The organism is Spirosoma knui (genome assembly GCF_054780635.1).
On sequence record NZ_BAAGVY010000009.1, the window covers coordinates 115,344 to 172,849 of the forward strand.

The following is a 57,506-nucleotide window of genomic DNA, read 5'->3' on the forward strand; positions in this document are numbered from 1 at the left end:
TTGCCATCCCAAACGGGCCCAATGGCGTTGAGCGCAATGCGACGGCTTTCCTCTTTGCGAAAAAACAGGTGGAGCGCCCCGGCGCCTAAATCGAAGCCGTCTAAGATGCCGTAGCCGCTAATCAGCGCGCCAATCAGCAAAAACCACCAGGTGGGCAAATCTATACCAAGAACTGTATCCATAGTTTGAAAGTGCGAATGAGTGAAAGAGTGATTATTGTATCGAAACGGAGCGAAAGGTGGAACGACAAAAACGCTCTTTCACTCTTTCGCTCCGCTTCGGCGGTCCGATTGCACTCTTTAATTAAGTACTGGGTTCATGCGGGAACTGGGCACATGCTTGTCTGACTCGACGTCGGGACCGTGCTGAATCTTTTTGTTCAACAGGTACAGAAATAGACCAAACAGCATTACGTAGATAAACGTGAACAAGATCAGGGAAGCTAGTACGTGTTCGGCTTTGACCGCTTGCGACAACGCGTTTGAAGTTCGGAGCAGGCCATATACAACCCACGGCTGACGACCCACTTCGGCCGTGTACCAGCCGACCTGATTGGCAATCTGGGGCAACAACACTGAAAAGACGAACACAATCATTAGCCAGCGCGTCTGGAATAGTTTGTTCCGGTAGAGCATGAACAGACTAAATAAGGTCAGCGCAATCAGCGTCATGCCGATTGCCACCATCAGATGGTACGTCTGAAATACGAAGTTGACGGCCGTCGGGCGGTTTTCGGGGCGGATGCTATTCAGACCTGGAATTGGCTTCTTGAAGTCCTGATGTACCAGGAAGGATAGCCCACCGGGTATTTTTAGACCCGACGTTTTCTGTTCTTTGGCGTTTACCCAGCCGATCAGGTACATATCGGCCGGCGCCGACTTTTCGAAGTGGCCTTCCATAGCGGCTAGCTTGGCGGGTTGGTATTTGGTAACGACTTCGGCTGACTGATGCCCGGTGAACAGCTGCCCCAGTGATGACACGGCCGCCACCCATAAGGCAATCTTGAAGGCTGCCTGCGCATGAACGACGTGCTGTTTCTTGAGAATATACCAGGCGCTGACACTTAGCACAAGAAATGAGCCCGCCAGAAACGCCCCGATTAGTACGTGTGAATAGCGCTCGATGGACGACGGATTGAACACCATCGCCCAGAAATCGGTCACAATAGCGCGGGCCTGCAACCCCTTTCCTTCAATTCGGTAACCCGAAGGCGTTTGCTGCCAGGAGTTAGCCACCACAATCCAGAGCGCCGAGAAGATCGAGCCAAGCGCGACCAGTACCGTAGCCATAAAGTGAACACGCGGACTCACCTTGTTCCAGCCGAAAACCAGAATACCCAGAAAAGCCGATTCCATCGCGAAAGCGAAAATCCCCTCCGCAGCCAGAGCCGAGCCGAAAATGTCGCCGACGTAGCGCGAGTACGTAGCCCAGTTGGTACCGAACTCAAACTCCATTACAATACCCGTGGCAACGCCTATTCCAAAAATAAGCGCGTAAATTCTGACCCAAAACCGGGTCAATTCTTCGTAAACCTTGTTTTTAGTTTTTAGATACAGTCCTTCCATGACCACCAGACAAACGCCAAGACCAATACTCAAAGGCGGGTAGATATAATGGAAAGCGATGGTGAACGCGAACTGTATGCGAGAGAGGAGCTCTACATTGTCCATACGTGTAGCGATAGCCGGGACAATCGCCATAGCTGCACACCGACAACGCAGCCAGACGTACAACTGGCGAGGGAACTATCAGTCGAAGGTACAACCGGAACGTATATAAAAATCTTGGTTCAGACAAACATTTAATAATTTATCGAATCGTTTACATTCTCTAGATAGAAGCGCTACATTAACCGTGCTGTCCTCTCAACTTTTCTTCTCGTGCCGCCGACTCGTCCGCATACTTTTTCTCAGCAAGTCCGCAACTACATCGTTGCTTTCTATCAGACGCAACGTAATGCATTTGTTGTGATTGTTACGTTGCTGATCGCCTTTTACGTCTTGACGGGTCCCGACCAGGCAGAGGATATGATTGATGCCGTTATTTCTACCCAAGTCTTCAGTGAGCTGTTCCAGTACATTCTGTTCAGTACGTTTATCTGGAGCTATACAGTATACGGCTGCACCCGCATGATTCTGCACATTTCACCGGTGGGGCTACGTATCAACCAACAGTGTGACTGGCTGTTACGTTGGCTGCCTAAACTAGGCGGTGTCATTCCGGCACTGATCCTGGCCTATGCGTTTTGGGAACCTCGTCACTGGCATTTCTATCTACTGCTGCTCGAAAGCGGTTTATTACTGGCTTCATTTATGTGGCTCGAAAAGAACGTAGCCATTTATGCCTTTCCGACCCGATGGAAATTCTTAAACCGCTACACGAGTTTCAAACAAGACATTCGCGAGTTGTGGCGGCATCCGCTAGGCCGACGAGTCGTCACGGCTGGACTTTCCTTGACGGTTATTTTGATTACGTTGTTCAGCTTGCCGGTTGAGTGGGAAATTGCCCGGCGGCTGCGTCCCACGGCCGTTATTATATTCGGTATTACGCTCTTTACGTTCTGGGGCAGCTTAGTCGTGTATTTTAACGATTACCGCTACCGTCCTTTGGTCCTGATTGTATTCGCCTATTTCGTTCTTGTCAGCGCCTTTAACGATAACACAGCCGTACGCCAGATTGATGTACCCGTCTCATCGAGCACGCAGCGCCCACCGGTAAAGGCGCATTTTGAGCAGTGGATTGCCGCTCACCGTCTCGAAGACCGCGATACCATTCCGCTTATTCTGGTAGCAGCTGAAGGTGGCGGCATACGGGCGCTGAACTGGACCGCAGAAACGCTGATCCGACTTGATTCTATTATTCCGGGATTTAGCCGTCATGTCTATGCGCTTAGTGGCGTATCGGGCGGGGGCGTTGGTACCGTCTTTTACACAGCCTTTCTGCGCGACGTAGCCGAATCGCAGCGAATTAGCCAGTTCGACCAGTTTCGTAAAGTTATTCGCGACGATTACCTGTCGGGCGTGTCGGCGGCTTTATTATTCCCCGAATCCGTTCAGCGAATATTGCCTTTCCCAATCTCCTCCTTAGAACGGACCAAATGGCTGGAAGACTCCTGGGCCGACTCCTACCACGACAATCTCGCTCTTAACACACTCAATGAGTCGCTCACGCACTTGTACCAGACCTCAACCGGCTACAATTACAATCTGCCATCCTTACTATTAAACGGAACCCTGGCCGAATCGGGCCAGAAAATTATTACGTCAAATCTAAAACTTGATCCAAGCTATTTTAGAGACGTTGTATCAACGCTTGATGTACTGAGTGCTGATGTGCCACTCAAAACAGCTGCGTCATTATGCAGTCGTTTTCCGGTGGTTACCAATGGAGGATTGATTCAAACGGATACCGTTACGTCTGGCAACAGAACCCAGACGTATAGCGGACACGTAGTAGACGGCGGTTATTTTGACAATTCAGGCATTGAAACCTGCATGCAGTTGCTCAACAACCTTGTACCGTCTATTCGTCAGCTAGACACGACCGAACACGTAAAAATCATTCCATACATCCTATTTATTCAAAACGGCAACACGGTCGGAAAACTACCTCGCAAACGGTCCGTCTTGCAGGAAATTCAGGTACCGTTGCTGGCCTTCTTCAACGCTTGGGATAACGGCTCCGTCACCCGCGATTATATGTTTGATTCGTTCATGGATCGCTTTGCCAATCCTAAGACAAACTATCTTACCCTACGTCTGAAGTACAACGACAAATATCCATTGGGCTGGTTTCTATCCGATAGCGTTGCTAGTAATTTGAGCAAACAGGCTACCGATTCAATCAGTTTAAACAACGAAAAATTACGCGAACTTAAGCAGTCGTTTAGACGAATGGGTATAAATCAGGTTAAATAGTACCAACGCGCTGTTGGCTTCAATCAACTGTCTTTTTGGCTAACTAATCCAATGTCCAGCTCTACCTTTTTGCTCTATGGTGCCAATGGCTACACGGCTCAATTGATCATCGAGCAGGCTGCCTCATTCGGACTAACCCCAATTCTGGCCGGTCGCAGCGAGACTAAGCTGAAACCACTGGCCGACAAATTTGGTCTTACGTACCGAGTAGCTGACTTAGCGAATCAATCAGCCTTGGATAAGATACTCGTTGATGTACCCGTCGTTCTGCACTGCGCCGGTCCGTTTTCGAAAACGGCCGCAGCAATGCAACAGGCCTGCCTACGAACGGGCACGCACTACCTCGACATAACCGGCGAAGTAGCCGTTTTTGAACAGGGAATGGTACTCCATCAACAGGCACTACAACGTAAGGTCATGCTCATGTCCGGCGTAGGGTTCGACGTAGTACCCACCGACTGCATGGCACGCTACCTGAAAGATCAGCTTCCCGATGCAACGCATTTACAACTGGCGTTTGCGAACGAGGGCGGTGCACTTTCGCACGGCACCGCGCAGACCGCGCTCGAAGGCATGGGCGTCGGCGGTATGGTTCGGCAGGATGGCCAGCTCAAAACGGTCTCTTACGCTCATAAGACGCTATCCATTGATTTTGGTAATGGGCAAAAACTGCTCTGTATGGCCATTCCATGGGGCGACTTATCAACGGCTATGTGGACAACAGGTATTCCAAACATCGAAACCTTCATGGGCTCATCGACGGGTCAGATCTGGTTGGCGAAGCTTGGAAATTACCTCGGTGGGTTGTTACGTAATCAGGCGGTACAATCGTTTCTGCAAAAACGAATTACAAATACCGTTACCGGACCTGACGAATCAACTCGACAACGGGCTCGGACCCATGTATGGGGTAAAGTCTGGAACGAAACCGGACAAACCGTCGAAGCCAGATTAAACGGCCCCGAAGGCTACACGCTTACCGCACAAACCGCCTTACTCATCACCCAAAACGTACTCAGCGGCAACTGGAAAGCGGGGTATCAAACACCAGCAGGCCTATACGGCGCTGACTTGATTCTGGAAGTAGCCGATACGACGCGCGAGAACGTAACACCGTAAACGCAGTTGAGCGACCATTCATACAAAGCGCTACCTGTTGTACTTTAGCCGTTCCATTACAACTCGCTTCTGGCATGAATAACCTCCGCATCAACGGCCGCATCTGGCTCGAAACGACCTCCGCCAACGCCACCGAACGATTTATGGGCATCGGCCGAATGGAGTTACTCGGCCATATTCAACGTACCGGCTCAATCAACCAGGCAGCAAAAGCTATGCGTATGTCATATAAGCGGGCCTGGGAACTGGTACATTCCATGAATACCCAGGCCGATGCTCCGTTGGTGACAACCCAAACGGGGGGCGACAAGGGGGGCGGTGCCGTTGTCACCCCAGAGGGCGAAAAATACCTTGCTCATTATCGAGGTCTACACGAGCGATTCCAGCAATTTCTGGCCAATGAACTAGCCAATCTTCCGGCCTGATCACTGTCCGCTTCTAAACCAGGTTTGTCCACTTACGGACATGTTTTCTACTTCAATTTGCTGTAAACATGCGTTTATAGCTCGCCTTGACCAGTTTTATAAGTTGGCCGCAGATTTGTACGATAAAATGTAAACTAATCCTCAAGTCAATGCGTCGCACGTATCTAGGTGAGTTTGAAGAGATCGTATTGCTCATGGTGGCTATCCTCGATGGACAGGCGTATGGCGTTACGATATCGCAGGAGATCGAGCAACATGTAGGTCGATTAGTGGCGTTCGGCACTGTACATAACACGCTGATTCGCTTAGAAGAAAAAGGATTCGTGACATCCGAATTAGGCGGAGCGACTACCGAACGTGGAGGACGGCGCAAGCGTCTGTTCAGAGTCACGGCCCTGGGCAGCCGGGCCTTACAGGATATTCAGCAGCTCCGAAACGAGCTTTGGCAGCTTGTACCTCCTCATACGTTAAAGCTGGCAGGCTCATGAACGCATCAAAGCGGGATCAGCAGTCCGCAACGCCCCGAAACGTCGGACCGCGCTGGGCTAAGCGCCTGCTGACGTGGCTTCACCCGGCCGATACGCTTGAAGAAGTCGAAGGTGACCTCGACGAGCTGTACACGTATTGGTACCAACGCGCCGGTGAGCCCCAGGCCAGTTTACGTTACGTCCTAAACGTAGTATCCGTGCTGCCGCCCTTTGTCAGAAGACGGCAACAGAATAAAGAACAGTATCAACAATCGGAATGCCGAACCACTTCAAACATACATCCGGCTATGCTGAGGAATTATGTTAAAATCGCCTGGCGAAATCTGGTTACGAACAAGCTGTATGCTGGCCTTAATCTGATTGGCTTGTCCATTGGCCTGACCTGTTTTGCATTTATCGCGCTATGGGTACGAGATGAGTGGAGCTACGATCGCTTCAACGAGAAAGCTGACCGCATTTACCGAGTGAGCAGTAAAGTATTCGGCGATTCGGAAACTTTTGAGCATGCCGTTTCGGCGGTCCCGCTGGGGCCAGCCCTCAAGGCCGACTATCCCGAAGTAGAGCAGTTCGTTCGGTTTGATATGAACGACGCGGTTGTGAAACGAGGAGACCGCATGTTCGTGGAGGAGGGTATTCTGCTCACCGACCCTTCCTTTTTCGATACGTTCAGCTACAAGTTGGCCATTGGCGATCCGAAAACGGCGCTCAATGACCCGTTTAGCCTTGTCCTGACCGAAAGTATGGCGAAAAGATACTTCGGTTCGGAGAACCCCATCGGGCAAAATCTGGTCATGATGCTGCACGATACGACAGGTAAGGGTGTCCCCTACCGAATCACAGGTGTCATGCCCGACGCGCCCAAAAACGCCCATTTTACATTTAGTTGTCTGGTTTCGTTTGAAACGCTCATCGCCCACGAGCGAGCCGAATTGACCTCAGATAATGCTTGGGGCGACAACAGCTACTACACCTATATCCTGCTGAAAAAAGGAGTTGATTATAAATCGTTTGAGGCTAAGCTCCCTCAATTTTACGACCGGCACGTATTACCCATCAGCCGACGCTACGGTGTGAACAAACGTACTGCTGAGTACCAACTTATGCCGTTGACCGATATTCATCTGAAGTCGCACGTCCGGTACGAGATAAGCTCAACCGGCAGCTTAACTAATCTATACATTTTCGGCACCGTTGGGCTGTTTATCCTCCTTCTCGCGGCCATTAATTACATGAACCTGGCAACAGCTCGCTCGCTGAAACGGGCCAAAGAAGTGGGCGTAAAGAAAGTAATGGGTGCGTTGAAAGGTCAGCTTATTGCTCAGCATCTGCTCGAATCCGTCCTCCTCGCCCTTGGTTCGCTGGGGATTGCCCTGCTGTTGTGCTACAGTCTGCAGCGCGCTTTCTTTCAGCTTACTCAGAAAGACATCTCTATTTTCCAGTCTCCGTTACTGCTCGTATTTCTGGTGGGAATGGCCTTGCTGATGGGCCTGGCTTCTGGTATCTATCCGGCCTTTTTCATCTCCTCTTACCGGCCCGCAACTGTCCTGAAAGGTACGTTCGCCACATCCGTAAAAGGAGTCTGGCTCCGTAAAGGGCTGGTGGTTTTTCAGTTCAGCGTCACAATTGTGCTGCTCGTAGGCATTCTGGTGATTAACCGCCAACGGTCGTTTATGCAACATAAAAACTTAGGCTATCGGAAAGAGGCCCTGCTTCAGGTAAAAGTGAACGGCGATATTGACGTACAACGACGGATTGAGCCGTTTAAACATGATTTACTGACAAGTCCGTATGTCAAACACCTGACAACCAGCAACAGTATCCTGGTAGGCGGCCTGGGTAACAATGGGATGGAGACGGTGGACGGCCAGGGCAAAAAGCTACAAACGAGCATATACCGCTTAAAGGTCGATTATGATTACATAGCGACTCTGGGCATGAAAATGGTGGCAGGCCGGAATTTTTCGAAGCAATTCCCCGCCGATAACCCAACCGATTCAACTCAGAACTTTCTTGTCAACGAAGCGGCCGTAAAAGCCTTCGGCTGGTCTAGTGCCGAAAAGGCCATTGGTAAACCGTTTGTCATGAATGGCCGCCGAGGCCAGGTAGTCGGCGTTGTTAATGACTTTCATTTCAATTCGTTACAGCATCGAGTTGAGCCACTGGCGATGGTCATTCGAGATTTTGGGTTTTCCAGAATCATCCTAAACATCGATGGACACAAACCGCAGGAAGCTATTGCTGCCCTTGAATCATTGTGGAAGAAGCATTTCCCTACCGCCTACCTTGACTACGACTTTGTCGATAAAAAACTCGGCGAGCAATACGAAGCCGAGTCTCGCTTTTCAACGATCTTCCTTTATTTCTCGCTCATCTCGGTTCTCATTGCCTGTCTGGGACTTTATGGCCTGACGACTTTCACGGCAGAGCAGCGTACCAAGGAGATTGGTGTGCGCAAAGTGTTGGGGGCGTCCGTAACGAGCATCATTGCCTTGTTATCGAGAGACTTCCTGCGATTAGTGGTGCTGTCGATCGTGCTGGCAACGCCCATTGCCTGGTATACCATGAATGAGTGGCTTACGAGTTTCGCTTACCGTATTGACATCGAATGGTGGGTTTTTGCCCTGGCTGGTCTATTGGCCGTTACCATCGCCCTTCTAACGGTCAGCTTCCAGAGCATTAAGGCGGCTCTAACAAATCCTGTGAAGTCATTACGTGCCGAATAAGTGTATGAAATCGACTCAAAAGGCCGCAAACCGCCCTGATCAACCTGTCGGACCGCCCCACTGGGCCGAGCGCCTACTCATCTGGCTGCATCCTTCCAATACCCTGGAAGAAGTGCAGGGCGATCTGGATGAACTGTATACCTACTGGTACCAACGCGCCGGTGAGCCCCAGGCCAATCTGCGTTACGTCCTAAACGTAGTATCGGTTCTTCCCCCGTTCGTACGGAAGCGCTCTCAACCTGACCAGTATCCTCAACCTTCATCCTTCCATCCTGACATGATCCGTTCGTACATTAAAATCGCTTTGCGTAACCTTTGGAAAAGCCGGGGCTATGCGACTATTAACGTAACGGGCCTTGCCGTTGCGTTTTGCATCTGCGTGTTCCTGTTCCTAATCGCGTATCTACATCTAACGTACGACTCTTTTCATCAGGATGGCGACCGGATTTTTCAAACGTATACTTTTTCAAACGATCCGGAAAAGCCAGTTAAGAGCGGTTCAATGCCTTTGCCGCTGGCACCTGCTTTGAAAGTAGATTATCCTGAACTGGAAGCCGTTACCCGCGTTGCAGTTGGTCGAAAAAGTTTAGTAGAAGCCAACGGAAAGTATTTCGATAAACTGATTAATTATACCGACCCCGACTTCTTAAAGATGTTTTCGTTTCCGCTTGTTAGCGGAAATCCGCTAACAGCCTTGCTCGGATTAGGTAGTCTTGTTATCAGCGAAAATATGGCAAAGGACGTGTTTGGCTCGACAAACCCGATTGGCCAGCGTCTGCGCGTTGGCAACGGCGACGCCAAAAAAGACTTCATCGTAAGCGGTGTTATAGCCGACGCCCCCGAAAATTCATCGGTCCGCTACGATGCTCTGGTTCGGATTGAAAACATCCCCAACTATCAGCGTAGCAAGGACCAATGGGATGATAGGAACTTCACTGTGTTCGTTAAACTACCGGCTCAAATCAACCAGTCTGAATTTGAAAACCGGTTGAAGCCGTTCGCCCACAAGTATTTTCCGACCACATTCGACGAACTCAGCAAGAAGAAAGCCAAGCCTGATCAGCATGGCGATGTATTCGCGGTGCGTTTACAGAAGCTCTCCGATATCCATTTCAATCGCGAAATAGCCGGTAACAGAGGGACACCCATCGCGGTGATATACGTATTAATGGGATTAGCCTCCTTTATCCTGCTGATTGCCTGCATCAACTTCATCAACCTAAACATTGCCCGGTCGTTTACACGGGCGCGCGAGGTGGGCGTTCGCAAGTCGCTGGGAGCACTTAAAGGTGGCTTGTTCGTTCAGATCTGGAGCGAGTCTGTTCTTATATGCATGGTGGGCTTTCTGGGCGGTTCGCTGCTGGCTTACCTACTTATTCCCGCCTTTAACGCTACGTTCGGCTCCAGGCTTAACTTAGCGAACGCCTTTCAGCCAGGTTTTATCGCGTTAATTTTGGGGGTGATGCTACTGGTTACGCTGGTTGCCGGTGGGTATCCGGCCTGGCAAATGGCCAGGTTCAACGCGGTCGATGTGCTAAAAGGGAAATTGGCTGTCAAGCGGCCCGGCGTCCTACGTAATTCGCTCATCGTTACTCAGTTTACCTTATCTTGCTTACTAGCTTGCTGCACTATTATTGCCTTTCAACAAGTCGGGCATTTACGCCAGAGTCCACTGGGTTTTGACAAAGAGCAGGTCATCAGTATTCCAGTGGGTAATCAGGTAAACGGTCGTCAGGTGCTCGGACGTCTACGTAACAAGTTTGCCAACGACCCGACTATTCTGGCCATTACGGGGTCGGGGGTGAACCTGGGCAAGGGAAAAGACCACGTAACATCCAGAACAACACTAGGCTTTACCTACAAGGGTAATGATATAGCTACCGACTTGCTGCTGGTTGATTATGACTACCTGAAAACGCTGGACATTAAACTGATTGCCGGACGTGACTTTAGCCGGGCCTATGCATCTGATTCGGTTAACCGAGTCCTGATTACGCAAAGTATGGCAAAGATGATGGGTAAAGAAAACCCCGTAGGCATGCTACTTGGGGATGATAATGACAGCACGGGCACTAAGTCACAGATCATTGGCGTAGTCTCTAATTTCCAATTGTATTCGGTAGCCGACGAGGCCCGGCCAATCACGATGCACCTATCGAACACTGAACCGATCAGTTATATTTTCGTACGGGTGGCACCGCAAAGTTTGGTTGGTTCGATGGAGAAACTAAACGAAGTATGGTCCGAAATAGCTCCGCAATCGGAGTTTATCGCATCATTTCTGGATGAAAACGTCGATGCCTGGTACGATAATGAAGAACAACTTTCGAGAATTTTAAGTATGGCATCAAGTATTGCCATTTTGCTGTCGTGCATCGGCTTGTTTGCAATCGCGCTACTCATGATTCAGCAGCGGACCAAAGAAATTGGCATTCGAAAAGTAATGGGAGCCAGCATTCCTGGCATTGTTCTGCTGTTATCCCGCGACTTCGTCCGATTAGTGTTAATTGCTCTTTGTATCGCAGTACCGCTCGCCTGGTTCGGTATGCAGAAATGGTTGGATAACTACTCGTACCGGATCACGGTGAGCCCGTGGATTTTCGTAGCCGTTGGCCTTTCGGCCGTCCTGATTGCCCTGATAACGGTCAGTTTCCAGAGTATCCGGGCTGCGTTAATGAACCCCGTCAAATCATTACGATCTGAATAATACAGTTCTTAAACGATTATACTCATGAAATTCCTATTGATAACCCTGCTCTTAGGCATCAGTCTGAGTACGAATGCCAGAGCCTCTTCGCCATCGTCTCTGCGGACGCGCATATCCGACGACGGTGCAATCCTTTCGATTCAGATAGACGGCTACAAAAACGGTCGTACGATCCATTACAAGCAGATAACCGGCGTATCAGGTCTAAACCGTCTGCAAACAGAACTGGTTATGCACCGTGCTTTTAGGTCCCAAAGCTTATTCGTACCGCTCCACGAAATACCAACGCTATGTATGACGGCTTTCGGCTTAGTTGTGTTGATTAGCATACTGTTAATAGCGGGATACAGAATCAAGCGAACCAGCCAAAAGAACCAGATACAGCCAGTAACGAGTCACTAAAATGCTCTACCTGAATTCCCTGTGACTAAATATTTGCCCGGCAACTAAGCGTTATTTCTGTTGAAATAGAACGGATCGTTATATTTCAACAGAAATAACGATCTGATGAAGCATCTTTTCTACTTTTTACTCTTACTCAGTCAACTCTGTAACGCAGGCACTCTGCCCGACAGTACCATTACGCCGACTGACTCATTACGTAAAATTCAACTTACTGAAATCGTGGTAACGGCTTCGCGGATACCCGAAAGTGTCTTGAAATCACCGGTGAGTGTTGAACTGCTGGATGCCCGTCAGATTCGGCTGTCGGCCCAGCCTTCTTACTTCGACGCGATCGAAAACCTGAAAGGTGTTCAGTTGCTAACGTCCAGTTTAGGCTTCAGAGTGTACAACACGCGGGGCTTCGCCAACCCGACCAACGTTCGATTTGTGCAGCTCGTCGACGGTATGGACAATCAGGCTCCGCACATCGGTGCTCCTATTGCCAACGCCCTGGCTCCATCCGATCTGGACATTCAACGGGTCGAAATCGTACCGGGGGCAGCATCGGCGCTTTATGGCCTGAATGCGCTGAATGGCCTAGCGCAACTGATCACTAAAGATCCGTTTACCTCGACCGGCCTGAGCGTCAGTCAGAAAACAGGGGTTAACCACGTCAACGATCCGTTGGTTTCCGCTAAAGTCTACAGCGAAACCAGCCTGCGGTACGCCAGAACGATTGGAACCCGCTTTGCTTTTAAAGTTAACCTGACGTATCAACGAGGCTACGACTGGATCGCCCGCGACGCTTCGGACCTGAACCCAAATGCGAACACCTCGTTAGGGCTGGTGGGGGCTGACAATCCCGGTCGTGATTTGGTAAATAACTACGGCGATGAATCGGCCAACCGGCGTTCGCTGACGCTCAACGGCAAGCGGTACGTGGTGGCCCGGACGGGTTATTTCGAAACCGAAACGGCCGATCTGCGACTGAATAATTTGCGGGGAGACGTAGCACTTTTCTGGCGTATCCGGCCTAATCTTACCGTTTCTTACCGTTACAAAGCCGCTACGCTTGACAATATTTACCAGCGCACAAACCGCTTTCGGCTCGACAACTACCGGCTCGATCAGCATGGTCTAACGCTGGAATCACCGTCCGTGCAGTTGCGCGCTTACCGAACTTCCGAGAACACGGGGGATTCCTATAACATCCGGTCAATGGCCGAGACTATTGACAAGTCGTTTAAATCGGACTACCAGTGGTTCACTGATTTCACAAATCAGTTCAATACCAGCACGCAGGCTGGTCAATCGGTCACGAATGCGCTTCAGATCGCTCGGACAACCGCCGACGCCGGGCGACCGCAACCGGGTACTGAAGCCTTTGAGGCACAGGTCACCAAACTTCGCGACATCAATAACTGGGATATTGGTGCGGCCCTACGCGTAAAGTCGTGGATGTATCATGCGGAAGGACAGGTCGAACCAACACGGGTACTTTGGTCAGGCTTTCGCGAGAAAACAGGAATTAACCTACTGGCCGGATTCGATTACCGTCAGTACGTCGTTTTTCCCGATGGCAATTACTTCATCAATCCCGACGGAACCGATAAAAATCTAATTTACTTTAAAACAGGCGGGTTTGTACAGGCATCCAGGTCGTTTTTCAACGAACGGCTCAAAATAGCCGGCTCGTTACGTATCGATAAAAACCGCTACTTCGATGCCCGATTAAATCCACGCATTTCGGCGGTATTTTCCCCAACCGACGATCATAACTTCCGGCTGTCTTACCAGACCGGCTACCGGTTTCCATCGCTGTTTGAAGGGTTTTCCAATGTTAACTCGGGGGGCGTTAAGCGGGTTGGCGGCCTGAAAGTTATGTCGCAGGGTATTTTCGAAAATTCGTATCTGCGTACGTCAATTGATGCCTTCCAGGCGGCCATCAACACGGATGTTAACACCAATAAGCTGACTACTGAACAGGCCATTCAGAAGAACAAAAATCTCTTAAAACCAAACACCTATACGTACTTAAAACCGGAACAGGTCAACAGTATTGAAGTCGGCTACAAAGGGTTATTTTTTACTAGAAAATTGTACGTAGACGTAGATTTTTACTACAACGTGTACCGCAATTTTATTGCCCAGGTTGAAGCTAACGTTCCGAGGGGACGTAACAGTGACTCGTTAGCTTATTACCTGGCTGATCAAAGTCAACAGGATCGTTACCGGCTTTGGACAAACTCGAAAACAAAGGTGCATAATTACGGAGCGAGCTTGGGGTTACGGTATTCGGCCGGACGTAACTGGGTACTGTCGGGCAACGCATCGTTCGCTCAGCTTGATCGCACCGACCAGGGTGATGGCCTAGAAGAAGCGTTTAACACCCCGAAATGGATTACGAACGTAAGTATTGCAAACCCGTCACTATGGGGTAATCTGGGCTTTTCAGTCAGTTACAAATACCAAAGTTCATTCGTATGGCAATCATCGCTGGCAACCGGTATTGTTCCAGCCATTAACACCTTCGACGCGCAGCTTAGCTACGCTCTAACTAAGCCCAACGTATCGGTCAAGCTGGGCGGCACCAACGTACTGAACCGTCCGTACACAACCTTCACGGCCGGGCCGAGTGTAAGCGGACTTTACTATCTGACGGTAGTGCTGATGATACCGGATTGATTGGCGGTGTTTCAATGCGGAACCATCACTTTACCAACGCGATCGATATGTTCCTGTAAAGCAGGTTCGCTGATCCGATCATAAAGTATCAGATCGAACTTAAACGGCAGCCCTAACTCATCAAGCGCTACAGAAACGGCTAGAAGATCATTAAGAGCCAGACGATCACCCTTTAAAGCAATATCAATATCTGAGCCAGGCCGTTGATTACCTTTAGCCCGGGAGCCAAACAGAACAGCCCGTTGTATTCGTGGGGTAGACGCGATCGTATTGACGATGTCTAGTAGATGGGCATCACTCAATCCATAGCGCATTTTAGTCTGTATCAAATAAAGATGATTGAGGTCCTTGCCGTTCGGCGTCTAATCGGGCGGCTAAATCGTTGAGCAAATTAACATACTCATCTCTGGCCGCTTCAGCAATCTCATTAGCCGTTTCCTCATTATAGGTGTGATTGGTTAAGTTACGGCTTTTACCCATGCGAACCCAGGCTAATCCATCTATGTAACCATCCTGAAACGCTTGTTCAATAACTGGCTTTGGCCGCGCTATGTCTAAGTAGCCTTTATCTCTCAAAAAATCCTGAAGTGTCTTCCAGGCTAATTCGTAGGTATATTCAAAGGCTTTTATCAATCCTTGCTCTTCCAGTTCGTTCAATTCACCCTTTGCAACGAATTTGTTAAGCTGCGATAATGCCTTGTTAAAATTAACGAACCGCTGCTGCCAACGGATGTCCTGCTCCCTACTCAAATTTGTAGATGTTATGGAAAAACGGCCCTAACGCATCGAGCTAGGGCCATTTTTCCGAAAGCTGATTTACTTCTTCGCGTACATCACCCGCCAGACAGTTCCCTGGACGGAATCGGTGATGTAAAGCGATCCGTCAGGACCTTGTGCCAGACCCATCGGGCGGTGTTTTGCGTCGCCGGGGCTAGCCAGATCCAGCTTACCTGCGTTGGCCGTTTCGCCCGGCTTACCTAACTCGGGAACACCCGCAAAATTTTCGGCGAACACTTCATATTTACCCGATGGCCGACCGTCTTTCCCGAAAGGGATAAAGGCAACGAAATAGCCGCCCTGCTTCATAGGAGCGCGGTTCCAGGAGCCGTGGAAGCAAACAAAAGCGCCGTTCTTATACCGGGCGGGAAACTGATTACCCGTGTAGAACAACACATCATTCGGTGCCCAGTGGCCAGGGAACGCCATAATTGGCTTTTCTTTTCCAGCGCAACGGTCTTCGGTTTTGCCGTCACCGCCGTACTCAGGCGCTAAAAATTTCTTACTCTTCGAATGGTCGTTATAACAATAGGGCCAACCAAAATCAGACCCTTCTTTCACCATCAGGAACTCCTCCGAAGGCAATTCAGCGCTAATCGAGTCGGTGAACACACCACCCCAGTTGTTGAGGTTGTCGCGACCATGTTGCAGCGCATACAGGGTGTTGGAAGCCGTGTTCCAGTCAAGGGCAACGGCGTTTCGGATACCCGTGGCGTAACGCTTCCCATCCGACTGGCGTTGGTTTGGCTTGTTCGCGTCGAACACCCATATACCCGCATAGTTTTCCAGGATGGGGCAAGGGTCCATTCCTTTTGAGCCTTTCTGACGGTCTTTTTCCTGACAGGCGTTTGAAGGCGCTCCAAAGTTGACAAACAGTCGACCGTCGGGTGAGAGGGCCAGCGACTTACTGGCGTGCTGGCGCTGGAGCGTCAGGCCCACTACAATCGGTTCAGCCGGTGTGGTTTCCATCACCTTGCCGTTGGTGAGCTTATAGCGATACACCGACGTATCGGACGATGCGTACAGATATCCGTTATAGATACCCATACCCGTACCGGGGTAGGTGCCGAACGTAACGGTTTGATCGGCCCGGCCGTCGCCATTTGTGTCCCTCAACTGAACAATACCCTTCCCATCTTTCAGGCGTTCGAGCTTAACGAAGACCGTTCCCGTCGTGGGGTCTACGGCAGTATGACGAGCGCGGCCCAGGTTATCCGCGAAGGTCAACGCCCGAAAGCCACTTGTCAATTTAAGGCCTCCATTGTCGGGATCAGGGGCAGGCATTGTAGTTTTCGGTGACTTTGCCTTGGGCAGTTTTGCGGGAGGTCCATCGTAGTGGCCAGCCAGTGCAATCGACGTAGTAGCAACGAACAGAAGTAGGCTTGCTTTCATAACAGGATGGTAATTAGTTTTAGGGCTTGATTTGTTTCGCGTGATGAACAGCCTGTTCCCCGCGAAAGTTTGGCGTGAGAAGTCGGTCATCAGTTGTTACGTGTACCGATGTAAAAGTAGCACTCGTTTTTATTCCCGCGTTAGTCAATACGTACCGAATGCGCTATCCTTATCTGTAGCATACATTCGTCAATATCGATCTGTTCATTCATGAATCAATCCACTACGTTAACCTGGGCCGAATTCGAACATGTTGACATCCGTACGGGCACTATCATTACTGCCGAGCCGTTCCCGCAGGCCCGTAAGCCCGCGTATAAACTGACGATTGATTTCGGCGATTTCGGCATTAAACGAACTTCCGCTCAGTTGACAAAGCTGTATCAGCCCCAGGACCTCATCGGGAAACAGGTAGTAGCCGTGGTTAATTTTCCGCCTAAACAGATCGCCAATTTTTTCAGTGAGTGCCTGGTTCTGGGCGCGGTTGCTGACGACGGAACCGTCACTCTACTCCAAACCGAACGCCCAACTCCGAATGGCTTACGTATCGCCTGAGTACAGGCTGCTTTCTGCCTTCTCTGCTGGTTTGGCGATAGTATGCGTTAGCGTACTGGAATAGCGAGTCTGCCGAATAATAAATAAGACAGGCGGCAATGGCTGATTCAGGGTAGTGTTGTTGCTTTTTTACGCGCTGTATTCGCTTAAACCCGCCAGCCGTTCGTTTACTCATTATGCGAAACGCTTTTTTTCTCACCGTACTACTTTTTATCTGCCTACCCACTTCCGCCCAGCGCCGACGCGATGAGGATACATCACACTACCGTACTGTACCGATTCCGGCGCACCTGATGCCCATTGAGCGAGCATACGGGTCGTCGTCGCTAGGCAGTGTTTATTTCTACGGCGGCAAAAAGTTATCGTCACCCTATTCGCTGGAAGTACCTTTCTACGAGCTGAACGACCCCACGGTAAATCACCATTTTCAGACGTATCGCACTATGACCACGCTCGGGCGGCTGACGGCTCTGGTGCCTCTGGGCTATATTTTACTACGTAGCGGCAAAAACAATGCTACATACTGGACGGTCTATGGCGGCTCGATTGCCGCTACGCTGGTCTTTACCATCATCGGTAATGGCCAGGTGAATAAAGCGGTGACGCGGTACAATGAGATGTTGCGCCAGCCCCGCGTTGGTCTGTCCGTATCCCCAGTGCCCTTGACCGGGCAAACGGCCGTCGGAGCCGGAATCGTCTGGGGATTTTAAGATTTCATCCCGATCTACCAGCTACGGGCCTATGGTTGGCGCTTTTTTGTTAGCTTCGCCTACCTAACAATAGGCTTCATGAAAAAACGACTTCTTTCTGCTTTACTCATTTCATCATCAATTTCTGCTGTCGCTCAAACGACCATCAACCGCGACCCTCAAATTGCCGATCTGGTCGCTCAGGTCTCGGCCGATAGTCTGCGGGCGCACATCAACGGCCTGGTTAGCTTCGGAACCCGGCACACGCTGAGCACGACCACCGATCCAAAGAAAGGCATTGGTGCCGCCCGGCAATGGATACTGGGCAAATTCAATCAATATGCCAAACAATCGGGTGGGCGCTTAACGGCTCAGCTCGACACATGGACGTTACAACCCGACGGTCGCCGTATTGATAAACCGGCGGATATGGGCAACGTAATGGCCACGCTGAAAGGCACTGACCCCAACGATACACGGGTGTTTCTGGTGCAGGGCCATATGGATAGCCGCGTAACAAACGTCATGAACCGCGATGCCAACGCACCGGGTGCGAACGACGACGGTTCGGGTACGGCTGCGGTTATTGAACTCTGTCGCGTGATGAGCAAGTCGCAGTTTCCGGCAACCATCGTATTCGTTACGTTGACCGGCGAAGAACAGGGCCTGCTGGGCGCCGAACACCTCAGCGAGCGGGCTGTAAAGGAAAAATGGAACCTGGAGGCCGTGCTGAACAACGACATTATGGGGTCGAACAACAGCAACGAAACCCGTATCATCGACAATACGCGGCTACGCGTTTTCAGCGAGGGTTTACCCGGCAACCTGCTAAAAGATACGACCGGCCGCATTGGTCAGATTCGGCAGTTCGGCAACGAAAACGACGGGAAAGCGCGTAGCCTAGCCCGTTACCTGAAAGAAGTCGGTGAACGGTACGTAGAGAATATGGAGGTGGTGATGATTTACAGAAACGACCGCTATCTACGTGGGGGCGACCATACACCGTTCGTCCAACGCGGTTTCGCAGCCGTGCGTCTGACCGAAATGAACGAAAACTACGACCATCAGCATCAGGACCTACGTACTGAAAACGGAACTGAGTTTGGCGATTACGCCAAATTTATGGATTTCGATTACCTCCGAAAAAACACGGCGGTTAACCTGGCTACGCTTGCTAACCTGGCGAAGGCACCGGCTGTTCCTCAAACGGTGACGATTGAAGTACGAAACCTGACCAACTCGACCGCACTCTACTGGAAAGCGCCCGCAACCGGAAAAGTACGGGGCTACTACGTCCTGATGCGCGAAACACACTGGCCTTTCTGGCAGAAGAAGTTCTTCACCAACAAACTGGGCATGACACTCCCCTACTCGAAAGACAATTACTACTTCGCCGTTCAGGCGGTCAGTGAAGACGGCAACGAAAGCTTACCTGTGTTACCCCTTCCGAACCTGCGGTAAAGGCGCTTTTTTTACGGATAAATGTCCCTCTTTGCATCAGTAAGTCATATTTAGGCGTAATACTGGTTGTCTATCTAATTTTTTCGTAGTTTACAGCCATTAGTTCGCCCATACTCCGAATCGTTAAATTCATTTATTATGAAGCGTTTTCTATATACATTTTGCCTTGTAGCTTTACTGGTAGGATTAAATTCCTGTAAAAAAGATGAAGCGGCTCCTGCCCCGGCCGTTGTGGGTAAATGGTCATCTGACTTCCTCCTGACAAGTGGTTTCGTAGCCCCCTATGCGGACAATAACGGACTAAAACTTAACCCGCTTCTTTATGGCATTAACGATGTGTACGATATAAAAGCTGACAAATCCTTTGTGTTAACAGATCGTTCATCGGCAGTGATTCAGACTTTTCCTGGCACCTGGGATTACACAGGAACGGAATTGAATCTGAAATATGATGACGGTAACACTGAAAAGCTAACCTATGATGCAGCAAACGGTACTCCCCGGTTAGCGTTCCCAGTTGTTGCTGTTTCTGATACCCTTCAGAACCCAACGACGAAGCTCAACGAAGTGGTACGATATAACATCCAATTAATCTACAGTAAACAGTAACATTCTCTTCGTTTGATTAAGTAACTGCTAACGCAAATTCTCTCTGGCCGATGATTTTCATCGGCCTTTTTTGTGGCTGGCAAACGCAATAGAATTGTAAAATGCTTCATATTCATGGACGCTGTTATTACTGCTCATATTTCCTTGTTTATCAAGACGTATCTATGAACTCAATAGACTCGACATGAACGCGGGTAAACTCTTCCAAATGTCAACGGCAGCCAGCAATATCTTCTAAAATCAGACACCGTTGTATTAACCGTTTCCTAAGTAGCTGCCTAAAAACGATCCCGAACTCAGATTGCAAATATTCTATCGCTATAAGAGTCATTATACTCTTGAAAATTTCATAAAACAGGCTTTACATAAAATTTTCTTATGCGTTTCTGTAAAGGTGGATGCTTTTTTAATTCTATATTTCGTAGATTCACAACGCACTAATAATGAAGGGGTTAGTTTTTGTTTTACTTTTATTTAATCTACGATAAATACAAAAAGATATGTCATCACAACTAACTCGCCGGGATTGGCTCCGGGCTAGTGGCCTGTTAACCGCTGGTCTGGCCACAGGGCTACGTTTTTCAAAAGCCGCTACGCTAAACACGTATAACCAATCCGTATTCATTAATGAGTTCGCTCCGCTGGCAACTCCGCCCGACATGCCTAAACTTCGGGCACGGCTGTTCGCCAACGAAAACCCGCACGGCATTGCGCCTAGTGCCAAAGACGCCCTCGTTAAAGCTACCGAAATCGGTAACCGATACGCCTGGATGGAGTTTGCCCAACTAAAGCAACTCATCGCAACGGATGATGGTGTAAAACCCGACAACATCATGATGGCACCTGGCTCATCAGATATTCTGATGGCGGCTGCAACGCATGTGGCTTCCAGCAAGGGAACAATCCTGACCAGCGTTATGACGTATGACGACCTGCTGGAGCGAGCGCAAAAAATGGGCGCTAAAGTTGTGGCGATGCCGATGACCAAAGACTACAAATATGACCTGAACGCGATGAAGGCAGCCATTACGCCTGACGTCAAGATGGTCTATATCGTTAACCCCAATAACCCGACGGGTACTATTGTTCCAACGGCCGATCTGGAAGCGTTTTGCCGCGAGGTAGCGCCTAAAGTCCCGGTCTTTATCGACGAAGCCTATATCGATTTCTACGAACCCGCCGAGCGCCCAAAACTTGGAAAACTCGTTGCCGATGGTCTAAACGTAGTGCTGGCCCGGACATTCTCAAAAATCCACGGCTTTGCCGGTCTTCGTTTAGGGTACGCCATTGCTCAGCCCAACATGCTGAAAGCGCTGAAGCCATACACCAACGGCGAATTTGCGGTCAGCATCACTACGTTGATGGCCGGCATTGCCAGCTACAAAGACACCGCCTGGCAGAACCATTGCCGCGCCGAAAACGCCAAAGCGCGAGCTTATGCGACCAAATCCCTGACCGATATGGGGTACGAGGTAATTCCATCGAGCGCCAACTTTATGCTGTTCCCCATTCGGATGAAACCGAAGTCATTCGAGAATCAGATGTTTGCGAACGGAATCGGCATCCAAACCCGCGAGTTCAACGGGCAGCCGTTCTGTCGGGTTAGCATCGGCACGATGGAGGAAATGGCCATGTTCATGGATGGATTTAAAAAAGTAGTGGGGTAAACGAAAGAGAGGGAAGAAAGGAACGAGAGGGAGTAGGGAAAACATGAGTAATCCCTCTGCTCCCTTTTGTCCCCTTCCTTCTTTCTTCCCTTTGTTTTTATGACAAGACGCGATTTTATTAACTCGACGAGTGCCAGTTACGCTAGTTTACTGGCGTGGGGAATGTTACAACCGGCTCCGGCATCAGCCCTGAATCTGCCTGCCAATGGTCGGAACGAGGATGGGAAGGCCAGAAAGGTCATTATACTGGGCGCTGGGCTAGCCGGTATGGCCACTGCTTACGAGCTCGGTAAACTGGGCTACGACTGCACTGTACTGGAAGCCCGTTCACGCTCGGGAGGCCGGGTCTGGACAATTCGGGGAGGTACCAAAGAAACGGAACTGAACGGTGGTATGGCGCAAACCTGTCAGTTTGAAGACGGTTTGTATTTCAACGGAGGAGCTGCCCGGATCCCGCACCATCACCAACTTACTCTACAGTACTGCCGGGAACTGGATGTACCGCTCCAAATTTTTAACGGCAACAACGAAGCGGCTTACCTCTATAATGATCAGCCCGATGGGTCGGGTAACTTAGCCAATCGTCGCTTACGTATCAAAGAGTACCACAACGACATGCGTGGCTATACGGCTGAACTACTTACTAAAGCCCTCGATCAATCCGCGCTCGACCAGCAGCTAACCAAAGAAGACATTGAAAAGCTGGTTGACTTCCTGAAAAATGAAGGGGATCTCAACACCGCTCATCTGTACAAAGGCACGAATCGGCGCGGCTACAAGGAAAGACATGAACCAGGGGCAGGTACAACTCCTGGCGAACTAACCGACCCCTTTGGACTGACGGATTTACTCCGGTCCGGTTTTATGCAGCCCGTTTTTCATAACGTCGGCGATTACATCTACGAACAGCAAACGACGCTGCTGCAACCTGTGGGCGGCATGGATGCGATTCCGAAAGCACTGGAAAAAAAACTGATGGGTAAAATTCTGTTCAACGCTCCAGTCAGTGAACTTCGCAAAACCGAAAACGGCGTGCGGGTTGTGTACCAGAAGGACGGTAAACCGACAGAACTAACCGGCGAGTTCTGCGTTTGCACCTTGCCGCTGCCCATGCTTAAAAATCTGGAATCAGATCTATCCGGAACCGTAAAGCGGGCTGCTGACTTTGTGCCGTACATTAAAACCGGGAAGATTGGTCTGCAATTTAAACGGCGGTTCTGGGAAGAAGATGACTGGATTTACGGAGGTATTTCACGCACCAATATGGACATTAACCAGATCTGGTATCCGTCATTTGGCTTTCAGGGTAAAAAAGGCGTCTTGATTGGTTATTACAATTTCTACAGCCGAGCCGAAGCCGTTGGTGCCTTGCCGATTGCCGAGCGGGAGAAGATTGCCTTAACCCAGGGTACCAAAATTCACCCCCAATATCCGGCCGAGTTTGAAAACTCGTTTTCACTGGCCTGGCACCGAACGCCCTATAGCGGAGGTGGCTGGGCTACGTATGATGACAATACCCGCCGAAAATATTATCCAGCTTTGTTAGAACCCGACGGCAATATCTATTTTGCCGGAGAACACACGACCTACCTTACTGCCTGGATGGCCGGAGCTTTTACATCGGCCCGCCGAACCGTCGAAGCAATCCACGCTCGGGTAGGCGTGTACACTAAAAAGTGATGATTTTATTATGTTGACATTACGCTAAACTATGAAGAACAACCTACTTTCTCTCGTATTATTCATCTGCTGCGCTGTAGCCACCCAGCTATTGAGCCAGCGTGTTTCGGCCCAAACGGCGTCAACGACGGGCATGACGCTCGACCAACTCAAGGCTGTTAAGGCCATTAAAATAGCCAATCTGGACAAAGACACCTATTTCAAGTCGGGCGGCTTCATCCTCGACCGCTACGAAGAACGGCCTGCGTATGTATTTGCCTACAGCGACGGCGTTACGCGTAAAATCTACCTGTATAAAGTGTTTGCTGCCGAGGATACCAAAGAACTTGGTCTGCTGGCCATCTACCAAAACGGTAAAACCAACGAGGTGAAGTCGTTTGTTATCCCCGGCGCATCGGCCGACCGAAAAGCCTGGGACGCGTACATCGACGACCTCAAATACGTTGGCGAAAAAGAACCCGGCCTCATGTCAACCCTGACGTTTGTCTTGTCGCGCGAAATGGCTAATCTGTTGGCTGGCGGCACCGGTAAAACTGACGACGGCGGAGATAAAAAGAAAGAAGAATACAACTTTTGCTTCGCGGCTGATGCGCCCGTTACGTTGGCGGATGGTTCCACGAAACGTATCAGCGACGTAACAGTAGATGACGTTGTACTCGGTTACAGCCCTAAAACAAAAGGCGTTGAGCCAACTCACGTTACGAAAGTCGACAAACACGAAGGCCGTTTCACACTGGTAGGCGTATGGCTAAGCCCAATGAATGAGGTAACAGCCTCAACCCAAACCGGACTAACCACGCCAACCTTGTTTGAAGCCACCGCCAATCACCCCATGCTGACAGCAACCGGCCGGAAAGCATTAGGCGAGATTAAGACTGGAGAGTTGTTGTATCGGTATGAGAACGGCAAAGTGGTAGCTTACAAAGCTGTTGCAACAGAAAAGCAAAGTCGCACCGTATCAACGGTTTACAACTTAACTACCGAGGCCGGTGCCTATCTAGTTGGCGAAACAGTAGTCCTGGATAAATAAGCGAAGGCTAACCGAGTCTTAATCACAAGAATGGTTGATCAGAACAACGCACGATACGTTGTTCTGATCAACCATTCTTGTTTTTAGTAAAGAAAGTATCAAATAAGATCAAATCCATTGGCCAATTCAGCTTTTGCCGTTACTTTTGTTTCCCTAAAAACCGTATGCATGCATACTAATTTTCGACAAGATTATGGCAGATGCTTTCATTTATGATGCCGTTCGGACGCCACGTGGCCGAGGAAAAAGCGACGGTTCGTTGCATGATATTCAACCCATCACCTTGCTCACTAATGTGCTCAAAGAGCTTCGTGACCGGAATCAATTAGATACATCCTTAGTCGACGACGTCATCATGGGCTGCGTTACGCCCATTGGCGAACAAGGTGCTGACATTGCTCGTACGGCTGTCCTCGAAGCAGGCTACGACGAATCCGTAGCGGGCGTACAACTGAACCGCTTTTGCTCATCGGGACTCGAAGCGATCAATATGGCTGGGGCATACGTCATGTCCGGTCAGGTTGATGCCGTTGTAGCCGGTGGTGTCGAATCCATGTCACGTGTGCCGATGGGCTCCGATGGTGGCGCGCTCTTCATGAACCCCCAGATCGTAGCACGGCATAACATCGTTCCGCAGGGCGTCTCCGCCGATTTGATCGCCACAAAATACGGCTACTCACGTAACGACGTAGACACCTTTGCGGCCGAATCGTACCGACGGGCCGTAGAAGCGCAGGCCGACAATCGCTCTGCGAAGACGCTTGTGCCCCTGAAAGACGATATAGGAATTATGGTACTCGACCGTGATGAAGGTGTACGTCCCGGAACGACGGTAGAGAGCCTTGCTAAACTTAAGCCTGCCTTCGAAATGATGGGGCAGATGGGCCTCGATGCTTTAGCCTTACTCAAGTACGCACAATTCGACAAAATCAATCACGTTCACCACGCGGGTAACTCGTCGCAGATTGTAGACGGAGCCGCTGGCGTTTTGATTGGCAGCAAAGAGTTTGGCGAAAAAGCCGGGCTTAAGCCCCGCGCTCGCATTAAAGCGTTTGCAATTATCGGTTCGGAGCCAACGATCATGCTTACGGGGCCTATTCCGGCTACGCGGAAAGTGCTCAAAAAAGCAGGCATGAACATCAGCGATATTGACCTATTTGAAGTCAACGAAGCGTTTGCCGCTATCCCGATGTTGTTTATGGAGGAATTCGGCGTCGACCACGGTAAGCTAAATGTCAACGGCGGAGCGATCGCGCTCGGTCACCCGCTAGGCGCTACGGGAGCTATTATTTCGGCGACGTTGATTGATGAACTGGAGCGTTCGGGCAAAGCGATAGGCTTATCTACCCTCTGCATCGGGGGCGGCATGGGTATCGCCACCATCTTCGAACGAGTGAATTAAGTTACTAGATAGGGGAAGTGAAACCGGATTGCTTTACAGCAAAACTTATTTCACTTATCTCACCTCCTTCACAGATATATCAACAATGATAAACTACACCATTGACCAAAATGTGGCGGTCATTTCATGGGAAATGACTTCGGCCCCCATGAACGTCCTCAACGACGAATCGATTCCTCAGTTTGAAGCCGCCTTGCAACGTGCTTACGCTGATGAATCTGTAAAAGGGATCATCATTACGTCGGCAAAGCCCGAGTTTGTGGCGGGAGCCGACCTGAAAATGATATTACGTAACAACGACAAAGATCCGGCCGAAATGCTCAAGGTTTCGTCGGAGTTGAATCGGGTGTTCCGGAGCATTGAAACGTCTGGCAAACCTGCTGTAGCCGCAATCAACGGTACTGCGTTGGGTGGTGGCTACGAAATTTGTTTAGCCTGTCATCACCGCATTGCATTAAACAACGGAACGTCCGCCCGGCCACAAACGCTGATTGGACTGGTGGAGGTAACGATCGGTTTGCTACCCGGTGCCGGAGGCACACAACGCTTACCTCGCATGCTCGGTATACAAGCTGCCCTGCCTCTCCTTGTAGAAGGGAAAAAGGTAGGGGTTCAGGAAGCCAAAAATCTGGGCATGATCGACGACATCGCCGAAACGCCAGCGGAAATGGTAGAGAAAGCCCATGCGTGGATTGCCGCCAATCCAAAACCCATTAAGCCCTGGGATGAAGTTGACCGAAAAACCGGAAAGATCGTTGGCAGGGATAACTTTAAAGTACCGGGGGGCAACATCCAAAGCCCGGTTGGTGCCCAGACCTTCGCGGCTGGCACGGCCATGCTGATGGATAAGACGAAAGGGAACTACCCTGCCCCGCTCGAAATCATGGCCTGCGTATACGAAGGTCTGCAAGTAAACATTGACCGGGCGTTGGTGATCGAAGGGCGCCACTTCGTTAAGGTTGCTACGTCGAAAGTGGCCAAGAACCTCATACAGACCATGTTTTTGGGGATGAACGAAGCCAACAAGGGAGCTAGCCGACCGAAGGATCAGCCGAAAACGGAGGTCAAAAAATTGGGTATTCTGGGCGCGGGTATGATGGGAGCCGGTATCGCTTATGTTTCGGCACAAGCAGGTATTGAAGTCATTCTAAAAGACGTGTCTGTTGAAGCTGCCGAGAAGGGTAAAGACTATTCACGCAGTTTGCTAAAAAAAGGCGTCGAGCGGGGTAAGGTTGACCCGTTAAAGGTTGATGGAATCCTGAACCTGATCACGCCTACCGCCGATTATGCCGATATGCAGGGCTGCGATCTGATCATCGAGGCCGTATTCGAGAATAGCGAGCTGAAAGCGCAGGTAACCAAAGAAGCCGAGCCCATGCTGGCTGAAGGCGGAGTCTTTAGCTCGAATACATCCACCCTACCCATCAGCGGACTAGCCGAAGCTTCAGCGAAGCCTGAGAACTTTATCGGTATCCACTTCTTCTCACCCGTCGACAAAATGATGCTCGTTGAGATCATCATGGGTAAGCAGACATCCGACTATGCCCTGGCCGTAGCCATTGACTTCGTACGCAAGATTCGCAAAACGCCGATTGTCGTTAATGATTCGCGCGGTTTTTATACGTCACGCTGTTTTGGTACGTATACGGCCGAAGGTATGGAACTGCTCAAAGATGGCGTTAATCCGGTGCTCATTGAGAATGGAGGAAAAGACGCGGGCATGCCCGTTGGCCCGTTAGCTGTAACGGACGAGGTGGCTTTAGACCTGGTTTATAAAATTTCGGGACAGGGTGTCAACGATGGGGCTTTACGCGAAGACGACACGAGCTACCAGGTTGCCAAAACGTTTGTTGAACTGGGCCGCTTAGGCAAAAAAGCAAAAGCCGGTTTTTACGACTACCCGGCAGAAGGCAACAAACAGCTCTGGAGAGGGTTGGGCAAACTATTTCCTGTATCCGATCAGCAGCCATCCCTCGACGAAGTAAAAACACGACTACTATACCGGCAAGCGCTTGAAGCAGTCCGGTGTTTTGAAGAAGGTGTTGTCCGAACAAAACTAGACGCTGATTTAGGATCAATTCTGGCCTGGGGCTTCCCGGCTTACACGGGCGGAGCGCTCTCATTCGTAGATTTCGTCGGTATTGATACGTTCGTCAAAACCCTCGATCGCTTAGCTGATCAATACGGCGAACGCTTCCGCCCGACCGAGAAACTACGCGAGCGAGCCGGGCAACGGGAATTAGTATAACCGTGCAGTGAGTGGCATACGTGTAGTGGGATGGTAAGCGCTTGTTGGCTATTAGCTAAGTCCCTTATCACTCCTACTACACGTACCTCTCTACTTCACTCGTTATACCAACCGGAAACTCATCCGATGGTAGGGCGTCGTCCCCAACTCACGGATGGCTTTGCGGTGAGCGGGTGTCGGATAGCCGACGTTTTGCGCCCAACCGTAGCCCGGGAACTCCTTGTCGAGCTGCTCCATTAACGTATCGCGATGAACTTTAGCCAGTACCGACGCAGCCGCGATCGACAGAAAATAGGCATCCCCTTTCACAATACAGGTATGCGGAATCATGGGATAGGGAACAAACCGGTTTCCATCGACCAGTAAATGTTCCGGACGAACGGCAAGGGCGTCTACCGCGCGGTGCATCGCCAGGAAACTCGCTTTTAAAATATTGATACGGTCGATGTCTTCGTGCGATACTTCGGCCACGGCCCACGCTAAGGCATCACGTTCAATATCGACACGTAACGTTTCGCGCTGAGTCCGGGTAAGCTGCTTCGAGTCGTTCAGAATGGGATGCGTATAGTCACCCGGCAAGATAACAGCTGCAGCGACGACAGGCCCAGCCAGACAGCCGCGCCCAACTTCATCAAGTCCTGCTTCGAGGACATTGGCGTTATAGAAAGAGCGTAACAACGAATTATTGACGAATAATAAGCACCGGCAAAACTAGTCGATTTAGCGCGCAAAGCAGCCTTCAAGAATCAGCAGACGGCTACGTCAGGTCCAGTTTCTGACCTCATTTCATTACCAAAGCCTGCTGTTATGTGGCTTTTTTGATTTATACCTATTTCGGTTTATCCTGCTCTATGAGCAGCTCATGGTGTCTTTCTTGCACTTCATCCTATTTAACGGTTACCGTGCTGATGTGCTTCTATACATTTGCTTGCAGTAGACAACACCTATTCCGCTGCAAACGCAATCAAATACTATGGAAACACTACTCTTACCTGATTTCACAAACAGACGTTCAGTTCCGGTTGCTTCGATTGAATACCTGGAAGCGATGGGCAACTACACAACCGTACATTTGATTGGTCAAAAGCCAATGCTGGTTGCCATTACGTTAAAACGATTCGCCGAACGGCTTCCCACGTTCCTGCGCATTCACAAACGTACGCTGGTAAATCCGGCTCATATTGTCTCGTATCGGCTCCGGTTTGTTGATACGCCGTTCGTACAGCTTTCTCAGGATAGAACCTTAGCGATTTCGCGTCGGCAAACTAAGCGTCTGCGGCCCCAGTTAACGTCTTTCCCTTTGTGCACCACCCATTCATAACTAGTCATTGATCATTACGCTGCGCTGTTATAGATTGTCATTTTTGCCGAGACTGGATGACAAAATAAGGACAGCGCAGCGTAATGGTCCATGACGAGTAATGGCCGGTTTTGTGATGATATTTTGTATGCATAGGACGGCAAAAAGCCGTTTCTTTGTATATAAATATGCAATTGTTCATCACTTCTTTAAATTCGGGCAGCAACGGTAACTGTTATTACGTTGGCAATGAGCAGGAGGCCGTTCTGATCGACGCCGGAATTTCGTGCCGGGAAACCGAACGGCGCATGGATCGGCTCGGCTTGTCGATGCGGACCGTAAAGGCGATCTTCGTTTCTCACGAGCATACCGATCACATCACCGGCATCCCGCAGTTGTCTAAAAAGTACCAACTGCCTGTGTATATTACTCCTACTACGTTACGTCGGTCGCGCCTATCGCAATCGGACTTCCCGATGCGGGCCTTGCAGGGCTACGAGCCCGTCTGGATTGGCGACCTGTGCATTACGGCGTTCCCCAAACTACACGATGCCGCCGATCCGCACAGCTTTGTCGTTACGTATCAAAACACCAAAGTAGGCGTCTTTACCGACATTGGCGCTCCCTGCGATCACCTTATTCAGCATTTCAGCCAGTGCCACGCGGCTTTTCTGGAAGCGAACTACGATGAAGACATGCTGGATCGGGGGCGGTATCCGTATTTCCTGAAACACCGGATTCGCGGAGGGTTAGGTCACCTCTCCAATCAGCAGGCGCTGGATTTGTTCAAGACCCACCGGCCTCAGCACATGAGTCACGTACTGCTGTCGCACTTATCGAAAGAAAACAACTCACCCCAGGTCCTTAGCGACTTGTTTGCGCCACACACGACTCACACGAAGGTCGTGATTGCATCGCGCTACAAGGAAACGCCGGTGTATACGATCAACGCATCGGTGGAGACGGCTTTGCCACTGGAGAATTAGCCGTTACGTTCTAATCTTCCAGCACATTGCCAAAGATGGTGTTTTTGAGCAGGAGCGCTCCCAGCAGAAAGACGATTGACCAGGACAGATAGATGCGGTAATAATCCCGGATGTCTTCGTACACCCGAACGCGAACCGGCGCCTTTTCTAACCGGCTGATCTGGGCGAATACAGCCCGTAAACGCTCTGCATCCGTAGCCCGAAAAAAACTTCCGTTACCGATGGTGGCAATGGTTCTTAAAATTCCTTCGTCGACAGTGGCGGCCTGATCGGCGGTTCCGCCGGTACGTCCTACGGCAATGGTGTATACTTTGATCGAAAACGCTTTTGCCAGCCGGGCTGCCGTAACGGGGTCGATGTTCCCGGCCGTATTGTCGCCATCACTCAACAGAATCACCACTTTGCTGCGTTTCCGCTCCGTTTGTTCACTCGCGTTCCGGCTGGTATCCGTGACCGAGACGGATCGATCACGCATCCGGTTTATGCACCGCGCCAGGGCATCGCCGATGGCCGTGCCGGAGGTTCGGATCATCTGACCGTTAATGTCACGCAGGTATTGCTTGACCAGCGCATAGTCGGTCGTAAGCGGACAGACCGAAAACGCTTCGCCCGCAAAAACTACCAAGCCAATCCGATCGTTTTGCCGCCCATTCACAAAGGCCTGGGCCACGCGCTGGGCCGCAGCCAGCCGATTAGGCGACAGGTCGGTTTCGCTCATGGACTCCGATACGTCGAGGGCAATCATAATATCGATGCCTTCGGATTGTTCCTCGCGCAGTTCCCGCACGATTTGTGGGCGGGCTAGAGCAACCAACGCCAGACTGACGCCCATAAACACGGTCAGGGGCAAGAGGTAGCGCAATGAACTGAGCAGCGAGTTTGCCGCTTTTGCCCGATCGGGAGTCATCCGATCACGCTGATTCTCATTCGTCCTAAACGGATCTAACGACATATTCAGTCGCTGCTGAGCATTCCGGTGCAGGTAGTAGCGCAGGGCGAACAACAGCAACACCGTGGGAATCAGGGATAAGGCCAGCGGATAGGCGAAATGAAACTGCTTCCACTGCGCGGGGCTAAACCAATGAAGCGAATACCAGGGTGCCATGTAATCAGGAAAAAGAGGATGGTGATTCAGACTGGCCAAGTTCCTCCTCCATGTCGGCCTGTTGGCTGGTCGGCGTTTGTAGCTGCCCCTGCCGACGGTGATACGTCTGCGTGGCTACGTCGCTCAGAACGCGCAACGCGGATTGAGACTGACTCGAAAAAGCGCCCCCGTAAATCATCCGGTCAGCCTCCCGGAGTGCATTCGTTACCCGATCGTCGTTCATGCGGTCGGCTATTTCCGACGTGGTTAGCGAAGCATACGGTTGCCGGTCGAGTTTCTCCAGATACGATTTCCACATAATCACCACCTGATTCGCAGTTTCAGACGCCGTTTGCGGGCTAATACTGCTGCTCAGCCGATTGTACTCCCGCAGGAAGCGAACATGCCGCCGGTTCATCTGATACAGCCGCCATTGCCGCCGAATGGCTCGCCCGAACACCCCATAGATTATGGCGAACAGCAAGCCGGTCGTAAACAGGCCAACGCCCAAGGCGGGATAATTGAACTGCTGCTGTAAGGGTGCCAGCTGGGTTTCGGTTGCCAGCGTCAACGATTGTGGGTCGCCTATGCGATTGTCGGTCAACTTGGATCGTAAAAAAATGGTGTCGGTCTGGCTCATCAACGCCGTACAATCGGCCGCATTAATGAGCCGCACCGGCACCTGTAACAACTGCATCGAATCGGTTTCGAACGATACCAGCGTGTACACGGCACTATCCCGGCTAATGGCATCGAGCCCCGAGCCCGTTGTCTGCGTGGCAAATACGGCCACGTGCTGCACTCGATAAGGCGAGAAATGCTTGGCTGTATCAGGAAACAGGACGTCGACCGCCGACGGATGCCGATACGTAAGCGAATACCGGAACGGACGACCAATTTCAATGCTGTCGGTCAGAAATTGACCGACGGGCAATGGCTGAGCCGGTGGTTGCATCATTCCATGTATAGACCGTATCTCGTGCATCGGCAGTTAATCATTGGTACTTACGCACCCGAAATAATTCGACGAGTTTAGGAACAAAGTCCTCCTGCGAATCAAGCGCGAGGTAATTGGCATTAAACTGTTTACAGAGCCGCTCCAGACGAGTCTGGCTCTGCCGGAACGTATTGCGTAAGCCGCTCCGAAACGAAGGTGAAGACGTGTTTACCCAAACCGTTCGACCCGACTCCGTATCATGCACGGGAATAATACCCAGCCTGGGCAGATTCACCTCGCGCTGGTCGTACAGGTGAATAACCACCAGATCGTGTTTCTTGGCCAGCGCTTTCAGGTTGTGCTCGTAGCTCTGGTCAATAAAATCGGACAGCAGAATCACCACGCTACGTCGCTTGAGGGCGTTGAGCGTAAACAGCAGGGCATCGGCAATGCTTGTCCGGCCCGATTCCGGTTGCAGCTTGAACAAACTCATAATGAGCTGGTAACCGATTTTCATGCCATTTGCCGGTTTAATGTACCGCTCTTTCTGATCCGAAAAACAGTACATACCGACGTGACTGGCCTCTCGAATGGCCGACAGGGCCAGTACTCCGCACACTTCTTTGGTGGTATCGAGTTTGTCGCGGTGACGAGGGCCCACGTGCTGCGATGCACTCACGTCTACGACAAAAAAAACAGTCTGGTCTTTTTCCTCCCGAAACACTTTAACGAACGTACCGTGCCCCTTCGACGATACGTTCCAGTCAATGGCCCGCACGTCATCGCCGTACTGATACGTTCTCAAATCGCTAAACTCCAGCCCGGTCCCTTTAAACACCGACCGAAAACTGCCGCGCATCTGCGAATTCACCGCCTTCCGAATGCGGATATCGAAATTGCGCAGCTTAGCCAAGAACTCGTCCATAGGCAACGGGCGTTATATTTTTTTAACAAGCATTCCCGAACTTTGCCAACCGGGATTAGCTTACAAAGCTATCATTTTAAACGTATGCGCTGGAATCGTTATTACCCTCTTTTGTGGAGCCTGCTGCTGAGCGGATGCCTGCTGGCCGCTTGTTCAGCCCCGGCTGACGACCGCCCCGACAACCTGGTTCCGCCCGATCGGATGGCTGATATTCTAACCGAAGTTCACATTGCCGAAGCCCGTGTGAGCCGGCTTGGCCTGCGCTCAGTCGATTCATCGAATATCGTGTACAAGCACCTCGAAAATCAGATATTTCAAAAGTTTAAAGTCGATACAGCCGCCTATCGAAAGAGTTATATCTATTACTCGTCGCACCCCAGCGACATGGAGGTTATTTATAAACAGGTGACCGGAAAACTGCAAAAAAAGATGAACGCCGGAAAGCGCACTCAATCATGACAGTAGGTATTATTGGTGCGGGTATTTCGGGCTTAACGCTGGCGTATGAACTGCAGCAGCGTGGCGTATCGTATCAGCTCTGGGAAGCGTCGGCCGAAGCAGGCGGATACATTCGCTCCCGCCGGGAGTCGGGCGAAACCGGAGCTACGTATCTGCGCGAACTCGGCCCGAACTCGCTCCTGGGCGACGCCGACCTGTTACTGTGGCTCGACCAGCTAGGCTTAACCCCTGAACTTGTGTTCAGTAAGCCCGTCAGCAAAGCACGTTACATCTTCCGGAACGGCCAGTATCGGCAGTTGCCCTCAGGGCCACCGTCGCTGCTGTTCGGCAATTTTTTCAGCTGGAAAACCAAGCTGGCTATTTTTCGCGAGCGAACCAATAAAACCGTCTCGCCCCCCGGCGAAACCTTGGCGGCTTTTTTCCGACGTCGCTTCTCCGATGAGATTGTGGATTATGCGCTCGGGCCGTTTGTCGCGGGCATTTATGCCGGTGACCCCGAAAATTTGCTCGTGTCGGAGACGTTTCCCATCCTTCTTCAGTACGAACGGGAATACGGCTCCGTACTGCGCGGCCTAATTAAAAACCAATCGGCAACGGGCCGTCGGCAGTCGTTTAGCTTTCGCGACGGGATGCAGATGCTCCCGAACGCGCTGGCGGCTGCGCTTACTAATCTGTCCCTAAATACCCCGGTTACCCGAATTGAACGCGGTAATGAGGGCTGGCACGTAACGAGTGCCGATGGCACAACGTTCGTTGACCAACTGGTGCTCGCCGTGGGCACGGATGCGGCTGCTCAATTAGTAGCTCCTCATTACGCGAACGTAGCAGATGCATTACGTCGGGTTACGTACCCACCGATGACGGCGGTTCACACGGCTTACAAACGGGCGGATGTTCAGCACCCGCTGAACGGCTTTGGAGGTTTAAACCCCAAGATTGAAGGGCGTTTTGCGGCTGGTCATATCTGGAGCAGTTCAATCTTTGATGGCCGCTGCCCCGATGATGAAGTATTATTTACGACCTTTGTGGGCGGCCAGTCAGCTCCCGAAAACGCTCGTCAGCCCGATGACCTCATTGCCCAGACTATACAGCGGGAATTAGCCGAAAGCTTCGGCATTCGGACTGGGAAACCGACCTTTCAGGCTATTTATCGCTGGGAACGGGCTATTCCGCAGTACGACGCCGGTATTGTGGCCGTTAAACAGCAGATCGAAGCGCTCGCGAACGATCACCTGCACGTTTGCGCAAACTGGTACGGGGGCGTTTCGCTGTCCGATTGCATTCGTAAGGCCCAGAGCCAGGCCATTACGTTATCGGCAAACGCCTGATTAAGAATTTTTAATGATTTATAGAGACAAAAAACGGGTTCTTTGCTGTTCTATACATACCATCTCATTAACTCACTTGACAATCCGTGAAAGAACGTCTGGTCGTTATTCCGACATATAATGAAATTGAGAACATCGAAGCGATTGTTCGTAAGGTTTTCAGCCTGCCCGAACCATTTGATGTGCTCATCGTGGACGACGGTTCACCCGATGGAACCGCCCAGCGCGTTCGCGACCTGCAGGAAGAGTTTCCGCCCACGGGCTCGTCGCACCGGGATGCCGGACCACGGCTTCATTTGCTCGAACGGCGGGGTAAATTAGGACTGGGTACCGCTTATATTGACGGATTTAAGTGGGCTCTATCGCGCGGGTACCAGTACCTGTTCGAGATGGACGCTGATTTTTCGCATAATCCTGAAGACCTGGTTCGCCTGTATCATGCCTGCGCCGACGAAGGCCCAAACCGGGCCGATGTGGCCGTGGGTTCGCGTTACATCCGGGGCGTTAACGTAGTGAACTGGCCCATGGGTCGGGTGCTGATGTCTTATTTTGCGGGGGTTTACGTGCGGTTTATTACCGGCATGTCCATCATGGACCCAACAGCGGGTTTCATTTGCTACCGACGCGAGGTGCTGGAAGTGATTCTGCACAATCCGATCAAGTTTGTCGGCTACGCGTTCCAGATCGAGATGAAGTTTACGTGCTGGAAGTATGGATTCCGCATAACAGAAGTACCGATCATTTTCACCGATCGTACGAAGGGCGTGTCGAAAATGTCGTCCAAGATTTTTAAGGAAGCCGTATTTGGTGTCTTGCAGATGAAGATCAGCAGCTTTTTCCGGCATTATATTCCTCGGCGGGAAGCGACCAAAGCCGAAGAGCCAGTCGACGCTGTTTAACAGATACATCTTATAGCAAAAAGCCCTCCCGGTAACCGGGAGGGCTTTTTGCTACACTAGTTTTTTAAGCCTTTCCTGGATCTCGTCCTCCCCGGCATCAATGTCAATGCGTTTGTGCGGATTCGTGAACCCGGCAAGAATCGTTACGTTCGATTTGGCGATAGAAAATTGCCTGGCCAGAAATTCAACCAAGTAGGCGTTGGCCTTTCCGTCCTGCGCGGGCGCTTTGATCTTGGCGTTCAGTTGTCCGGCGGCATCGTAGAACAGTTGATCAACTTTACTGCCCGGCTTAACTTTCAGGTGAAGAGTCACGGCAACTAAACATTGATGTTGTAATTCAAACTGATTTCATCGCCGGTCATGCCTCGAAATCCCCAATTAGACGGAGGGCTCTCCAAGATACAGATTTCGAGGTCCGTAACGGATAAACCAATCTGATCACCTACTCGCTCGTACAGCATATGAATCAGTTTTTTCTTCGTCTCAACAGTCCGACCAGTCATCATCATAAACTCCAGGATAACGTAGCGCTCCGATGCGGTGGCAGGCATGAAGAAATCGTCCCGGTCGAGGTAAAAGAACCGATGTGCCCGCTTGTTTGGCGGGAATTGTAGCGCGTCAACCACGCAGCTGTGAATGACGTCGGACAGGCGATTCCGGATGGGCAGCAGGTGTTCCCGAACTCCGTAGATTTTTACCTGGCTCATACCACTTCGCGCTTCAGTTGCTCGGCCAGCACGGCAATTCCTTCTTCAAACGAGTGCGGATCGTAACCCAATACGGTACGGGCTTTGTCGAGTGTAAAGCCGGTGCGGGGAGGGCGCCGGGCAACCTGCGTAAACGTAGAGGCATCGGCCTGCGCAATCAGCGATTTATCCAGCCCAAAATAATCCGCGGTTTTAATAGCCATATCATACGGAGTCAGCACCTCTTTGCCCGATATGTTGAAAATGCCTTCGGCTTCTTTATCGGCAATCAGGTAGCAGCCCATCGCCAGATCTTCAGCCAATGTCGGGCTACGCCATTGATCCGTAACGACTTTAATGTTCTTACCATCTTCCAGCGACTTCTTGACCCAAAGAATAATGTTGCTCCGGCTCATATCGTGTGCGATGCCGTACACAAGTACCGTTCGGGCAATGGCCCAGCGAATGGACGTACCGGTCTGACCAGCACAGCGCACCACCTTTTCGGCTGCGTACTTGCTCCATCCGTAGAAACTAATGGGATTGCCTTCGGCCGTTTCATCATACGGTCCGGCGGCTCCGTCGAAAATGAAATCGGTAGAAACGTGCAACAGAAAGGCATCAACGGCGCGGCAGGCTTCGACCAGATACTCTACGGCCATTACGTTCTGCGCCCAGCAGGCATCTTTCTGAAGCTCGCATTTATCTACATCGGTCATAGCCGCCGTGTGAATAACTACATCAGGACGGGTTTCGCCGATCACCGCCAGCACCTGCTCCCGGTCAGTAATATCCATCGACTGATAGCTATATCCGTCCGAATAAGGCAGGCGGTTAGCGCCCCGCGCGGTAGCGATTAATTCAACATTAGGCTGTTGGGTGAGCAAGTCAACCAGCTTTTGACCCAGTAATCCGTTTGCGCCGGTAAGCAGAATTTTCTTCATAAAGTCGATTGTAGTATCGCGAGGAACGATCGTTAGCGCTTCGAAGCGACAGGCTGATACGAGTATCCGTATTGCTTCGTTATTTTCTTTTTCTTAACCCATTCACCGCTCATGGTCATGCGGATGTCTTTGAGTGGACGATCCTGCGGATCGCGCGGTTGCTTAGCAATACTGTCTACAACAGCCAGTCCATCGATCACCTGCCCGAAAACTGTATAATTTCCATCCAGATGGGGACTACCGCCCAGCGTTTTATAAATCTGCTTCTGCTCTTTCGTAACGGTACGTTCGGGAGCGCGGCTACGGCCCCGTTCGATCTGTTTCTGTAGTTCATCTTCGGTCCAGACGCGGCCCTGTACTACGTAAAACTGACAACCGCTGGAGGCTTTTTCCGGGTTGTTGTCGCGCGCAGCGGCCAACGCGCCTTTCTGGTGAAACAGGTTCGGCATAATCTCGGCCGGTACTTTATAACCAACATCGCCGTTACCCAGCGGCTGATCGGCCTCTGCCTTTCGTGAATTTGGATCACCGCCCTGAATCATGAATCCCTGAATGATGCGGTGAAAAAGTAGGCTGTCGTAAAATTGCTGGTTAACCAGTTTTATAAAATTCTCTTTGTGCTTAGGCGTCTGATCAAACAACACAAGGCGCATGGGCCCGTAGTTTGTAGTCAACGTAACGAGATAATCTTTCTTTTTTTTGTTTTGCCCCAGCGCGAGGACCGGCATCAACAGAAGCAATAAGAGCGTTTTTTTCATGGAGAAGGCCACCGAATAGCTATAGGAGAACCTGATTTTGGAAAACATCTTTCAACCGCTGGTCATGTGTAACCACGATCAGACTAGCCCCGATCTGCTCGGATTGTTCGCGGAGCAACCGCACAACGCGCTCCGTATTTTCATCGTCGAGGTTAGAGGTCGGCTCATCGGCCAGGATAACCGTCGGTTGATTCATGACAGCCCGGGCAATGCTAACCCGCTGCTGTTCGCCCTGGCTAAGCTGGTTTGTTTTTTTGGTTAGCTGATCACCAAAGCCGAGTTGCTGCGCCAATTGACGGGCACGTTCCTTATCCTGCGGCTTATTCGCCAGATAATTTGCCATCAGCAGGTTATCCAGCACCGATAATGAACTAACGAAATGAGGTTTCTGATAAACGATGCCTACGTGCTGGGCCCGAAAAGCGGCCGTTTGCGCTACGCTAAGCTGCGTGAGGTCCGTCTGGCCGATTGTCACCGAGCCACTTTTCGGACGAAGCAACAAAGCCAGCAGGTGGAGCAGGGTTGTTTTGCCCGTTCCTGAGCGCCCTAAGATCAGCAGGGCCTCTCGATCGGCGCAATGCACGTCCGGAAACGTAAATTGTTTGGTCGGGCCGTATTCAAAGGTGAGTTGATGGGTTGCCAGCATCGAATTATAACGACTACCGGCAAAAATAGGTAAAAGTTGTAATTTCGCCGGAAACCAATCCATATAATGGTCGGAAACAAAGCACTATGCGCTAGCCGTCTTGTTCTGTTTGCGAACCGTTAACCCTTGTACCGTTGAAACGTATCGCCTTATTTGCTTCCGGCTCCGGTTCTAACGCCGAAAAAATTGCGGACTATTTCACGGGTAACCCTAACGTTGAGGTTACCTTACTGCTCTCCAACAATGCGAAAGCCGGTGTGATCGATCGGGCCCGGCGGGGCTTTGGCAACGGGTTACACGTACCTGTGCTATTGTTTGACCGGACGACTTTTTACAATACCGACCGAATCACGCGGATTCTTCAATCCCAGCAAATTGATCTGATTGTCCTGGCCGGTTTTATGTGGTTGATGCCGTCTGGATTAGTGCAGGCGTTTCCCGACCGGATTATGAACATTCACCCGGCGCTGCTGCCTAAATTTGGGGGCAAGGGTATGTACGGCCACTTCGTGCACGAGGCCGTGGTAGCCGCGGGAGAAACCGAATCGGGTATTACAATTCATTACGTAAACGAGCGCTACGACGAAGGACAGCCTATTTTTCAGGCCAGCTGTCCTGTTTTGCCAACGGACTCGCCCGAAGAGGTCGCGCGAAAGGTGCAGGTTTTAGAGCATGCGCATTACCCAAGAGTTGTCGAGGAGGTCTTACAATCCATGAAAGACGTATTATGAAGGCAATCCGGCAGCTACTTTGCATACTGGTCGTTTCCGGTGTTTCGGCCAGCTGTTTCAAACCGATTGTGTACCTGCAAAACAGCCCGAACTATCCGGTCGATGTGTTCTACGAGAACCAGCGCCCCGAACGCCCATTCGAACCCATACAAGATCTGGAAACCAAAGGAGAAGTGCCGCTGGACCAGCGACAGACGGCCAACAAACGAATGCTTAGTCGCGGCAACGACATGCAGCAAAAGGAACTGCTGCTCGCCCGGCTGACAATGGAAGCTAAAAAATTAGGAGCCGACGCGTTGGTGGGCGTACGCTACAAATATTACACCTCAATGACCACCAACGGCTACCTAATGACCGGGTTAGCGGTGAAGTACAGAAAAGAATACTAACTATTTAACCTCTTCGTAATCAACGTACTCTCCGCCTTTAAAGCTGGAGTCGTCTTGTTTGGCCTGACGTTTATCGACCCGTACTTCGCCTTCCCGACGTTTACCGTATAAATCCCCCTGGCGCTTCTGCTCCTTAACCAGCTGCCGCCCTACCAGCAGATAGAACACAAACCGGCGCACGGGAGGCACGAACAAAATAATCAGGGTCAGGATAAACAGATATTTAAAGAGCATATTGATATCGTTGATGTAAATTAAACGCTCGCCGGAACAGATTAGTTTGCTAGTCCTTCCAGTACCTAGAAGGACTAGCCGTTAACTACTTACTGTCCATATAACGCTTTTCCGGCCGCTTCATACTTATCGCCCGGCGACCATTGTGGACGAGTGGCCCGATCGGCAATCAGGCGGGCGGTGTGCGCAAAGGCCTGGCAAAAGCGGTGAACGTAGTTAAAATCCAGCGATTCCGGATTGTCGATCGCCTGGTGGTAGTACTTGCCAATGGCCTCATCAAACGACTTAAAACCTGCCGAGAACGTAGGAGCTGGAATGCCCTTTGCCGCGAAGCTTACGTTATCTGACCGATCGAAAAGACCTTGCTCGGGGGATGGCTCGGCAAAAACACCCAGACCAACGGCTTTTGCACCGGCTTCTATCTCGGCTTTAGCCCCCGTACGTTCCAGCCCTATAACCGACACGATGGTGGTATCATTGTACCCGGCTCCGTCTGTATTTAAGTCGAAAACCGTTTGCTTTAAGGGCACCAGCGGATGTTCCGCATAATAGCGGCTACCCAGCAGGCCCACTTCTTCCCCGGTTAGGGCCAGCACGAGCACCGACCGCTTTGGATGTTGCAGCGCCAGGGCTTTAGCCGCCGTTAATAAGGCTGTAACGCCCATAGCATTATCGCGGGCCCCGTTGAAAATACTATCGGATGGCTGATACGCACTACCACCCTGCTTGCCAACGCCAACGTGGTCAAAATGGCCTGATAAAATCACGTACTCTTCTTTGAGCTTCGGGTCAGATCCTTCAATAACGCCCGCTACGTTGGCCGACGACACCGAGGTTTGAGGCCGCCCGGAAGTTTGGAGCTGAACGGTTGTACCGGCTTCTTTCAACTGCCGGTATTGGTTGTTCGCGTTGTTCACCCACAAATGCGCTAGGTCTGTATTGCCGACTGGCTCGGCTACGGTAACCTGCTCTCTAGTAAAATACTGGTTCACAAACCCCCACGGAATGGATTCGCTGTATAGTTCCAGCAAAGCCGCGGCTCCCTTTTCGGCTGCGATCTGCCGTTTACGACTGGCCGCACTAAAAATTTCACGGGGTCCTTTTGCATCAGGAGAACCGCCCTGCGCGACCACAATCCGGCCTTTTACATCGCGTCCTTTGTAGCCATCTTCACCATCGGTCAGCCCATAGCCGACATAAATGACCTCGCCGGAAATAGCCGTTGGCCCACCGGCCATCACGACCAGTTCTTTACCGAGTTTCAGGCTGTCTTTCCCAATGACCATAACCGCCGAGCTAGCCGCTTTGACCTTGTTCAGGTTGATCCGTTGAAAAAAATCGGGTTGGCCTGGTGCGGGTTTGAGTCCAAATTTCTGATACTGCTGGGCAATGTATTCAGCAGCCTTCTGATTGCCGGGCTCACCCGTCCGCCGTCCCTGCAGGGCATCGGACGCTATATAGCGAGTATGCTCTTCCACCTCGGCTCGCGAGATGTTGAACTCCGGCAGTTTGGCAGTAGCCGTTTGGGTGCGTGAAGCAACTGGTTTTGCAGATCGTTTCTGCGCCTGTATAGACGTAACGGTTAAGGTAAGTCCGACAAGTAGGGTTACGAACGGAGTCGTTTGCATGTTGGAAGCAATTAAGACTGTAAAAATACGAAAAAGACCGGCGGCTTTACGTCATCTGAAGCTACGTCCTCAACGCTTCGGTCAGTCTCCTGCAAACGGGCGTATCGATACGCCTTGGCCTCCGGCCTAAATTCAATTAATTTTGCGTTGCTTTTGGTCTGGTTATGCCGTTCCCATTCACTGGATTATCTACCGATATCTCTATTACGTTTACCGCTAAGTCCGAGCGCACCTACCTGTTTATTGCCTCCGGACTGCTGGCGCTGTATGTGTTTCCGTACCTCTGGCTTGGCGAAGACGCGTACGTAACTATTCACGATAACCTGGACAGTGATTTTTTGTACCTGTATTTACTGAAAATTACCGGCACCGCCTTTGATTTCGACCTGAACACCGTCTTACCCAACATCATGAACGGCGTTCCCCGGTCGGCGCTACGTTCCGGCTTAAACCTGGAAGTTCTCTCATTTTATTGGCTGCCGCCGTACGTAGCTTATGTTAGTAACCTGGTGGCTGTACATAGCATTGGCTTCGTGGGCATGTATCTCCTGCTGAAGCGGCATGTCTTGCCGGAGCGGACCTGGAGCCTGACGCGGGTGGCCGTTGCGTTTCTGTTTGCTCTTGTTCCTACCTACATCGTTCATGGCGTATCGGTTACTGGTCAGCCACTCCTGCTTTATGCATTTCTGAACCTGCTCACTCGAAAACAACCCAACTGGACGGACTGGCTAATCATTGCGTTGTTTCCCTTCTATTCGTTTTTTGTCTGGTCGGGTCTGTTCATCTGTATTGCGCTTGCCATACTTGGTTTTGTGCCTATGCTTAGGCGGAAACAGATTAGCTGGTCTTACGTCGGTGGGCTTGTGCTGCTTTCGCTGCTGTATCTGGCCAGCGAATGGCAGATGATCTACTCATTCCTGGCTAAGACGTATAGTTCCCAACGTACTGAGTACGATTACGCCCGGCTCCTACCGCTTACCATCGAGGACAGCTTCCACAAAGGATTCGACTTGTTTACCCGAACGTATTACCATAGCGGTTCCTTCTCAACGCTTTGGATACTGGCCATTGTCGGATTTACGGCGCTGCGATGTAATCGATCAGGTTGCTATACGCCCAGGCGCGGGTTAGCTACAGGTGTGGGGGTAGCGATGCTAATCTGCCTCTTCAGCGGTTTTTATCGATTTCCTGCTGTGTGGTTGGGTAAGGGCAGTCCGCTGCAAGTTTTCCAGTTCGACCGATTTTATTTTCTGTTGCCGCTGCTGTGGTTTTATCTGTTCAGCCTGTCGCTGCGGGCGTATAAGTCCAACAGTTTTTTGAATCGGCTATTTCTAATCGGGCAGTTCATGGTCATGCTTATGGCTAACCACAAATGGACAATCAATATCGAAAAAATGACAGGCCAGGTAAGTGATGTAGATTACCCATCTTACCGAGCCTTCTATGCACCGGATCTATTCAGCAAAGTACGAAATTACATCGGCCGACCGCAGGCTGCGTATCGGGTAGTAAGCGTGGGTATGCATCCGGCTGTTGCGTTATACAACGGTTTCTATACGCTGGACAGCTACCAAAACAATTATCTAGTTTCCTACAAGCATTCGTTCCGCCGGGTGATCGCCCATGAACTCGCCAAAGCGCCCGCGATTGCAACGTATTACGATGCTTACGGTTGCCGGTGTTACACGTACTCCGCTGAATTAGGGATGTCGGCAGAAAGTGCTCTTTGCGGAAAACACAAACGAAGGAGCCTTACTAAATTGGCACTTGATGCAGTAGCGCTTCAATCGCTTGGCGGTCGATACGTCTTATCGGCCGTTCCTATTCGCAATGCCATCAAAAACAGACTTCGATTACGGAAAGAGTTCGATGATCCGGCCAGCTATTGGCGCATCTGGCTTTACGAGGTCATGAAATAGGTACCAAAACGCCAGGCCTTTACCCTTTCTTGTAATGTTGCCGAGCGAACCGCATAAACGTATCGGCTAGCCCCCCGCCAACCCCCTGCAGTTGAATCGAGTAAAAGTCGCGCTGAATGGTGAGTGCCTGAACATCGACGACCTTCAGCGCTCCTAACCGCAGTTCATCCTGCACGGCAAACACCGATATAAACGCCATACAGCGCGAATTACTCAGGTACGACTTGATGCCTTCGGTGCTGCCTAAGTGCATTTCTACCGTCAGATCGGTTAGGCGAAGCCCGACACCACGGAGGGCGTGTTCTACGACTTCAAGAGAACCCGATCCGCGTTCACGTAATACGATTGGCACTACCCGTAGTTCATCGAGCGTAATCTCATCCCGATCGGCCAATGGGTGATCAGCGCGGCAAACCAGCACCAGTTCGTCCTTTACAAACGGCGTATACCGAATGTCGCTGTGATGCGTTCGTCCTTCTACAAGGCCTAGGTCGATATCATCGTTGAGGAGTCGCTGCTCAATCTGTTCCGTATTGCCGCTGACTAAAGATATAGCCACGTCGGCCGACTGCTCATGAAAACGCGCCAGCACGGGCGGAATTACGTATTGCGCGATTGTCGAACTGGCTCCAAGTCGCAGGGTACCGCCGGGCTGGCCTTTGAGCGCGTTCATGTCGAATTCCAACTGTCGATACGTCGCCATGATTGTCTCGGCATGACGCAGCAGTACGCTGCCCGCCATAGTCAGGCTGATCTGATTACCACGACGATCGAACAGAGCCGTACCGAAATGATGTTCAAGCTCCTGAATGTGCTTTGTCACCGCAGGCTGCGTTACGAACAGTTCGGCAGCCGCTTTGGTAAAACTAAGCCGCTTGGCAACCGTGTAAAAAACGTTCAGGCGAAAGTCAAGCATAAATGAATGGGGTTACGTGCAAATAAACGCATTAAACGTATACCCCCTTACCGAAGCGCCTACCGCTCTTTCGGGCGCTTATATAATGGCACGGTGCTGCAAGGCTCGCCGAATAGGAGACTTTGCACAACCGGACGTAACACCCGCGTCAGTTCTACGTAGGCCGCCGTGGGAACGGGGACTTTGGAGCATCCCTTCACCACCACCCGAGCGTCTTTATAGTCAGCGGGATTGATGCGGGCGATGGCATCGAAATAAAGCTTCTCTTCCAAATCCGCCAGGGCGCCAAAAACGATCATATTTGCGTAAGGCTCCAGCTGAATGGTGAGCAGCATATACGCCCAGGTTGGAACGATCGCATCTTCCGAACAGGTTAGCGCTACGTTCTTGCCGGCGTACTGGCTCCAGTCGTGTTCTTTCAGGAACGCACGGAAGTCTTTTTCCTTTAGAATCAACCCCATGAACAGGTTGTCTTTCAGGTCGTACACAACCCGTTCGCCGGGGTGATAATACTCTTCCAGATCAAGCGTAATGAGGCCGCTGTTGGCCACCCGGTTAACGATTTCGGCTTCCATATACTCAGCAGATAAAGGCTGATAGTCCGTCCTTATCTGTTATTCATAATACATTAACAATTCGCCTATAGTTCGCTTAAAAAGGCAACAGGCAGGTCGGTAATTTTTGTTACTTTTGTTCTTATATCTAATAACGAACCGCACTAAACGATTGGCCAATGAAATTTATCGTTTCCTCGTCCGTACTACTCAAGAACCTACAGAATATTAACGGCGTCGTGGCGACCAACCCGATTGTGCCGATTCTCGAAAACTTCCTCTTCCGCATTGAAGATGGAACACTTACCGTAACCGCGTCGGACCTGCAAACGACCATGACCACGGAGATTCCGGTCGAAGCGAGCGAAAATGGGGCCATTGCGATTCCTGCCAAGCTGCTGCTGGACACGCTACGTAGTCTGCCCGAACAACCCGTAACGGTTAACATCGATACCGATACGTTTGGTACTGAAATTCTGACCGATAACGGCCGGTATAAGCTCTCGGGCGAGAACCCCATCGACTTTCCGAAACTGCCGACGGTTAACAAAAACATATCGGTCGAAATGTCGTCCGACGTTTTGCTCGGAGCCATTAACAACACCGTATTTGCTACCAGCACCGACGATCTGCGTCCGGCCATGACGGGCGTATACCTGCAACTAACCGGTGACAATGCTACGTTCGTGGCAACGGATGGGCACCGGCTTATTCGCTACCGCCGGACGGATCTGGGTTCGTCGGCCAGTACGTCGATCATCATTCCGCGTAAGGCGCTGCAACTGCTAAAGGCGTCTCTGCCCGAAAACACGCCCGTAACGGCGGAGTTCAGCCAGGCGAATGCTTCGTTCTCGTTCGGACCTACGCAGTTGATCTGCCGGCTGATCGACGAGCGCTTTCCCGACTACGAAAACGCCATCCCTACGAACAACCCGAACGTAATGACCATCGGCCGGACGGATCTGCTTAACTCACTCAAGCGGATCATGATCTATGCCAACCGGACCACACACCAGATTCGTCTGTCACTGAAAGCTAATTCGCTCACGATCTCGGCCGAAGACCTGGATTATTCGAACGAAGCGAACGAGAAACTGCTATGCGACTACGACGGGGACGCCATGGAAATTGGCTTCAACGCCAAGCTGATGTCCGAAGTGTTGAGCAACCTGAGCGCTAAAATGATAACGCTCGAACTATCGGCTCCGAACCGTGCAGGGCTGCTTATTCCGGCTGACAAAGAGGAAAACGAAGATATCCTCATGCTGGTCATGCCGGTCATGCTGAATACATACGCGTAAATCTTTTCTAGTATTTAGGAGCGAGGAGGTAGAAGTGAGAATGCTGGCGCGTCTTATAGTGGCACCGGATGGATTCTCACTTCTACCTCCTCGCTCCTAACTTCTTTATACAAATGAAACAACGTACTGCCCCGGCCCTGGTCTTCATCTTCATTACGCTTCTGATTGACGTAACGGGTCTGGGAATTATCATTCCGGTCTTTCCAAAACTGATTGAGCAGCTCATTGATGGCAACATTAGCCAGGCGGCCAGTTACGGTGGTTGGCTGACGTTTTCGTACGCAGCCATGCAGTTCATTTTCTCGCCGATTCTGGGCGGATTAAGCGACCGATTTGGGCGGAGACCTGTACTGTTGTTTTCCTTATTCGGGTTTGGACTCGATTATATCCTCCAGGGGTTTGCACCGAGCATCGGCTGGTTATTCGTAGGACGTATGCTGGCGGGTGTAACGGGCGCGAGCTTCACAACCGCCACCGCTTATATCGCCGACATCAGCACACCAGAGAAGCGGGCGCAGAACTTTGGACTAGTAGGTGCCGCGTTTGGCGTAGGCTTTATTCTAGGGCCAGCCGTGGGCGGATTCCTTGGTCAATACAGCCCGCGCATGCCGTTTTTCGTAGCAGCCGGGCTAACCATGCTCAACTTCCTGTATGGATTGTTCATTCTGCCGGAGTCGTTAGCACCCGAAAATCGTCGGCCGTTTAACTGGCGACGCGCCAATCCCGTCGGCTCGCTGATGCGGCTGGGCAAATATCCGGTGATCCTGGGTTTAGTAGCCTCACTGGTGCTTATCTACATCGCCGGATTTGCGGTGCAAGGTACCTGGACGTTCTACACAATGGAGAAGTTTAAGTGGGACGAGAAGACGGTTGGTTTATCGTTAGCCGCCATTGGATTGTCATTCGCGATTGTGCAGGGCGGTCTGAGTAGGCTGATTATTCCAAAACTTGGCCAGCAACGATCCGTTTACGTAGGCTTGCTGTTCAGTGCCTTAGGATTTGCCTTATTCGCCCTGGCGAACCAGAGCTGGATGATGTTCGCCTTTATGGGTGTTTACGCCTTAGGCGGTATTGCCGGGCCGTCTGTTCAGGGCATCATTTCCAATCAGGTACCGTCTAACGAACAGGGCGAACTACAGGGTGCTTTAACGAGCCTGACCAGCACGACGTCCATCTTCGGGCCGCTGATTATGACGAACCTGTTCTCGTATTTTACGGGAGCCAGCGCACCAGTTTATTTACCTGGTGCGCCGTACTTCCTCGCATCTGTCTTGACTATTATCAGCGCTATTCTGGCTCGTCGGGGATTTCGTAAGCCCCGGTTTGTTGCGTCTCCACCTGCCAATCAGGTTCCGGCGGGCGAAGCCTGAAGCGAAAACACGATATTAAATTTAAGCACCATATCATCTTCCGTTCTAAGTCCCATTAACGAGGGTCGTTCGATGCTATGCTCCGACATTTTAACCGGGAACTCGCCGGTTAGCGTCATTTTCCCACCGGCCTCTTTACGGGTAGCCTGCAACGTAACCGGTTTGGCAACGCCATGAAACGTTAGGGTTCCTTTAGCGGTCAGCGTACCATTGTCGCCAGCTTTCACATCGGAGCTGACGAAGGTTACATTCGGGTATTTTAGTCCCTCCAATACCTCAATCGCGTGTGAATCGCGGTTGTTGTTCTGACTATCAAACGAGGCAACTTTTATGGAGACTGCCACCGTTTCGGGCTGCTTCGTTTCGTCGTTATAAATCAGGGCGCAGTTCACATCGCGGCTCACGCCCTCCCAGCTATGTAAGGGGTGCTTAGCCGCATACGAAACGGTCGACAAGCCCTTATCGGCCATTAGTTTTCGCTTAGCCAATGGCTTACCAAAGGCACAAAGAATCGCAATGGCTACTAAGCAGCCATAAAAAGTTGTATTTTTCATAAGGTTAGAACGTTAAGGCAACAATGGAAGCTGCGTAGGCCCCGAACGTAGTATAGGCGGCTGCCCGGTGATACGGCTTTAAAGTAAAATCCTTTTCAATCAGGTGAGCCAGCACATTGGTAGCTACCATTCCGGTCAGGTGAACAATAGCTAGGTACTTATGCAGCTTGATCGACGTAAACCCGCGCCGGCCACCGACTACCGGGGGCGGAGCCGTTAACGACAACGCCAGCGTTGTTCCGTACGAGATGTTGATGAACGTAGCGGTCCGTTCGTGCCAGCGTTTAGTATCCACATACTCCTGCCCCTGCGCCTTGTAAAGCTTTGCTCCCAGCAAACCCTGGGTGATAAAGCCAGCCAGCGTAATGAACCCACCGATCTGATGGGCAACCAGCATGGTCCGACGAATTTTCAGCTCTTTCGCGCGACCTTCTGCCGACAGCGGAGCAATGTTCATGGTACGTAACAATCCTTTGGGTCCCCAGAAAGCACGCTGCGTAAAAATCATTTTGTGAGGCAGCAACGGCTGAGCTTCAGCGGGATCAGATAAACCCGCCAGCAGATCAGCCCCGGTTGTATCGGTTCCAACCGGTGTTGTATCTGCCAAAACAATGGTCTGGTCCGAGAGTGAGCTAAGCGTCGTGTCAGCAAGACCATTGTAGCCGTAGGTACTTACGCTCATGACCAGCAGTCCTAAGAGCCAACTTAATTTTCTTCCCATGTGATGTGCTGACAAATAACGTATGACAAATGAGGGATGGCTTTTCAATTCTTACTCCGTGATCTGCAGCTTATTCCCGTCGGTGCTGAGGGTCGCTTTATATAGTTTCATGGCTCTGGCTGCGGGCCCGGTCTGAACGCTTCCGTCTGTCTTGAAAACGGATCCGTGTGTACTGCAATTAAAATTATCGTCGCTTAACTGGTAAGAGATCGTGTCGAAACCTTCATGCGTGCAAAGCCGCTGAATGGCTACGTACTTATTTCCCTTCGTATTGGCGACCAGCACACTGCCCACTTTGACGAACTTCCCTTCAGATTTTAAGGTGCTGAAATCAGCATTCGTCAAGTCAAGCGTGAAGTTTACGGCACCTTTCGACGTATCGGCATTTCCCGTTAAACCCGTAGACGTTACGGGAGTAGTTGTGCCGTTGGTTGATCCGCCGGGAGCCGGGTCATTACTGCTGGAGCAGGACGTCAGCGTACCCATGCAATAGAATGACATTAATGCGGCACTGCTTAAGCCCAGGCTGCGAAGAAATTCACCCCGTTTCATCGGGTCGGTAGTTAGGTTAGTTTTCATCGTTGTATTTCGTGTAGTTACATTGATTAAGATTCGAAGCAGGCATCTGGGTGCCTAGAAAGAAATTTTTAGAGTTTATAACGAATGGAGAAGAAGGCTCCCGTACTCAGCAGATTGAGTTTATAATAGCCAATTTTCTTTAAAGGCATTTTTAGAAACGGCTCAATCTGCCAGGACAAGCGTCGGCTGAACGTTCGTTCGTAGCCCGCCGAGAGGTTTAACTGACTAAACTTATAGCCTCCAGTGTTGCCATGCCATCCCCTCCTATCCGGATATATATGGGGGTTATCCGGATCAGCATATTCATAGTCATAATCTTCCTGCCGCATGATGTAACTCGTTGCGCCCCCGCTTACAAACCACCGGTTCGTGCCCTGGCCGTTTATGGAGGGACGTAACAGTACGTCATACCGCAGATTAATGGGAATATCAACCATGTTGCATCGACCGCTAACGCCCTCTGGCTGCACCTGCCAGTTTGCGGTGTAGGCAGGCAGATCGTAATAATCCGTCGACGCTCTATACACTTTCGTACTGCGTAGTACCCCGACCTGAACGCTCCAGCGGGATGCCAGCCGGTATTCCAGCATCATACCAACGTTGGTACCCGGCCGGGTGAAGTCATGCAAACCAATCGTGCTTAAATCCGGCGATACCACAAATCGAACACTGAGCCCTGTCTGGAACGGCAGCTCTTGACGACTAACGCGACGTACCGTATCGGGCTGAACCGTTACGTCCCGGTCGACTGCCAGTTCCGGTTTGGACCAAAAGCCGGGTTTAGCCCGAAGTTCCGTCAGCGCGGGCAACTCAACCGGATTCGCCTGATCAGAAACGGGCGGTAACTGATTGTCTCCCGTTTCTGAACTGATCACTACGACCTCCGTCTTACCAGATTTCCAACGTTTCTTAACCGACGAACCTTCATTGGCTGCGTAACGAGTACCCGAAAAAAGGGAACTACCCGTGTAAGTCGTCGACGTCATCGCTCGCTTATCCCGGCGATTGACTTTCTGGAGCGAAAAACGACGGCTGTTACGTTGCGATCCGGTTGCTCCCGAACCTGATACAGCAGTTAAGCGAGAACGGCTGATTCGGTTGGCTTTTACTGCCCCATACGTCGGCGTTGCGCCTTTTGTTGCAGAGACCTCAGCTGGTTTACCAATAGTCGACGTTGGCAGCGGAGCAGCGTCATCGGCAATCGGCAACATCTTTCCGTTAATGCGCTGCTCGTCCCCGGCTTCGGTTTGCTCGGGCGTCATCCGCGCCGACCCATCGCCCGTCTTCTCTAACGTTACGTCAGCAACGCGCTCCTGCCTGCGCGTAAGCACTTGCTCATTCGGTGTTGCAACCGCGGCCCTGTTACCACCCTTACCCTCCTGTTTAGTTACAGCGGGCGATGCCACTGGCTGACGTTGGTTATACGCCAGCCAGGTTATACCGGTCAACAGCAGTACTAAAACAGGTAATCCTAAGCGAAGTAGGTACTTCGAAATCGGTGATTGCCGCGGTTTGGTGGCATCATGGGCGTCTAATCGACCTTCCATGGCCTGCCAGGCGGCCGGGTCAAACGGGGTATCGAACTCTTCAGCCGACTTTCTGAAGAGGCCGTCCAATTGGTCATCGGTTAGCTCTTGCATACTCATCGTAGTTTATCTGCTTCAATAACAAGCGTAGATTCTCCCGCGCCCGGGCCAGGTTCGACTTCGACGCGCCCACCGAAATTCCAAGTTGCCCGGCAATTTCTTCGTGCGTGAATCCATCCATGACATATAAGTTAAAAACTAGCCGGTAGGCAGGCGACAGCCGCTGAATGAGTAGCAGCAGATCTTCGTGCGCCAACTGACTATACGCATCGGCCGACTCCGAAACTACGGTATGTTCGGCCTGGGCAACGTCTTCGTGGTTGTGATGTTTTACTTCCTGCCGATAATGATCCACAGCTGCGTTGATCAGGATGCGTCGAAGCCAGCCTTTGAAAGGTTGGGCTGGATCGTACTGATCTAGCCGGGTAAACACCTTCAAAAAACCATCATTCAACACCTCCAGCGCACCTTCTCGGGTCGGTGCGTAACGCAGACAAACGCTCATTGCATAACTGTAAAATTGCCGGTAAAGTAGCTCCTGACTCTGTCGATGGTTGCGCAAACAACCAGCCAATAGGTCGGGCAAGGCCTGTATGTTCGGAGCGTTAGCCATTCTTAAAGTTGGATAATTATCTGCGATAAAGCCGAAGCGTCGGCTCTTCAATCAAAACGGCACGCATTCACTTTGTACAACCTCATAACCTTACTAGACGAGACGCCAGGCTCAATTCAGCGCTGCGGGCGATGTAGTGTTGACCACTGGCCAAACACCCGGCCGCGGAAAACTTACACCTTTCGTATTCCCCCGCTCGGTATCGTTTCCGAAATAATAGAGCGGCCATCCTTTGTAACTAAGCTGCGCTTTGCCAACGGCGTTCGTAGCCGTAGTAAAGTCAGCCCGGTTAAGCACGGATGGGATTTCGCCCAGATTTGCCACCGACAATTCAAATATCGGCCAGGTACCATTATTTGAGTTGTCGGCTTTCGTGTACGTGTTCTTATCCTTTTTATCAGGAGCGAACGCGTACAGGGTTCGGCCCAGGCTATCGGTTAAAAATAACGAGTTGCCTGTACCTTCTTTTGTATCGAACAGGTAATTTTTTCCGTCATTTCCGACCAGTTGCCGCGATGCCATCATCAACGTGTAATTTGGCTTCGCGACCATCCAGACGTTATTGACTTTGTCACCGCTTACGTCACCGGCTTTGGCATCGTTTACGTAGTAATACAGCGGCCACCCTTTAAACGTTGTCTGTTTGCTTCCATCAGCCCGGGTAATCGTAGCAAAATCACTGGCTTTCAATCCAGCACCAAGGCTTGGTGTTTCCTTATAGAATATTGGCCATACATCTTTGCAGCCCCCGGTGCAGGTAGCCTGACCGGCAACATCACTCGCAAAGAAATAAAGCGTTTTCCCGTTCTCTCCGGTAAGCACTTTACCCACCGACGTAGTAGCCAAACCGATGTCGTCGGTAGGTAGGGCTGGGTTGTCTTCCTTACAAGCCAACGTAACCACGGTCAGCATGGCTGACGCGAGCAACAGGCGACTTTTTGCAGCGAATGAATTCATTGTATCAACTGTATTAGAGGTTAGAAACTGAACAGTTGAACCGGTTCATTCAGCAATACGGACGCTTGTCCGGAAGGGTTGCGTAGCCGAAAAATTTATTTTTTATTCGTTGTCCGCCCGTCGGTCGGCCCGGATTTCTGGAATCGTATCGGAGTCAATTAACCCTAGGCTGGCCGCGTGTTCGGCCGCAGCCACCGTATCCGTCACCAGCAACATCGGAACATTGGCCGCTTCCGTTGTGCGAATCAGTTCACGTACCGACTCATCGCGGGTTTCGGGTGATACGTCCCGAATGTAAATAGCACGTATACGTCCCGGATTCTCGCGAACCACCTGCGAGTAGATTTCGGGGTCCTGCTGGCCGCTGTCGCCGATAAGTACAAACGGCAGTTGAGGGTTTACATCCAGCACCTTTCGGATCATCGCCAGCTTGTGCGTGTGGTGCGATTGCGAACTTAATAGCTTTACATCCAGCCCCAGATCGCGCAAAAGAATCGGGCCTTTAGGAATACCCTGAATCCGGAAAAAGTCGACTAATAGATCATACAAATTCCAGGGGCTGCTCGATACGAAGTAGATTGGGTTAAACAACGTAGTGACCGGACCACTTTGCAACGCCCGGTAAAAAGCCGCTACGCCCGCAAACGGTAAGCGGGTATACGCATTACCAAGGAACGTAAGCCGGGCCGTTTGCAGCAGACTCGTTGCGCCCGTAACCAGCACCGTATCGTCGATATCCGATATAACCCCAAACTGGCTGAACGGGGGCGATACCATCAAATACCCGTCTTTGATAACCGGCTCCTGCGTAGTGGGCTGAACGATACCATCCAGCGAATAACGGACTGGAAACCACACCCGGCCGGGCGGTAAGTCATTGGGAGGATTAACGGTCACTTCAAAATACCCTTCTTCGTCCGTAACAGCCGTATGTGTCTGACCGAACGTCTCTATACGTACCGTTACGCCCGCCACTTCATCGCTCTCGAAGCGCTGGTAGGTAGCCAGCAGATTCTGCCAGAACGTATCATTGTCGGAGGGTGTACTCAGGTCTTTCTCACGTAACACCCGGCCCTTTAGCCACACGGCCGTTGGACTGCCAAACCCGCGGTAATAAACGATTTTGTAGGGCTTTGCTGCGTCAAGCCGACCAAAAAGCCGATTCTTAAGTCGATCAAACTGAACCTCAGCATCCGCGGATGCATTTATCAAAAATTCTTTCCAGGTAGCCATTACGTAGTAAACTGTTCACAATCGACAACTCCTTACGTCACCCAAAAGTTAGTCTAGGCGAGGGATGCATACATTTTGTTCGGACAGAAATCAAGATTTGCCTAAAGCGGTTCCGTTACGTTCAGCCAGCTATAAGTTTGTGGAGCGCCGAAGCGGTGGTAACTTGCGGCCAAATTTAAAGTTAGTGGTTAATCACTCGATCAACGCTGACAAATCACTAGTAAAACTATGAGCAAGCAAATTGTTTATACAGACCAAGCCCCCGCGCCGATCGGGCCATACAGCCAGGCCGTTATGGTCAATGGGATGCTTTTTGTCTCTGGACAAGTAGCCATTGAACTCGCTCCACAGGGCGACATTCAGGCCGAGACCCAGAAGGTTATGGAAAACATCGGGGCTATACTGCAAGCGGCCGGGTTAGACTACTCGAACATCGTCAAAAGCAGCATTTTCGTCAAAGACATGAACAATTTTGCGGCTATTAATGAAGTCTACGGCCGGTTCTTCACAACCAAACCACCCGCCCGCGAAACCGTAGAAGTCGCCCGCCTACCCAAAGATGTTAACGTTGAAATTTCAGTTATAGCAGTTAGTTAGCGATTGAGCGAATGAGTGATTGAGTGAATTATTCATAGACTGTTCACTCAATCACTCATTCGCTAATTCACTCATTCATATATGTCAACTCCTGTACGCGTTCGTTTTGCGCCCAGCCCGACTGGCCCGCTTCATATTGGTGGCGTACGAACCGCCTTATATAATTACCTGTTCGCCCGGAAAATGGGCGGTCAGATGCTGCTTCGGATCGAAGACACGGATCAAAACCGCTTCGTACCCGGTGCTGAAGAATACATTCTGGAAGCCCTGAACTGGGTCGGTATTCAGATCGACGAAGGTCAGGGCGTTGGTGGACCGCACGCGCCATACCGCCAGTCGGAACGCAGAGAAATCTACCAGCAAGAAGCCGAGCGTCTGGTTGCCGAAGGTAAAGCGTATTATGCCTTCGATACGGCTGAGGAGCTGGACGCCATGCGCAAACGGCTCGAAGAAGCCAATGCGCCAGCCGCCCAATACAACTCCATCACGCGGATGCAGATGCGCAACTCGCTCACCATGAAGCCCGACGATGTGAAGGCTCGCATGGATGCGGGTGAACCACACGTGATCCGACTAAAAACACCCCGTAAGGAAGAAGTTCGGCTGAACGACTTGATTCGGGGCTGGGTGAATGTACACTCGTCAGCCATTGATGATAAGGTCTTGTTAAAATCGGACGGCTTACCAACGTATCATTTAGCCAATATCGTCGATGATCACCTGATGGGGATTACCCACGTGATTCGGGGTGAAGAATGGCTTCCATCGGCTCCGTTGCACGTGTTACTGTATCGATATTTGGGCTGGGAAGATACCATGCCACAGTTTGCCCACCTGCCCCTGCTGCTGAAGCCCGAAGGCAACGGTAAGCTCAGCAAGCGCGACGCTGACCTCGGTGGTTTCCCGATCTTCCCATTGCAGTGGACCGACCCCGTTACGGGACAAGTAGCCAAGGGGTTCCGTGAAGACGGTTATCTGCCCGAAGCGACCGTTAACTTCCTGGCTTTGCTAGGCTGGAACCCCGGCACCGAACAGGAGCTGTTCACGATGGACGAACTGATTGCCAGCTTCGACATTGCGCAGGTTCACAAGGCAGGTGCCCGGTTCGACATTCAGAAGGCGCAGTGGTTCAACCACCAGTACATTCGTCAGCGGCCCGATGCTGAACTGACCCCAACCGTGCAACAACAAGCTGAAGCCGCTGGCTTTGCCTGCCCAATTGACAAGGCCGAGAAGATTGTCGCCTTGTTGAAAGGCCGCGTCAATTTTGCTCGTGAGATTTTCGACGAAGCAGGTACCATCTTTAACGCCCCGACCACCTACGACGAAACCATTGTAGCCGCCAAATGGAACGACGATGCCGTACGTGCCGTAACCGCCTTCCACGACGCCCTACAAGGTTTTGAAGGCGAATTTGTTGCCGATTCAATCAAGCATACCCTATCTGACGCCATGCAGCAGGCGGGTATCAAGCAGGGAAAAATCATGCAGGCCATGCGCTTAGCCCTTACCGGCTCGGGTGCTGGACCAGATCTCATGCTCACGATGGAAATCATCGGCAGAGACGAAACCATCAGCCGACTGTCGAAAGCACTAGCAACGTTAAAAGTAAACGGGTAACTTATATTGTACGACTACTAAAACTAAAGCGAGTGGTCAAATTTGATCGCTCGTTTTGTTATGTCTTTCGTGAATTAAATTCACGTTTTTTTGCGAAGGAAGTACTCGTAATAATTGATTTAAATTGTTATTGATATTTTTTACACCATCTTACAAAGCAACATCAGGTGATATACTAGCCTTCTTTAGTACACGTAACCCTTTCTGGTAATTTCACCGCATGAGTAAACAAGTTAGTCAGTACGACAAAATATTTAAGGAAAATATAGAAGCCGTGATACCGAGTCTAATGCAAACTATACTCGGTATCACGGCTGTTTCATCTGAGGAACTTCCCGACGACATTCAGCATACCAAGGAGCGAAAGCCTGACGTGTTAAAGAAAGTCACGGATACACAAGGAAGCACGTTTGTATTGCACCTCGAATTTCAATTAGTCGACGAACCAGAGATGGTGTATCGTATGGCTGACTATCACATCATGCTGGCTCGAAAATATCGTTTACCCATTCGGCAATACGTGCTATTTCTTGGGTCAGGCGTACCTAAAATGGAAACTAGCTACGAAAGCGAGTTAATGAGCTATGATTTCCCACTTATTACTTTCTCGAACCTTGATTACCATATATTCCTTAAATCCAACCAACCTGAGGAAGTCGTTTTAGGCGTTCTGGCCAACTTTCAAGGCGAGAGCCCCGAAGTTGTTCTACATCAAATTATTCGTCGAGTTGAAGAAACGACCAAAGGTGATTTAGCGTTAAAAAGGTATTTTAGCCAGTTGCGTGTGTTAGCGCAATTGCGTAACTTAGGACAAACACTCAGAGATCTTGCTATGGATAGTATCGCTAAGTTTGTAAGCTTAGAAAAGGATGCGGCTTACATGATAGCTCAAGAGAAAGAACAAATTAAGTTTGTAACGAATCTATTGATTGACAGCGACTTCTCTGTAGAGAGAATAGCTAAGGTTGCAGGCGTTTCTGCTGAGTTTGTGAAAGAGGTTAAACAGAAAATTATTAATAAGTAAGGCTAGTTCTTAGTCGAAGCCATTCGTCCTTGAAAAACCTTATTACTTGAAGCTGTCTTCTTTCCAGGCT

55 protein-coding genes (1 of these 55 only partly in view) are annotated in these 57,506 nt (G+C 50.9%); 30 read left to right on the forward strand and 25 right to left on the reverse strand.

Going from position 1 to position 57,506, the window contains the following annotated elements; genetic code table 11:
• Together cydB and ACYVIY_RS18600 are read right to left on the reverse strand one after the other, a co-directional pair.
• Positions 1 to 182: the beginning of a cytochrome d ubiquinol oxidase subunit II gene (gene cydB / locus ACYVIY_RS18595; RefSeq protein WP_460977893.1), read on the reverse strand. Its footprint begins 853 nt before the window's first position; 182 of the gene's 1,035 nt are visible here — the first part of the coding sequence; its start codon is at positions 180 to 182; its stop codon lies beyond the left edge, outside the window.
• Between the two features lie 117 nt (positions 183 to 299).
• Complete coding sequence (locus tag ACYVIY_RS18600; protein ID WP_460977894.1) at positions 300 to 1,670, reverse strand: cytochrome ubiquinol oxidase subunit I; 1,371 nt, start codon at positions 1,668 to 1,670, stop codon at positions 300 to 302.
• A gap of 210 nt (positions 1,671 to 1,880) precedes the next feature.
• Here ACYVIY_RS18600 and ACYVIY_RS18605 point away from each other — a divergent pair, with 210 nt between their 5' ends.
• From ACYVIY_RS18605 to ACYVIY_RS18640, 8 genes are all read left to right on the forward strand, one after another.
• Positions 1,881 to 3,917 (forward strand): hypothetical protein, encoded by a 2,037-nt coding sequence (locus tag ACYVIY_RS18605; protein WP_460977895.1) that lies wholly within the window; start codon positions 1,881 to 1,883, stop codon positions 3,915 to 3,917.
• A gap of 51 nt (positions 3,918 to 3,968) precedes the next feature.
• Positions 3,969 to 5,036: a saccharopine dehydrogenase family protein gene (locus ACYVIY_RS18610; RefSeq protein ID WP_460977896.1), complete on the forward strand. Its 1,068-nt coding sequence runs from the start codon at positions 3,969 to 3,971 to the stop codon at positions 5,034 to 5,036.
• A gap of 74 nt (positions 5,037 to 5,110) precedes the next feature.
• Positions 5,111 to 5,461: a winged helix-turn-helix domain-containing protein gene (locus tag ACYVIY_RS18615; protein WP_460977897.1), complete on the forward strand. Its 351-nt coding sequence runs from the start codon at positions 5,111 to 5,113 to the stop codon at positions 5,459 to 5,461.
• A gap of 149 nt (positions 5,462 to 5,610) precedes the next feature.
• Complete coding sequence (locus ACYVIY_RS18620) at positions 5,611 to 5,949, forward strand: PadR family transcriptional regulator (protein WP_460977898.1); 339 nt, start codon at positions 5,611 to 5,613, stop codon at positions 5,947 to 5,949.
• Positions 5,946 to 8,672, forward strand: coding sequence for an ABC transporter permease (locus ACYVIY_RS18625; RefSeq protein WP_460977899.1), 2,727 nt, complete (start codon positions 5,946 to 5,948; stop codon positions 8,670 to 8,672). The genes ACYVIY_RS18620 and ACYVIY_RS18625 overlap by 4 nt, the downstream gene beginning before the upstream one ends.
• A gap of 4 nt (positions 8,673 to 8,676) precedes the next feature.
• Complete coding sequence (locus ACYVIY_RS18630) at positions 8,677 to 11,379, forward strand: FtsX-like permease family protein (RefSeq protein ID WP_460977900.1); 2,703 nt, start codon at positions 8,677 to 8,679, stop codon at positions 11,377 to 11,379.
• A 24-nt stretch (positions 11,380 to 11,403) separates the two neighbouring features.
• Complete coding sequence (locus ACYVIY_RS18635; protein ID WP_460977901.1) at positions 11,404 to 11,781, forward strand: hypothetical protein; 378 nt, start codon at positions 11,404 to 11,406, stop codon at positions 11,779 to 11,781.
• Positions 11,782 to 11,886: 105 nt separating this feature from the next.
• Positions 11,887 to 14,448: a TonB-dependent receptor gene (locus tag ACYVIY_RS18640; protein ID WP_460977902.1), complete on the forward strand. Its 2,562-nt coding sequence runs from the start codon at positions 11,887 to 11,889 to the stop codon at positions 14,446 to 14,448.
• A gap of 11 nt (positions 14,449 to 14,459) precedes the next feature.
• Here ACYVIY_RS18640 and ACYVIY_RS18645 read toward each other — a convergent pair whose 3' ends face one another.
• The 3 genes from ACYVIY_RS18645 to ACYVIY_RS18655 all read right to left on the reverse strand — a co-directional run bounded on the left by ACYVIY_RS18645 (position 14,460) and on the right by ACYVIY_RS18655 (position 16,617).
• Positions 14,460 to 14,777, reverse strand: a complete 318-nt coding sequence (locus tag ACYVIY_RS18645; protein WP_460977903.1) for a nucleotidyltransferase family protein — start codon at positions 14,775 to 14,777, stop codon at positions 14,460 to 14,462.
• Positions 14,764 to 15,198, reverse strand: coding sequence for a nucleotidyltransferase substrate binding protein (locus ACYVIY_RS18650; RefSeq protein WP_460977904.1), 435 nt, complete (start codon positions 15,196 to 15,198; stop codon positions 14,764 to 14,766). The genes ACYVIY_RS18645 and ACYVIY_RS18650 overlap by 14 nt, the downstream gene beginning before the upstream one ends.
• Positions 15,199 to 15,264: 66 nt before the next feature.
• Entirely contained in the window at positions 15,265 to 16,617 is a 1,353-nt protein-coding gene (locus tag ACYVIY_RS18655; RefSeq protein ID WP_460977905.1) for a PQQ-dependent sugar dehydrogenase, read from the reverse strand.
• 210 nt (positions 16,618 to 16,827) lie between these two features.
• On the opposite strand from ACYVIY_RS18655, the gene ACYVIY_RS18660 reads away from it, so the two are divergent.
• The 9 genes from ACYVIY_RS18660 (at position 16,828) to ACYVIY_RS18700 (ending at position 27,958) form a co-directional block, all read left to right on the forward strand.
• The gene (locus tag ACYVIY_RS18660) at positions 16,828 to 17,172 is read left to right on the forward strand and encodes a tRNA-binding protein (RefSeq protein ID WP_460977906.1); all 345 of its coding nucleotides are present in this window, start codon (positions 16,828 to 16,830) and stop codon (positions 17,170 to 17,172) included.
• 176 nt (positions 17,173 to 17,348) lie between these two features.
• Positions 17,349 to 17,882 carry a hypothetical protein gene (locus ACYVIY_RS18665; RefSeq protein WP_460977907.1) on the forward strand — a complete coding sequence of 178 codons (534 nt, stop codon included), beginning with the start codon at positions 17,349 to 17,351 and terminating at the stop codon, positions 17,880 to 17,882.
• Positions 17,883 to 17,960: 78 nt separating this feature from the next.
• Positions 17,961 to 19,322, forward strand: a complete 1,362-nt coding sequence (locus ACYVIY_RS18670) for a M20/M25/M40 family metallo-hydrolase (RefSeq protein ID WP_460977908.1) — start codon at positions 17,961 to 17,963, stop codon at positions 19,320 to 19,322.
• 138 nt (positions 19,323 to 19,460) lie between these two features.
• On the forward strand, positions 19,461 to 19,931 hold the full coding sequence (locus tag ACYVIY_RS18675; protein WP_460977909.1) for a hypothetical protein: 471 nt from the start codon (positions 19,461 to 19,463) through the stop codon (positions 19,929 to 19,931).
• Between the two features lie 500 nt (positions 19,932 to 20,431).
• Positions 20,432 to 21,598 carry a pyridoxal phosphate-dependent aminotransferase gene (locus ACYVIY_RS18680; protein ID WP_460977910.1) on the forward strand — a complete coding sequence of 389 codons (1,167 nt, stop codon included), beginning with the start codon at positions 20,432 to 20,434 and terminating at the stop codon, positions 21,596 to 21,598.
• A gap of 99 nt (positions 21,599 to 21,697) precedes the next feature.
• A complete protein-coding gene (locus tag ACYVIY_RS18685) occupies positions 21,698 to 23,278 on the forward strand; it encodes a flavin monoamine oxidase family protein (RefSeq protein WP_460977911.1) in 1,581 nt (526 codons plus the stop codon).
• A 31-nt stretch (positions 23,279 to 23,309) separates the two neighbouring features.
• Positions 23,310 to 24,308: a Hint domain-containing protein gene (locus tag ACYVIY_RS18690; protein ID WP_460977912.1), complete on the forward strand. Its 999-nt coding sequence runs from the start codon at positions 23,310 to 23,312 to the stop codon at positions 24,306 to 24,308.
• A gap of 193 nt (positions 24,309 to 24,501) precedes the next feature.
• A complete protein-coding gene (locus ACYVIY_RS18695; protein WP_460977913.1) occupies positions 24,502 to 25,710 on the forward strand; it encodes an acetyl-CoA C-acetyltransferase in 1,209 nt (402 codons plus the stop codon).
• Between the two features lie 85 nt (positions 25,711 to 25,795).
• On the forward strand, positions 25,796 to 27,958 hold the full coding sequence (locus ACYVIY_RS18700) for a 3-hydroxyacyl-CoA dehydrogenase NAD-binding domain-containing protein (RefSeq protein WP_460977914.1): 2,163 nt from the start codon (positions 25,796 to 25,798) through the stop codon (positions 27,956 to 27,958).
• Positions 27,959 to 28,060: 102 nt separating this feature from the next.
• Here ACYVIY_RS18700 and ACYVIY_RS18705 read toward each other — a convergent pair whose 3' ends face one another.
• Positions 28,061 to 28,636, reverse strand: a complete 576-nt coding sequence (locus tag ACYVIY_RS18705) for a ribonuclease HII (protein WP_460977915.1) — start codon at positions 28,634 to 28,636, stop codon at positions 28,061 to 28,063.
• Between the two features lie 295 nt (positions 28,637 to 28,931).
• On the opposite strand from ACYVIY_RS18705, the gene ACYVIY_RS18710 reads away from it, so the two are divergent.
• Both ACYVIY_RS18710 and ACYVIY_RS18715 read left to right on the forward strand, forming a co-directional pair.
• A complete protein-coding gene (locus tag ACYVIY_RS18710) occupies positions 28,932 to 29,279 on the forward strand; it encodes a LytR/AlgR family response regulator transcription factor (protein ID WP_460977916.1) in 348 nt (115 codons plus the stop codon).
• Between the two features lie 167 nt (positions 29,280 to 29,446).
• Positions 29,447 to 30,244, forward strand: coding sequence for an MBL fold metallo-hydrolase (locus ACYVIY_RS18715; RefSeq protein ID WP_460977917.1), 798 nt, complete (start codon positions 29,447 to 29,449; stop codon positions 30,242 to 30,244).
• A gap of 10 nt (positions 30,245 to 30,254) precedes the next feature.
• Here the strand turns inward: ACYVIY_RS18715 and ACYVIY_RS18720 are convergent, their stop codons facing one another.
• Genes ACYVIY_RS18720 through ACYVIY_RS18730 form a run of 3 tightly spaced genes read right to left on the reverse strand, consistent with a single transcriptional unit; the run spans position 30,255 to position 33,190 of the window.
• The gene (locus ACYVIY_RS18720) at positions 30,255 to 31,349 is read right to left on the reverse strand and encodes a VWA domain-containing protein (RefSeq protein ID WP_460977918.1); all 1,095 of its coding nucleotides are present in this window, start codon (positions 31,347 to 31,349) and stop codon (positions 30,255 to 30,257) included.
• A gap of 4 nt (positions 31,350 to 31,353) precedes the next feature.
• A complete protein-coding gene (locus tag ACYVIY_RS18725) occupies positions 31,354 to 32,286 on the reverse strand; it encodes a hypothetical protein (protein WP_460977919.1) in 933 nt (310 codons plus the stop codon).
• A 37-nt stretch (positions 32,287 to 32,323) separates the two neighbouring features.
• The gene (locus ACYVIY_RS18730; protein WP_460977920.1) at positions 32,324 to 33,190 is read right to left on the reverse strand and encodes a DUF58 domain-containing protein; all 867 of its coding nucleotides are present in this window, start codon (positions 33,188 to 33,190) and stop codon (positions 32,324 to 32,326) included.
• A gap of 84 nt (positions 33,191 to 33,274) precedes the next feature.
• Between ACYVIY_RS18730 and ACYVIY_RS18735 the strand changes: the two genes are divergently transcribed.
• From ACYVIY_RS18735 to ACYVIY_RS18745, 3 genes are all read left to right on the forward strand, one after another.
• Entirely contained in the window at positions 33,275 to 33,649 is a 375-nt protein-coding gene (locus ACYVIY_RS18735; RefSeq protein WP_460977921.1) for a DUF4296 domain-containing protein, read from the forward strand.
• Entirely contained in the window at positions 33,646 to 34,977 is a 1,332-nt protein-coding gene (gene hemG / locus ACYVIY_RS18740; protein WP_460977922.1) for a protoporphyrinogen oxidase, read from the forward strand. The genes ACYVIY_RS18735 and hemG overlap by 4 nt, the downstream gene beginning before the upstream one ends.
• Positions 34,978 to 35,063: 86 nt before the next feature.
• Positions 35,064 to 35,876: a polyprenol monophosphomannose synthase gene (locus ACYVIY_RS18745; RefSeq protein WP_460977923.1), complete on the forward strand. Its 813-nt coding sequence runs from the start codon at positions 35,064 to 35,066 to the stop codon at positions 35,874 to 35,876.
• Between the two features lie 51 nt (positions 35,877 to 35,927).
• On the opposite strand, the gene ACYVIY_RS18750 is transcribed toward ACYVIY_RS18745, so the two are convergent.
• The 5 genes from ACYVIY_RS18750 to ACYVIY_RS18770 are packed head-to-tail and all read right to left on the reverse strand — an operon-like array spanning position 35,928 to position 38,910.
• Entirely contained in the window at positions 35,928 to 36,188 is a 261-nt protein-coding gene (locus ACYVIY_RS18750; RefSeq protein WP_460977924.1) for a DUF167 domain-containing protein, read from the reverse strand.
• Between the two features lie 5 nt (positions 36,189 to 36,193).
• Entirely contained in the window at positions 36,194 to 36,583 is a 390-nt protein-coding gene (locus ACYVIY_RS18755; RefSeq protein ID WP_460977925.1) for a tautomerase family protein, read from the reverse strand.
• Positions 36,580 to 37,506, reverse strand: a complete 927-nt coding sequence (locus ACYVIY_RS18760; protein ID WP_460977926.1) for an SDR family oxidoreductase — start codon at positions 37,504 to 37,506, stop codon at positions 36,580 to 36,582. The genes ACYVIY_RS18755 and ACYVIY_RS18760 overlap by 4 nt, the downstream gene beginning before the upstream one ends.
• Before the next feature lie 32 nt (positions 37,507 to 37,538).
• Positions 37,539 to 38,264: a peptidylprolyl isomerase gene (locus tag ACYVIY_RS18765; protein WP_460977927.1), complete on the reverse strand. Its 726-nt coding sequence runs from the start codon at positions 38,262 to 38,264 to the stop codon at positions 37,539 to 37,541.
• 19 nt (positions 38,265 to 38,283) lie between these two features.
• Positions 38,284 to 38,910 (reverse strand): ABC transporter ATP-binding protein, encoded by a 627-nt coding sequence (locus ACYVIY_RS18770; RefSeq protein WP_460978050.1) that lies wholly within the window; start codon positions 38,908 to 38,910, stop codon positions 38,284 to 38,286.
• 134 nt (positions 38,911 to 39,044) lie between these two features.
• On the opposite strand from ACYVIY_RS18770, the gene purN reads away from it, so the two are divergent.
• A complete protein-coding gene (purN, locus tag ACYVIY_RS18775; protein WP_460977928.1) occupies positions 39,045 to 39,641 on the forward strand; it encodes a phosphoribosylglycinamide formyltransferase in 597 nt (198 codons plus the stop codon).
• A complete protein-coding gene (locus tag ACYVIY_RS18780; protein ID WP_460977929.1) occupies positions 39,638 to 40,030 on the forward strand; it encodes a hypothetical protein in 393 nt (130 codons plus the stop codon). Before purN ends, ACYVIY_RS18780 begins: the two co-directional genes overlap by 4 nt.
• On the opposite strand, the gene ACYVIY_RS18785 is transcribed toward ACYVIY_RS18780, so the two are convergent.
• Positions 40,031 to 40,264: a DUF4834 domain-containing protein gene (locus ACYVIY_RS18785; protein ID WP_460977930.1), complete on the reverse strand. Its 234-nt coding sequence runs from the start codon at positions 40,262 to 40,264 to the stop codon at positions 40,031 to 40,033.
• 89 nt (positions 40,265 to 40,353) lie between these two features.
• On the reverse strand, positions 40,354 to 41,892 hold the full coding sequence (locus ACYVIY_RS18790; RefSeq protein WP_460977931.1) for a M28 family peptidase: 1,539 nt from the start codon (positions 41,890 to 41,892) through the stop codon (positions 40,354 to 40,356).
• A gap of 164 nt (positions 41,893 to 42,056) precedes the next feature.
• On the opposite strand from ACYVIY_RS18790, the gene ACYVIY_RS18795 reads away from it, so the two are divergent.
• Positions 42,057 to 43,811, forward strand: coding sequence for a DUF6044 family protein (locus tag ACYVIY_RS18795; protein WP_460977932.1), 1,755 nt, complete (start codon positions 42,057 to 42,059; stop codon positions 43,809 to 43,811).
• Positions 43,812 to 43,830: 19 nt separating this feature from the next.
• Here the strand turns inward: ACYVIY_RS18795 and ACYVIY_RS18800 are convergent, their stop codons facing one another.
• Both ACYVIY_RS18800 and ACYVIY_RS18805 read right to left on the reverse strand, forming a co-directional pair.
• Positions 43,831 to 44,727 carry a LysR family transcriptional regulator gene (locus ACYVIY_RS18800; RefSeq protein WP_460977933.1) on the reverse strand — a complete coding sequence of 299 codons (897 nt, stop codon included), beginning with the start codon at positions 44,725 to 44,727 and terminating at the stop codon, positions 43,831 to 43,833.
• Between the two features lie 59 nt (positions 44,728 to 44,786).
• On the reverse strand, positions 44,787 to 45,302 hold the full coding sequence (locus ACYVIY_RS18805) for a DUF2480 family protein (RefSeq protein ID WP_460977934.1): 516 nt from the start codon (positions 45,300 to 45,302) through the stop codon (positions 44,787 to 44,789).
• A gap of 158 nt (positions 45,303 to 45,460) precedes the next feature.
• Between ACYVIY_RS18805 and dnaN the strand changes: the two genes are divergently transcribed.
• Positions 45,461 to 46,582, forward strand: coding sequence for a DNA polymerase III subunit beta (gene dnaN / locus ACYVIY_RS18810; protein ID WP_460977935.1), 1,122 nt, complete (start codon positions 45,461 to 45,463; stop codon positions 46,580 to 46,582).
• A 113-nt stretch (positions 46,583 to 46,695) separates the two neighbouring features.
• Complete coding sequence (locus tag ACYVIY_RS18815) at positions 46,696 to 47,952, forward strand: TCR/Tet family MFS transporter (RefSeq protein ID WP_460977936.1); 1,257 nt, start codon at positions 46,696 to 46,698, stop codon at positions 47,950 to 47,952.
• On the opposite strand, the gene ACYVIY_RS18820 is transcribed toward ACYVIY_RS18815, so the two are convergent.
• The 7 genes from ACYVIY_RS18820 to ACYVIY_RS18850 form a co-directional block, all read right to left on the reverse strand.
• On the reverse strand, positions 47,928 to 48,506 hold the full coding sequence (locus tag ACYVIY_RS18820; RefSeq protein WP_460977937.1) for a YceI family protein: 579 nt from the start codon (positions 48,504 to 48,506) through the stop codon (positions 47,928 to 47,930). The genes ACYVIY_RS18815 and ACYVIY_RS18820 overlap by 25 nt on opposite strands.
• Positions 48,507 to 48,510: 4 nt before the next feature.
• Positions 48,511 to 49,188, reverse strand: a complete 678-nt coding sequence (locus ACYVIY_RS18825) for a hypothetical protein (protein ID WP_460978051.1) — start codon at positions 49,186 to 49,188, stop codon at positions 48,511 to 48,513.
• Between the two features lie 90 nt (positions 49,189 to 49,278).
• Positions 49,279 to 49,806: a Rieske (2Fe-2S) protein gene (locus ACYVIY_RS18830; protein ID WP_460977938.1), complete on the reverse strand. Its 528-nt coding sequence runs from the start codon at positions 49,804 to 49,806 to the stop codon at positions 49,279 to 49,281.
• A gap of 68 nt (positions 49,807 to 49,874) precedes the next feature.
• A complete protein-coding gene (locus ACYVIY_RS18835) occupies positions 49,875 to 51,446 on the reverse strand; it encodes a porin family protein (protein WP_460977939.1) in 1,572 nt (523 codons plus the stop codon).
• Positions 51,427 to 52,005 (reverse strand): RNA polymerase sigma factor, encoded by a 579-nt coding sequence (locus ACYVIY_RS18840; protein ID WP_460977940.1) that lies wholly within the window; start codon positions 52,003 to 52,005, stop codon positions 51,427 to 51,429. The genes ACYVIY_RS18835 and ACYVIY_RS18840 overlap by 20 nt, the downstream gene beginning before the upstream one ends.
• A gap of 111 nt (positions 52,006 to 52,116) precedes the next feature.
• A complete protein-coding gene (locus tag ACYVIY_RS18845; protein ID WP_460977941.1) occupies positions 52,117 to 52,962 on the reverse strand; it encodes a hypothetical protein in 846 nt (281 codons plus the stop codon).
• 102 nt (positions 52,963 to 53,064) lie between these two features.
• Positions 53,065 to 54,195 carry an App1 family protein gene (locus tag ACYVIY_RS18850; protein ID WP_460977942.1) on the reverse strand — a complete coding sequence of 377 codons (1,131 nt, stop codon included), beginning with the start codon at positions 54,193 to 54,195 and terminating at the stop codon, positions 53,065 to 53,067.
• 228 nt (positions 54,196 to 54,423) lie between these two features.
• Here ACYVIY_RS18850 and ACYVIY_RS18855 point away from each other — a divergent pair, with 228 nt between their 5' ends.
• The 3 genes from ACYVIY_RS18855 (at position 54,424) to ACYVIY_RS18865 (ending at position 57,436) form a co-directional block, all read left to right on the forward strand.
• The gene (locus ACYVIY_RS18855; RefSeq protein ID WP_460977943.1) at positions 54,424 to 54,792 is read left to right on the forward strand and encodes a Rid family detoxifying hydrolase; all 369 of its coding nucleotides are present in this window, start codon (positions 54,424 to 54,426) and stop codon (positions 54,790 to 54,792) included.
• Between the two features lie 81 nt (positions 54,793 to 54,873).
• A complete protein-coding gene (gene gltX, locus ACYVIY_RS18860; RefSeq protein WP_460977944.1) occupies positions 54,874 to 56,412 on the forward strand; it encodes a glutamate--tRNA ligase in 1,539 nt (512 codons plus the stop codon).
• Between the two features lie 220 nt (positions 56,413 to 56,632).
• The gene (locus tag ACYVIY_RS18865; RefSeq protein ID WP_460977945.1) at positions 56,633 to 57,436 is read left to right on the forward strand and encodes an RpnC/YadD family protein; all 804 of its coding nucleotides are present in this window, start codon (positions 56,633 to 56,635) and stop codon (positions 57,434 to 57,436) included.
• The last annotated feature ends 70 nt before the right edge of the window (positions 57,437 to 57,506 follow it).

What these genes read in the sequence shown, in the direction of transcription:
- ACYVIY_RS18600 (WP_460977894.1), bottom strand. Translation starts at nt 1,670, where the DNA reads ATGGACAATGTAGAGCTCCTCTCTCGCATACAGTTCGCGTTCACCATC.
- ACYVIY_RS18610 (WP_460977896.1), top strand. Translation starts at nt 3,969, where the DNA reads ATGTCCAGCTCTACCTTTTTGCTCTATGGTGCCAATGGCTACACGGCT.
- ACYVIY_RS18615 (WP_460977897.1), top strand. Translation starts at nt 5,111, where the DNA reads ATGAATAACCTCCGCATCAACGGCCGCATCTGGCTCGAAACGACCTCC.
- ACYVIY_RS18620 (WP_460977898.1), top strand. Translation starts at nt 5,611, where the DNA reads ATGCGTCGCACGTATCTAGGTGAGTTTGAAGAGATCGTATTGCTCATG.
- ACYVIY_RS18625 (WP_460977899.1), top strand. Translation starts at nt 5,946, where the DNA reads ATGAACGCATCAAAGCGGGATCAGCAGTCCGCAACGCCCCGAAACGTC.
- ACYVIY_RS18630 (WP_460977900.1), top strand. Translation starts at nt 8,677, where the DNA reads ATGAAATCGACTCAAAAGGCCGCAAACCGCCCTGATCAACCTGTCGGA.
- ACYVIY_RS18635 (WP_460977901.1), top strand. Translation starts at nt 11,404, where the DNA reads ATGAAATTCCTATTGATAACCCTGCTCTTAGGCATCAGTCTGAGTACG.
- ACYVIY_RS18640 (WP_460977902.1), top strand. Translation starts at nt 11,887, where the DNA reads ATGAAGCATCTTTTCTACTTTTTACTCTTACTCAGTCAACTCTGTAAC.
- ACYVIY_RS18655 (WP_460977905.1), bottom strand. Translation starts at nt 16,617, where the DNA reads ATGAAAGCAAGCCTACTTCTGTTCGTTGCTACTACGTCGATTGCACTG.
- ACYVIY_RS18660 (WP_460977906.1), top strand. Translation starts at nt 16,828, where the DNA reads ATGAATCAATCCACTACGTTAACCTGGGCCGAATTCGAACATGTTGAC.
- ACYVIY_RS18665 (WP_460977907.1), top strand. Translation starts at nt 17,349, where the DNA reads ATGCGAAACGCTTTTTTTCTCACCGTACTACTTTTTATCTGCCTACCC.
- ACYVIY_RS18670 (WP_460977908.1), top strand. Translation starts at nt 17,961, where the DNA reads ATGAAAAAACGACTTCTTTCTGCTTTACTCATTTCATCATCAATTTCT.
- ACYVIY_RS18675 (WP_460977909.1), top strand. Translation starts at nt 19,461, where the DNA reads ATGAAGCGTTTTCTATATACATTTTGCCTTGTAGCTTTACTGGTAGGA.
- ACYVIY_RS18680 (WP_460977910.1), top strand. Translation starts at nt 20,432, where the DNA reads ATGTCATCACAACTAACTCGCCGGGATTGGCTCCGGGCTAGTGGCCTG.
- ACYVIY_RS18685 (WP_460977911.1), top strand. Translation starts at nt 21,698, where the DNA reads ATGACAAGACGCGATTTTATTAACTCGACGAGTGCCAGTTACGCTAGT.
- ACYVIY_RS18690 (WP_460977912.1), top strand. Translation starts at nt 23,310, where the DNA reads ATGAAGAACAACCTACTTTCTCTCGTATTATTCATCTGCTGCGCTGTA.
- ACYVIY_RS18695 (WP_460977913.1), top strand. Translation starts at nt 24,502, where the DNA reads ATGGCAGATGCTTTCATTTATGATGCCGTTCGGACGCCACGTGGCCGA.
- ACYVIY_RS18700 (WP_460977914.1), top strand. Translation starts at nt 25,796, where the DNA reads ATGATAAACTACACCATTGACCAAAATGTGGCGGTCATTTCATGGGAA.
- ACYVIY_RS18710 (WP_460977916.1), top strand. Translation starts at nt 28,932, where the DNA reads ATGGAAACACTACTCTTACCTGATTTCACAAACAGACGTTCAGTTCCG.
- ACYVIY_RS18715 (WP_460977917.1), top strand. Translation starts at nt 29,447, where the DNA reads ATGCAATTGTTCATCACTTCTTTAAATTCGGGCAGCAACGGTAACTGT.
- ACYVIY_RS18720 (WP_460977918.1), bottom strand. Translation starts at nt 31,349, where the DNA reads ATGGCACCCTGGTATTCGCTTCATTGGTTTAGCCCCGCGCAGTGGAAG.
- ACYVIY_RS18725 (WP_460977919.1), bottom strand. Translation starts at nt 32,286, where the DNA reads ATGATGCAACCACCGGCTCAGCCATTGCCCGTCGGTCAATTTCTGACC.
- ACYVIY_RS18730 (WP_460977920.1), bottom strand. Translation starts at nt 33,190, where the DNA reads ATGGACGAGTTCTTGGCTAAGCTGCGCAATTTCGATATCCGCATTCGG.
- ACYVIY_RS18735 (WP_460977921.1), top strand. Translation starts at nt 33,275, where the DNA reads ATGCGCTGGAATCGTTATTACCCTCTTTTGTGGAGCCTGCTGCTGAGC.
- hemG (WP_460977922.1), top strand. Translation starts at nt 33,646, where the DNA reads ATGACAGTAGGTATTATTGGTGCGGGTATTTCGGGCTTAACGCTGGCG.
- ACYVIY_RS18755 (WP_460977925.1), bottom strand. Translation starts at nt 36,583, where the DNA reads ATGAGCCAGGTAAAAATCTACGGAGTTCGGGAACACCTGCTGCCCATC.
- ACYVIY_RS18760 (WP_460977926.1), bottom strand. Translation starts at nt 37,506, where the DNA reads ATGAAGAAAATTCTGCTTACCGGCGCAAACGGATTACTGGGTCAAAAG.
- ACYVIY_RS18765 (WP_460977927.1), bottom strand. Translation starts at nt 38,264, where the DNA reads ATGAAAAAAACGCTCTTATTGCTTCTGTTGATGCCGGTCCTCGCGCTG.
- ACYVIY_RS18770 (WP_460978050.1), bottom strand. Translation starts at nt 38,910, where the DNA reads ATGCTGGCAACCCATCAACTCACCTTTGAATACGGCCCGACCAAACAA.
- ACYVIY_RS18780 (WP_460977929.1), top strand. Translation starts at nt 39,638, where the DNA reads ATGAAGGCAATCCGGCAGCTACTTTGCATACTGGTCGTTTCCGGTGTT.
- ACYVIY_RS18785 (WP_460977930.1), bottom strand. Translation starts at nt 40,264, where the DNA reads ATGCTCTTTAAATATCTGTTTATCCTGACCCTGATTATTTTGTTCGTG.
- ACYVIY_RS18790 (WP_460977931.1), bottom strand. Translation starts at nt 41,892, where the DNA reads ATGCAAACGACTCCGTTCGTAACCCTACTTGTCGGACTTACCTTAACC.
- ACYVIY_RS18795 (WP_460977932.1), top strand. Translation starts at nt 42,057, where the DNA reads ATGCCGTTCCCATTCACTGGATTATCTACCGATATCTCTATTACGTTT.
- ACYVIY_RS18800 (WP_460977933.1), bottom strand. Translation starts at nt 44,727, where the DNA reads ATGCTTGACTTTCGCCTGAACGTTTTTTACACGGTTGCCAAGCGGCTT.
- ACYVIY_RS18805 (WP_460977934.1), bottom strand. Translation starts at nt 45,302, where the DNA reads ATGGAAGCCGAAATCGTTAACCGGGTGGCCAACAGCGGCCTCATTACG.
- dnaN (WP_460977935.1), top strand. Translation starts at nt 45,461, where the DNA reads ATGAAATTTATCGTTTCCTCGTCCGTACTACTCAAGAACCTACAGAAT.
- ACYVIY_RS18815 (WP_460977936.1), top strand. Translation starts at nt 46,696, where the DNA reads ATGAAACAACGTACTGCCCCGGCCCTGGTCTTCATCTTCATTACGCTT.
- ACYVIY_RS18820 (WP_460977937.1), bottom strand. Translation starts at nt 48,506, where the DNA reads ATGAAAAATACAACTTTTTATGGCTGCTTAGTAGCCATTGCGATTCTT.
- ACYVIY_RS18825 (WP_460978051.1), bottom strand. Translation starts at nt 49,188, where the DNA reads ATGAGCGTAAGTACCTACGGCTACAATGGTCTTGCTGACACGACGCTT.
- ACYVIY_RS18830 (WP_460977938.1), bottom strand. Translation starts at nt 49,806, where the DNA reads ATGAAAACTAACCTAACTACCGACCCGATGAAACGGGGTGAATTTCTT.
- ACYVIY_RS18835 (WP_460977939.1), bottom strand. Translation starts at nt 51,446, where the DNA reads ATGCAAGAGCTAACCGATGACCAATTGGACGGCCTCTTCAGAAAGTCG.
- ACYVIY_RS18840 (WP_460977940.1), bottom strand. Translation starts at nt 52,005, where the DNA reads ATGGCTAACGCTCCGAACATACAGGCCTTGCCCGACCTATTGGCTGGT.
- ACYVIY_RS18845 (WP_460977941.1), bottom strand. Translation starts at nt 52,962, where the DNA reads ATGAATTCATTCGCTGCAAAAAGTCGCCTGTTGCTCGCGTCAGCCATG.
- ACYVIY_RS18850 (WP_460977942.1), bottom strand. Translation starts at nt 54,195, where the DNA reads ATGGCTACCTGGAAAGAATTTTTGATAAATGCATCCGCGGATGCTGAG.
- ACYVIY_RS18855 (WP_460977943.1), top strand. Translation starts at nt 54,424, where the DNA reads ATGAGCAAGCAAATTGTTTATACAGACCAAGCCCCCGCGCCGATCGGG.
- gltX (WP_460977944.1), top strand. Translation starts at nt 54,874, where the DNA reads ATGTCAACTCCTGTACGCGTTCGTTTTGCGCCCAGCCCGACTGGCCCG.
- ACYVIY_RS18865 (WP_460977945.1), top strand. Translation starts at nt 56,633, where the DNA reads ATGAGTAAACAAGTTAGTCAGTACGACAAAATATTTAAGGAAAATATA.